Origin of the sequence: Salinigranum sp. (genome assembly GCF_041641895.1) — an archaeon.
In the GTDB taxonomy this organism is placed as follows: Archaea; Halobacteriota; Halobacteria; order Halobacteriales; family Haloferacaceae; genus Salinigranum.
Window position 1 is genome coordinate 1 of sequence record NZ_JBEPXO010000021.1, and the last position, 44,297, is coordinate 44,297.

50 protein-coding genes and 1 tRNA gene are annotated in these 44,297 nt (G+C 68.1%); 27 read left to right on the forward strand and 24 right to left on the reverse strand.

The genetic code is table 11. The annotated features are described in order from the left end of the window. Nucleotides 1-903: PLP-dependent cysteine synthase family protein (locus tag ACESK5_RS06370; RefSeq protein ID WP_372910714.1), on the reverse strand; the 903-nt coding region annotated here is incomplete at its 3' end. 96 nt (nt 904-999) lie between these two features. Between ACESK5_RS06370 and ACESK5_RS06375 the strand changes: the two genes are divergently transcribed. From ACESK5_RS06375 to ACESK5_RS06385, 3 genes are all read left to right on the forward strand, one after another. Further along, nucleotides 1,000-1,545, forward strand: a complete 546-nt coding sequence (locus ACESK5_RS06375; RefSeq protein ID WP_372910715.1) for a hypothetical protein — start codon at nt 1,000-1,002, stop codon at nt 1,543-1,545. 56 nt (nt 1,546-1,601) lie between these two features. Next, on the forward strand, nt 1,602-2,003 hold the full coding sequence (locus ACESK5_RS06380; RefSeq protein WP_372910716.1) for a thioredoxin family protein: 402 nt from the start codon (nt 1,602-1,604) through the stop codon (nt 2,001-2,003). Nucleotides 2,004-2,137: 134 nt separating this feature from the next. After that, nucleotides 2,138-3,166: an AI-2E family transporter gene (locus tag ACESK5_RS06385; RefSeq protein ID WP_372910717.1), complete on the forward strand. Its 1,029-nt coding sequence runs from the start codon at nt 2,138-2,140 to the stop codon at nt 3,164-3,166. 68 nt (nt 3,167-3,234) lie between these two features. Here ACESK5_RS06385 and ACESK5_RS06390 read toward each other — a convergent pair whose 3' ends face one another. Both ACESK5_RS06390 and ACESK5_RS06395 read right to left on the reverse strand, forming a co-directional pair. After that, nucleotides 3,235-5,334, reverse strand: coding sequence for a thioredoxin domain-containing protein (locus ACESK5_RS06390; protein WP_372910718.1), 2,100 nt, complete (start codon nt 5,332-5,334; stop codon nt 3,235-3,237). 57 nt (nt 5,335-5,391) lie between these two features. Then, nucleotides 5,392-5,733: a hypothetical protein gene (locus ACESK5_RS06395; RefSeq protein ID WP_372910719.1), complete on the reverse strand. Its 342-nt coding sequence runs from the start codon at nt 5,731-5,733 to the stop codon at nt 5,392-5,394. Nucleotides 5,734-5,897: 164 nt separating this feature from the next. Here ACESK5_RS06395 and purD point away from each other — a divergent pair, with 164 nt between their 5' ends. The 3 genes from purD to ACESK5_RS06410 all read left to right on the forward strand — a co-directional run bounded on the left by purD (nt 5,898) and on the right by ACESK5_RS06410 (nt 9,049). Beyond that, the gene (gene purD / locus ACESK5_RS06400) at nt 5,898-7,181 is read left to right on the forward strand and encodes a phosphoribosylamine--glycine ligase (RefSeq protein WP_372910720.1); all 1,284 of its coding nucleotides are present in this window, start codon (nt 5,898-5,900) and stop codon (nt 7,179-7,181) included. 108 nt (nt 7,182-7,289) lie between these two features. Then, nucleotides 7,290-8,324 carry an NAD(P)/FAD-dependent oxidoreductase gene (locus ACESK5_RS06405; RefSeq protein ID WP_372910721.1) on the forward strand — a complete coding sequence of 345 codons (1,035 nt, stop codon included), beginning with the start codon at nt 7,290-7,292 and terminating at the stop codon, nt 8,322-8,324. A gap of 128 nt (nt 8,325-8,452) precedes the next feature. Continuing rightward, the gene (locus tag ACESK5_RS06410; RefSeq protein WP_372910722.1) at nt 8,453-9,049 is read left to right on the forward strand and encodes a DapH/DapD/GlmU-related protein; all 597 of its coding nucleotides are present in this window, start codon (nt 8,453-8,455) and stop codon (nt 9,047-9,049) included. A gap of 5 nt (nt 9,050-9,054) precedes the next feature. Here the strand turns inward: ACESK5_RS06410 and ACESK5_RS06415 are convergent, their stop codons facing one another. The 4 genes from ACESK5_RS06415 to dacZ form a co-directional block, all read right to left on the reverse strand. After that, on the reverse strand, nt 9,055-10,122 hold the full coding sequence (locus ACESK5_RS06415) for an ATP-binding protein (protein WP_372910723.1): 1,068 nt from the start codon (nt 10,120-10,122) through the stop codon (nt 9,055-9,057). Nucleotides 10,123-10,461: 339 nt separating this feature from the next. Continuing rightward, nucleotides 10,462-11,208 carry a hypothetical protein gene (locus tag ACESK5_RS06420; RefSeq protein ID WP_372910724.1) on the reverse strand — a complete coding sequence of 249 codons (747 nt, stop codon included), beginning with the start codon at nt 11,206-11,208 and terminating at the stop codon, nt 10,462-10,464. A 261-nt stretch (nt 11,209-11,469) separates the two neighbouring features. Continuing rightward, nucleotides 11,470-12,243: a mechanosensitive ion channel domain-containing protein gene (locus tag ACESK5_RS06425; protein WP_372910725.1), complete on the reverse strand. Its 774-nt coding sequence runs from the start codon at nt 12,241-12,243 to the stop codon at nt 11,470-11,472. A gap of 2 nt (nt 12,244-12,245) precedes the next feature. Beyond that, nucleotides 12,246-13,061, reverse strand: coding sequence for a diadenylate cyclase (gene dacZ / locus ACESK5_RS06430; RefSeq protein WP_372910726.1), 816 nt, complete (start codon nt 13,059-13,061; stop codon nt 12,246-12,248). Between the two features lie 288 nt (nt 13,062-13,349). On the opposite strand from dacZ, the gene ACESK5_RS06435 reads away from it, so the two are divergent. The 3 genes from ACESK5_RS06435 (at nt 13,350) to ACESK5_RS06445 (ending at nt 15,516) form a co-directional block, all read left to right on the forward strand. Next, nucleotides 13,350-14,096 carry a hypothetical protein gene (locus ACESK5_RS06435; RefSeq protein WP_372910727.1) on the forward strand — a complete coding sequence of 249 codons (747 nt, stop codon included), beginning with the start codon at nt 13,350-13,352 and terminating at the stop codon, nt 14,094-14,096. A 312-nt stretch (nt 14,097-14,408) separates the two neighbouring features. After that, on the forward strand, nt 14,409-15,173 hold the full coding sequence (locus ACESK5_RS06440; RefSeq protein ID WP_372910728.1) for a helix-turn-helix domain-containing protein: 765 nt from the start codon (nt 14,409-14,411) through the stop codon (nt 15,171-15,173). Nucleotides 15,174-15,333: 160 nt separating this feature from the next. Next, the gene (locus ACESK5_RS06445; protein ID WP_372910729.1) at nt 15,334-15,516 is read left to right on the forward strand and encodes a hypothetical protein; all 183 of its coding nucleotides are present in this window, start codon (nt 15,334-15,336) and stop codon (nt 15,514-15,516) included. 223 nt (nt 15,517-15,739) lie between these two features. Here the strand turns inward: ACESK5_RS06445 and ACESK5_RS06450 are convergent. Beyond that, nucleotides 15,740-15,823 (reverse strand) — tRNA-Leu (locus tag ACESK5_RS06450). Between the two features lie 87 nt (nt 15,824-15,910). Between ACESK5_RS06450 and ACESK5_RS06455 the strand changes: the two genes are divergently transcribed. After that, complete coding sequence (locus ACESK5_RS06455) at nt 15,911-16,219, forward strand: transcription initiation factor IIB family protein (RefSeq protein ID WP_372910730.1); 309 nt, start codon at nt 15,911-15,913, stop codon at nt 16,217-16,219. A gap of 16 nt (nt 16,220-16,235) precedes the next feature. On the opposite strand, the gene ACESK5_RS06460 is transcribed toward ACESK5_RS06455, so the two are convergent. The 7 genes from ACESK5_RS06460 to ACESK5_RS06490 form a co-directional block, all read right to left on the reverse strand. Next, complete coding sequence (locus tag ACESK5_RS06460; protein WP_372910731.1) at nt 16,236-16,463, reverse strand: hypothetical protein; 228 nt, start codon at nt 16,461-16,463, stop codon at nt 16,236-16,238. A gap of 90 nt (nt 16,464-16,553) precedes the next feature. After that, nucleotides 16,554-17,060, reverse strand: a complete 507-nt coding sequence (locus tag ACESK5_RS06465) for a phosphopantetheine adenylyltransferase (protein WP_372910732.1) — start codon at nt 17,058-17,060, stop codon at nt 16,554-16,556. A gap of 43 nt (nt 17,061-17,103) precedes the next feature. Beyond that, nucleotides 17,104-17,715, reverse strand: coding sequence for a winged helix-turn-helix transcriptional regulator (locus ACESK5_RS06470; protein WP_372910733.1), 612 nt, complete (start codon nt 17,713-17,715; stop codon nt 17,104-17,106). A gap of 85 nt (nt 17,716-17,800) precedes the next feature. After that, complete coding sequence (locus ACESK5_RS06475) at nt 17,801-18,874, reverse strand: glutamate--cysteine ligase (protein WP_372910734.1); 1,074 nt, start codon at nt 18,872-18,874, stop codon at nt 17,801-17,803. A 67-nt stretch (nt 18,875-18,941) separates the two neighbouring features. Beyond that, nucleotides 18,942-19,571 carry a fibrillarin-like rRNA/tRNA 2'-O-methyltransferase gene (locus tag ACESK5_RS06480; protein ID WP_372910735.1) on the reverse strand — a complete coding sequence of 210 codons (630 nt, stop codon included), beginning with the start codon at nt 19,569-19,571 and terminating at the stop codon, nt 18,942-18,944. Beyond that, nucleotides 19,568-20,437: an NOP5/NOP56 family protein gene (locus tag ACESK5_RS06485; protein ID WP_372910736.1), complete on the reverse strand. Its 870-nt coding sequence runs from the start codon at nt 20,435-20,437 to the stop codon at nt 19,568-19,570. The genes ACESK5_RS06480 and ACESK5_RS06485 overlap by 4 nt, the downstream gene beginning before the upstream one ends. 203 nt (nt 20,438-20,640) lie before the next feature. Then, nucleotides 20,641-20,835, reverse strand: a complete 195-nt coding sequence (locus tag ACESK5_RS06490; RefSeq protein WP_136591900.1) for a cold-shock protein — start codon at nt 20,833-20,835, stop codon at nt 20,641-20,643. A 327-nt stretch (nt 20,836-21,162) separates the two neighbouring features. Here ACESK5_RS06490 and trpB point away from each other — a divergent pair, with 327 nt between their 5' ends. From trpB to ACESK5_RS06530, 8 genes are all read left to right on the forward strand, one after another. Further along, nucleotides 21,163-22,338, forward strand: a complete 1,176-nt coding sequence (gene trpB, locus ACESK5_RS06495) for a tryptophan synthase subunit beta (protein WP_372910737.1) — start codon at nt 21,163-21,165, stop codon at nt 22,336-22,338. Nucleotides 22,339-22,638: 300 nt separating this feature from the next. After that, entirely contained in the window at nt 22,639-23,106 is a 468-nt protein-coding gene (locus tag ACESK5_RS06500) for a hypothetical protein (protein WP_372910738.1), read from the forward strand. Nucleotides 23,107-23,138: 32 nt separating this feature from the next. After that, the gene (locus tag ACESK5_RS06505) at nt 23,139-23,597 is read left to right on the forward strand and encodes a hypothetical protein (RefSeq protein WP_372910739.1); all 459 of its coding nucleotides are present in this window, start codon (nt 23,139-23,141) and stop codon (nt 23,595-23,597) included. A gap of 240 nt (nt 23,598-23,837) precedes the next feature. Continuing rightward, entirely contained in the window at nt 23,838-24,488 is a 651-nt protein-coding gene (locus ACESK5_RS06510; protein ID WP_372910740.1) for a DUF6517 family protein, read from the forward strand. Nucleotides 24,489-24,531: 43 nt separating this feature from the next. Continuing rightward, nucleotides 24,532-24,687 carry a hypothetical protein gene (locus ACESK5_RS06515; RefSeq protein ID WP_372910741.1) on the forward strand — a complete coding sequence of 52 codons (156 nt, stop codon included), beginning with the start codon at nt 24,532-24,534 and terminating at the stop codon, nt 24,685-24,687. Then, entirely contained in the window at nt 24,684-25,670 is a 987-nt protein-coding gene (gene corA / locus ACESK5_RS06520; RefSeq protein ID WP_372910742.1) for a magnesium/cobalt transporter CorA, read from the forward strand. Before ACESK5_RS06515 ends, corA begins: the two co-directional genes overlap by 4 nt. A gap of 423 nt (nt 25,671-26,093) precedes the next feature. Next, nucleotides 26,094-27,077: a transcription initiation factor IIB family protein gene (locus ACESK5_RS06525; protein WP_372910743.1), complete on the forward strand. Its 984-nt coding sequence runs from the start codon at nt 26,094-26,096 to the stop codon at nt 27,075-27,077. Nucleotides 27,078-27,183: 106 nt separating this feature from the next. Beyond that, the gene (locus tag ACESK5_RS06530) at nt 27,184-27,363 is read left to right on the forward strand and encodes a hypothetical protein (protein WP_372910744.1); all 180 of its coding nucleotides are present in this window, start codon (nt 27,184-27,186) and stop codon (nt 27,361-27,363) included. On the opposite strand, the gene ACESK5_RS06535 is transcribed toward ACESK5_RS06530, so the two are convergent. Then, nucleotides 27,364-27,771, reverse strand: a complete 408-nt coding sequence (locus ACESK5_RS06535) for a translation initiation factor IF-2 subunit beta (RefSeq protein ID WP_372910745.1) — start codon at nt 27,769-27,771, stop codon at nt 27,364-27,366. Between the two features lie 170 nt (nt 27,772-27,941). Between ACESK5_RS06535 and ACESK5_RS06540 the strand changes: the two genes are divergently transcribed. Beyond that, entirely contained in the window at nt 27,942-28,184 is a 243-nt protein-coding gene (locus tag ACESK5_RS06540; protein WP_372910746.1) for a UPF0058 family protein, read from the forward strand. 127 nt (nt 28,185-28,311) lie between these two features. Here the strand turns inward: ACESK5_RS06540 and ACESK5_RS06545 are convergent, their stop codons facing one another. The 3 genes from ACESK5_RS06545 to ACESK5_RS06555 all read right to left on the reverse strand — a co-directional run bounded on the left by ACESK5_RS06545 (nt 28,312) and on the right by ACESK5_RS06555 (nt 31,335). Further along, nucleotides 28,312-28,776, reverse strand: coding sequence for a DUF555 domain-containing protein (locus ACESK5_RS06545; protein ID WP_372910747.1), 465 nt, complete (start codon nt 28,774-28,776; stop codon nt 28,312-28,314). 66 nt (nt 28,777-28,842) lie between these two features. Next, complete coding sequence (locus ACESK5_RS06550) at nt 28,843-29,784, reverse strand: DNA-3-methyladenine glycosylase (protein ID WP_372910748.1); 942 nt, start codon at nt 29,782-29,784, stop codon at nt 28,843-28,845. Between the two features lie 141 nt (nt 29,785-29,925). After that, nucleotides 29,926-31,335, reverse strand: a complete 1,410-nt coding sequence (locus ACESK5_RS06555; protein ID WP_372910749.1) for an APC family permease — start codon at nt 31,333-31,335, stop codon at nt 29,926-29,928. A 100-nt stretch (nt 31,336-31,435) separates the two neighbouring features. Here ACESK5_RS06555 and ACESK5_RS06560 point away from each other — a divergent pair, with 100 nt between their 5' ends. Then, the gene (locus ACESK5_RS06560; RefSeq protein ID WP_372910750.1) at nt 31,436-31,900 is read left to right on the forward strand and encodes a hypothetical protein; all 465 of its coding nucleotides are present in this window, start codon (nt 31,436-31,438) and stop codon (nt 31,898-31,900) included. Here ACESK5_RS06560 and ACESK5_RS06565 read toward each other — a convergent pair. The 4 genes from ACESK5_RS06565 to malQ form a co-directional block, all read right to left on the reverse strand. Then, nucleotides 31,884-32,837: a mechanosensitive ion channel family protein gene (locus ACESK5_RS06565; RefSeq protein WP_372910751.1), complete on the reverse strand. Its 954-nt coding sequence runs from the start codon at nt 32,835-32,837 to the stop codon at nt 31,884-31,886. The two genes, ACESK5_RS06560 and ACESK5_RS06565, sit on opposite strands and share 17 nt — an antisense overlap. Before the next feature lie 91 nt (nt 32,838-32,928). After that, entirely contained in the window at nt 32,929-33,246 is a 318-nt protein-coding gene (locus tag ACESK5_RS06570) for a GerW family sporulation protein (RefSeq protein WP_372910752.1), read from the reverse strand. Nucleotides 33,247-33,367: 121 nt separating this feature from the next. Further along, nucleotides 33,368-33,496 carry a hypothetical protein gene (locus tag ACESK5_RS06575; protein ID WP_372910753.1) on the reverse strand — a complete coding sequence of 43 codons (129 nt, stop codon included), beginning with the start codon at nt 33,494-33,496 and terminating at the stop codon, nt 33,368-33,370. A 263-nt stretch (nt 33,497-33,759) separates the two neighbouring features. Next, nucleotides 33,760-35,229, reverse strand: a complete 1,470-nt coding sequence (malQ, locus tag ACESK5_RS06580) for a 4-alpha-glucanotransferase (protein WP_372910754.1) — start codon at nt 35,227-35,229, stop codon at nt 33,760-33,762. Between the two features lie 210 nt (nt 35,230-35,439). Here malQ and ACESK5_RS06585 point away from each other — a divergent pair, with 210 nt between their 5' ends. Both ACESK5_RS06585 and ACESK5_RS06590 read left to right on the forward strand, forming a co-directional pair. After that, a complete protein-coding gene (locus ACESK5_RS06585) occupies nt 35,440-36,951 on the forward strand; it encodes an ATPase domain-containing protein (RefSeq protein ID WP_372910755.1) in 1,512 nt (503 codons plus the stop codon). A gap of 85 nt (nt 36,952-37,036) precedes the next feature. Then, complete coding sequence (locus ACESK5_RS06590; protein ID WP_372910756.1) at nt 37,037-38,269, forward strand: ATP-binding protein; 1,233 nt, start codon at nt 37,037-37,039, stop codon at nt 38,267-38,269. 16 nt (nt 38,270-38,285) lie between these two features. Here ACESK5_RS06590 and ACESK5_RS06595 read toward each other — a convergent pair whose 3' ends face one another. After that, nucleotides 38,286-38,699: a VanZ family protein gene (locus ACESK5_RS06595; RefSeq protein WP_372910757.1), complete on the reverse strand. Its 414-nt coding sequence runs from the start codon at nt 38,697-38,699 to the stop codon at nt 38,286-38,288. A gap of 161 nt (nt 38,700-38,860) precedes the next feature. Here ACESK5_RS06595 and thrS point away from each other — a divergent pair, with 161 nt between their 5' ends. The 5 genes from thrS to ACESK5_RS06620 form a co-directional block, all read left to right on the forward strand. Then, nucleotides 38,861-40,786, forward strand: a complete 1,926-nt coding sequence (thrS, locus tag ACESK5_RS06600) for a threonine--tRNA ligase (protein WP_372910758.1) — start codon at nt 38,861-38,863, stop codon at nt 40,784-40,786. Nucleotides 40,787-40,789: 3 nt separating this feature from the next. Continuing rightward, nucleotides 40,790-41,791 carry a thymidylate synthase gene (gene thyA / locus ACESK5_RS06605; protein ID WP_372910759.1) on the forward strand — a complete coding sequence of 334 codons (1,002 nt, stop codon included), beginning with the start codon at nt 40,790-40,792 and terminating at the stop codon, nt 41,789-41,791. Nucleotide 41,792: 1 nt separating this feature from the next. Further along, nucleotides 41,793-42,299, forward strand: coding sequence for a dihydrofolate reductase (locus ACESK5_RS06610; RefSeq protein ID WP_372910760.1), 507 nt, complete (start codon nt 41,793-41,795; stop codon nt 42,297-42,299). Between the two features lie 63 nt (nt 42,300-42,362). Continuing rightward, on the forward strand, nt 42,363-43,808 hold the full coding sequence (locus ACESK5_RS06615) for a hypothetical protein (protein WP_372910761.1): 1,446 nt from the start codon (nt 42,363-42,365) through the stop codon (nt 43,806-43,808). Between the two features lie 199 nt (nt 43,809-44,007). Continuing rightward, a partial coding sequence (locus ACESK5_RS06620) for a hypothetical protein (RefSeq protein WP_372910762.1) occupies nt 44,008-44,297 on the forward strand: 290 nt, incomplete at its 3' end.

Here is a 44,297-nt window from a genome sequence, read left to right on the forward strand (position 1 = left end):
CTCGTCGAACATCCCCGTCGACATGTAGCGCTCGCCGCTGTCCCAGTAGACGGTGACGACGAGTGGGTCTTCCACACCTTCCTCCGAGAGCCGGCCTGCGACCTTCCGGGCGACGAGGTTCGACGCGCCGCTGGACTGGCCGACGAGGATTCCCTCCTCGCGGGCCAGTCGCCGACACTCGGCCTCGGCCTCGTCGATGGTGACGGTCTCGACGGCGTCGAGGAGGTCCACGTCGAGGTTCGGCGAGACGAACCCCGGGCCCATCCCCTGGAAGTCGTCGATACCGGGTTCACCACCCGAGAGAACGGCGTTGTCGGCGGGTTCGACGGCGACGATTTCCATCTCGGGGAACGCCTCGCGGAGTCTGCGCCCCGTCCCCGTGATCGTGCCGCCGGTTCCGACGCCCGCGACGAGCGCGTCGATCTCCCTCTCGTCGACCTGTTCGAGTATCTCGGGGCCGGTCGTCCGGTAGTGTGCCTCGGGGTTGGCGGGGTTCTCGAACTGCCGCAACTGGACCATCCCCTCGGCTTCGAGTTCGTCCGCGCGGTCTTTCGCCGTGGAGATGTCGCCCTCGACCAGTTCGATGGTCGCGCCGTAGGCCTTCATGATGCCCCTGCGTTCGGGTGACTTCGAGGCGGGCATCACGACGGTGAGGTCGTACCCCTTCGCCGCGGAGACGACTGCGAGACCGATACCCGTGTTGCCGCTCGTCGGTTCCACGAGAGCGTCGCCGGGTTCGATGTCGCCGGCCTCCTCGGCGGCCTCGACCATCGCCAGCGCCGGACGGTCCTTCGCCGACCCGCCCGGGTTCTTCGACTCGATCTTCGCCGCCACCGTCGTCCCTTCGGGGGAGGAGACTGCCACGAGCGGGGAGCCGACGGTGTCGAGGATGCTCCGGTCCATACGCCCGGTTGCAGGCCGGACGGTAAACCGATGACGGACTGGGGAGAGATAACTGCCGTGTAATTTTATACTATGCACACGTTTCACCCACACAACATGACTGAGTTGACGGACGGACCCATCACCCTCCACGCCGAAGAGTCGTCGATACTCGTCCACGGAACCGCGTTCGAGCCGCGGCCGGGACTCGACCTGACCGCCCGTCTCGGCGACGAACGCGTCACCAGGGTTGACGTCTGCTTCGGCGCCCCCCCGCCGGGGTTCGAGGCCGACGAGCACACCCGTCTCATCGCGCCGACGGTCCCCAACGGGGTCGACGCCAGTCGCGTCTACCGGGTCGGTGGCCCGGACAACCTCACGGACTACGGTGTGGCGCTCACCCGGGTGTTCGAGGACGTCGACGGCCCCGTCATGGTCGAACTGGACTCGCTGACGGTGCTGTTACAGCACGCCACGCCCGAGGCCGCCTTCCGGTTCGTGCACGTTCTCAGCGGCCGGGTCGACCGGGAGCGGGCGGTGCTCGTCGCCACCATCGACCCCGCCGCGCACGACGAACAGACGGTGGCGACGATGACGCAGCCGTTCGACGTGGCCGTCACGGGCGGGGACGGGGCCCGTCGCATCAGGCGCCGGACCCGGTAGACAGGTCGCGCCGCGGCCGAACAGCGTTATTACGCTCCGTTTCCAACCCAGGGTCGATGAGCGAGACCCACCGACTCGAGACGATGCGACCGAACCCGGCGTGGGACGCCGACTCCTACCCCGCAGTCGTCGACGCCCTCTCCGAAGAGGGCCTCACGTTCAACGTGTGGGGCGGCGACTGGTGCAAGGACTGCCGGGCACAGCTACCCGACTTCGGTGCGGCGCTGGCGGCGGCAGGCGTCCCCGACGAACGGGTCGACCACTACCCGGTCGAGAAGGAGGCGGACGGCTCGAAGGTCGGGCCGAGGGTCGACGAGTACGACGTCGAACGCATTCCGACGGTGGTCGTCGAACGTGACGGCGCGGAGGTGGCGCGGTTCGTCGAGGAGGAGGCCGTCCCCATCGCGGTGTACCTCGCGGAGCGACTCACGCCGAGTTCGGTCGACGCCGACGACTGACGCCGGACACAGAACGCGGGGCTTTCCACTGCAGGCCGGCGGCACTTCGGCGTTACGGCCCACATCGTAACTATGAACCACGAGGAGACGACCGCCGTCAGCGACGGGACTGTCCCCCGCCGTCGGGCGGACCGATGAGAACGCGCGACGTCGGCGCTCGGACGGTGTTCGCGTGGGTGCTCCTGACCACCCTGGTGGTGGTGTCGTGGCTCCTGGTCGAGCCGCTGCTCTCGTGGCTGCTCGCGACGGGGTTCCTCGCAGTCGCGCTCGTCCCCGCGCAGCGCCGACTCGAGCGACGCCTCGACCCACGGGTATCCGCCGGTCTCCTGGTGACGGCTGTCGTCCTGACGGTGGTCGTCCCGCTCGCGTTCGGCGTCAACGCTCTGGTCACGCGGGGTACGGTCCTCCTCGACGGCATCTTCTCCGCCAGTGAGTTCCAGCAGATACACCGCGCCGTCGAGCGGTCCACCGGGTACTCCGTCTCTGTCGAACCGCTCGTTCGGCGGGCCGTCGAACGGGTGACGACCTACGCGAGAGCGCAGGCGGAGACGGCGATCCGTGCGAGTCTCGACGCGCTCGTTGGGTTCTTGCTGCTGACGTTCGTCCTCTACTCGCTCCTCGTCGACCGCCGGTCGTTCGTCGCGTGGCTGCGACGGACGGTGCCGCTCGCGCCCGACGTCCGCGACGAACTGTTCGAGTCGACCAACGGGATGGTCTGGGCGGTCCTCAAGGGCCACGTCGCCGTCGCCGTCGTCCAGGGAATCGTCGCGGGAATCGGCCTCTTCGTCGCCGGCGTCCCTAACCCGCTCGGTCTCACCGTCGTGATGATGTTCCTGGCTGTCGTCCCCGTGGTCGGGGTCTCACCGGTCCTCGGCGGGGCGGTGCTCTATCTCGCTCTGAACGGGCAGATGCTGTCGGCCGCGTTCGTCGTCGTCTGGGGGTTCACGGCCGTCGCCGTCACCGACGACTACCTCCGCGCGTGGCTCATCGGCGAGGAGACGAGCATCCACGGGGCGCTTATCTTCGTCGGCGTGGCGGGCGGGACGTACCTGCTGGGAGTGATGGGCCTGTTCGTCGGTCCCATCCTCGTCGGCCTCCTCAAGGTGACAGTCGACGTGTTCGGGAGCCACTACGGCGTGGGCCACGGCCCCGCGGCCGACTGAGCGCTCGTCGACAGCGAGTCGACAGCGAGTCGACAGCGAGTCGGAGGCCCGTACACCACGGGGTCGCGTCACTCGTTCCCGTCCGCGCCCCACGAGAGCGCCTCGGCTATCGACGACTTCGGCGGCGAGCAGGTGAAGCCCTCGCAGGCGTACACCGTCGGCCCGTCACGCGCCTCCCGACCCGCCCAGACGGGCGGAGCCTCGTCGAGGTCCAGTCGCTCCAGCCACGACCCCAGTCCAGCGTCGGTCTCCGGCCGCTGTGTCACGACGGCCGCCGGGAGGTAGCGCGCGGCGAGCGTCTCGCGCCACGCGGCGGGGCGTTCGTCGGCCGCCAGCGTCAGTTCGAGCACCCCCCGGTGGTACGTGTCGGCCGCGAGGGCGAGCGTGACGTGCTCCATCGGATTGCCCCGAATCCGGTTCGCGTGGGTCTCGAGCACGCGTCGAGCGACGTCGGAGAAGTCGGTGTCGGGAGCGAACCCGTCGAGCGCGAAGAGGAGGTCGACCGCCACACCGAGCGACGAGGGCGTCGACTGGTCCGACAGTTCCTGTGGCCGCGTCACCAGTCCTTCGCCGCTCGCGGGCGTGAAGTACAGCGTCTCTCGCTCCTCGTCCCAGAACTCCTCCTCGACGACTCGCGCGAGGTCGAGCGCGAACGCCAGGTGGTCGACGTCGCCCGTGACCTGGTAGAGGTCGAACGCCCCCCGGGCGAGGAAGGCGTAGTCCTCGAGGAAGCCCGGCCCTTTCACGTCGCCGTCTTTGTACCGGTGGGCGAGTCGCTCCGCCTCGGGGTCCCACAGCCTCTCGCGGACGAACGCGAGTGCCTCGGCGCCACGCTCGGCGTACGACTCGTCGAGGACGCGCCCACCTAGCGCCAGCGCAGAGATGGTCATCCCGTTCCAGGACGCAAGCACCTTCTCGTCGCGTGCCGGTCGGACGCGCTCCTCGCGCGCCTCGAACAGTCGGTCGCGTGCGTCGTCGAGCCGCTCCCGTACCGTCTCGACGTCGAGGTCGTACTCGTCTGCGAGGTCCGAGAGGCTCGCCGCGAGCGTCAGGACCGTCGCCCCCTCGAAGTTGCCGCCGGGGGTGATGCCGTACCGGTCACAGACGAGTCCCACCAGGTCGTCGTCGTCGAGCACGTCGGCCACCTGTTCGGGCGTCCAGACGTAGAACGTCCCCTCCTCGCCCCCGCTCCGGGCGTCGAGCGTGCTGTAGAATCCCCCCTCGGGGTGGGAGAGTTCGCGGTCGAGGAACGCGAACGTCTCCCGTGCCACCTGCGCGTACCGTTCCGTCCCCGTGAGCTGGTACGCGCCGAGGTAGACCCGCGGGAGGAGCGCGTTGTCGTACAGCATCTTCTCGAAGTGCGGAACCACCCACTCGCGGTCGGTCGCGTAGCGGTGGAACCCGCCGCCGAGGTGGTCGTACATCCCGCCGTCGGCCATCGCGTCCAGCGTCCGCGTGGCGACCTGCAGGGGGTCGTCCTCTCCGGTCCGGACGTACGAACGCAGGAGGAGGTCCAGCCGCGCCGGCTGGGGGAACTTCGGCCCCGAGGAGCCGAACCCGCCGTACTCGCGGTCGGCGCTGCGGAGCGCGGCACTCGTCGCGTTCGACAGCGCCTCCGCGGAGACGTCTCCCCCCGAGTCGGGCGTCTCCTCCAGTTCGTTCCTGAGTAACGAACTCCACTGGTCGGCACGGTTCTCGATTTCGTCTCTGTCCTGTTCCCACGACTCGGCGAGGCGTTCGAGCACGTCCACGAACCCGGGCATCCCCTGCCGCGCCGTCGGGGGGAAGTAGGTCCCGACGAAGAACGGGCGGCCGTCGGGCGTGAGCCACACCGACAGCGGCCAGCCGCCGCGTCCGGTCGTCCGCTGACAGATGGTCATGTAGACGGAGTCGATGTCGGGACGCTCCTCGCGGTCGACCTTGATGGGGACGAAGTTGTCGTTGAGGAAGTCGGCCACCTCGGGGTCCGCGAACGACTCCTCCTCCATCACGTGACACCAGTGACAGGCGGAGTAGCCGATGGAGAGGAAGATGGGAACGTCACGCTCGCGGGCCTCCGTCAGCGCTCGGTCGTCCCACGGCTGCCAGTGGACGGGATTGTCGGCGTGCTGGCGGAGGTAGGGGCTCTCCTCCTCGTCGAGTCGGTTGCGTCCGGCGGGTTCTGTCATGCGTCGACGTTGCAGACGAAGGCTCAAAAGAGAGCGGTTCACGACTGTCGCTGTGGGTCACTCGAGACGGCGTGGACGGCCGACGACGAGGAGAGCGGCACCGACCCCGACCAGCAGCAGACCGCCGAGGTACGTCCCGATGGCCAGTCGAGGACCGAGTCCGCACGGGACGGCCCCGCCGATGCAGTCGCCGGCCCGCGTCAGAAGAAACCAGGCGTAGACGGGAGCCACGAGGAGACAGACGGCAGCGGCGAGCCACGCCACGAGGGCCGCCCGGGCGTACCCCGGCTCACACCACGCGTCGAGTCGGTGACGAACGCCGAGGGCCGTGGCCGTCACCAGAACGCCGGGGGCTAGCGAGAGAGCGACCAGAGCGAGGACGCGACTCGACTCGGACACGCTCGACGGTTCGTCTCCGGCCACATGAACCGTCCGGAGCGCCGCTGGGGCGGCCAGACGACCCGGCGACCGACGACGGTTGCGGGCACGACGATGCATATCCCTGTACAGGATTCACGGACAGAACGACAACCTTTACACTCTCGTGCTGAAGTCCTCCGGTAATGACGGAGACCGTACTCTTGGTGGGAGGAGGCGGCCGAGAACACGCCATCGCCCGCGCGGTGGCCGACGACTGCGCGCTGTACGCCTGTGCGTCGAACCGGAACCCGGGCATCGCTCGACTCGCCGAGTCGGTGGAACTGCTCGACGAGACAGCCGTCGACGACATCGTCGCCTACGCCGACGAGGTGGGCGCGACACTGGCCGTGGTCGGCCCGGAGTCGGCGCTCGAAGCCGGCGTCGCCGACGCGCTCGACGACGCGGGGGTGTACACGTTCGGTCCCCGGCAGGCGGAAGCGCGTATCGAGACGGACAAGGCGTACCAGCGGCGGTTCATGCAGGAGCACGACGTTCCGGGCTGTCCGGCGTTCGAGGTGTTCGAAGACACCGAGGCCGCCTGCGACTACATCGATTCCTTCGACGGGGACCTGGCGGTCAAGCCCGCCGGTCTCACGGGCGGGAAGGGCGTCAAGGTCATCGGCGACCAGGTCACGGCCGAGGAGGCGAAGGCGTACCTCCGCGAGGAGGCGTACGAGCGCGTCGTCCTCGAGGAGCGCCTGGTCGGCGAGGAGTTCACCGTGCAGGCATTCGTCGCGAACGGCGACGTCCGCGTGACGCCGGCGGTACAGGACCACAAACGCGCCTACGAGGGCGACGAGGGCCCCAACACGGGCGGGATGGGGTCGTACTCGAACGTCTCGTTCGACCTGCCCTTCATGCGGGAGGGCGACTACGCCGCGGCCGTCGAGGTCGTCGAGGACGTCGTCGACGCCCTCCCCGACTACAAGGGCGTCCTCTACGGGCAGTTCATGCTCACCGCTTCGGGGCCGAAAGTCGTGGAGTTCAACGCCCGCTTCGGCGACCCCGAGGCGATGAACACCCTCCCGGTGCTCCGGACGCCCTTCGTCGACGTCCTGACCGCCGCGCGCGACGGCGAGTCGCTCCCCGAACTGCACTTCGAGGAGCAGGCGACCGTCTGCAAGTACGCCGTCCCCGACGGCTACCCCAGCGACCCCGCGGCGGGCGCGCGAATCGACGTCGACGAAGAGAGCGTCGGGACCGCGCTGTTGTTCTACGCCTCGGTCGACGAGCGCGAGGACGGCATCTACACCACCACGTCGCGGTCGTTCGCCGTGGTCGGTCTCGGCGACACCATCGAGAAGGCCGAGGGTGTGGCCGACGGGGCGCTCGCCGCTGTCGGCGAGGGACTCCGCGTCCGACACGACATCGGGAAACACGACCTGCTCCGCGAGCGCATCGACCACATGGACGAGCTACGCGGCTGACGCGTCGGCCCGGGACCGCACGACTGCGGGCGGACCGAGAGCAGAGCGGACCCGGCCGAAGAGCCGAAGGGTCGAAGGGTTCTCCTCGCTCGACGCCAACGGCGGGACATGACGCGAGTCGGAGTCGTCGGCGCCGGCGCGGCCGCGGCGGCACTCACCTACGTCGTCGACGGCGCGTCCGCGGCGACGGTCACCGTCCTCGAGAAGTCCGGTGGGGTCTGCGGCCGGGCCGCGACCCGCCGCCACGGCGCGTCGACCTACGACTACGGCGCGAACTACCTGCAGTCCGACGACGAGCGCGTGAACCGCCTCGTGGAGGAAGTGCTCGGGACCGACGGGCTGGTCGACGTGACGGACCCGGTCTACACGTTCGACTGCGAGGGGACCGTCTCGCCGGGGCGAGACGCCGACGAGCACAAGTGGAGTTACGTGGAGGGACTGACCCAGGTGGGCGAGCGCCTGTTCGACGCCACCGACGCGTCCGTCCACCACCACACCCGCGCGGAGACGGTCGAACGGGCTGACGGCACGTGGACCGTAGTCGACACCGACGGCGAGCGGTGGGGACCGTTCGACGTGCTCGTGTTGAACCCGCCGGCGCCACAGACGGCCGACCTGCTCCGGACGGCCGCGTGGGACGACGACCGGCGCGAGACGCTCGTCGACGCCGTCGCGGACGTCGACTATCGGTCGGTCTGGACCGCCGTCCTCCGCTACGACTTCGAACTCGACCGCCCGTACTACGCGCTCGTCAACACGGACAAGGAACACGACGTCGGCTGGGTCGCCCGCGAGGAGTGCAAACCCGGCCACGTCCCCGACGGCGAGAGCCTCCTCGTCGTCCAGTCGAACCACGAGTGGGCCACGGAGCGGTTCGACGAGGCGCCCGAACGGAACGTCGCCACACTCGCCGCGGCGACTGCCGACGTCGTCGGCGACGCGCGGCTCACGGAGCCGGTGTGGACGGACCACCAGGGGTGGCGCTACGCGCTCCCGGAGGCGGGCGTCCCGGGCGGCCCCCTCCAGCGTGCACAGGAGGCAGGACTGTACTGCGTGGGCGACTGGGTCGCCGGCGAGGGGCGTCTCCACGCGGCGCTCCGGTGCGGACTGGACGTCGGCGAACGGCTGACGTACGCCCTCTGAAGGAGTCGTCCCCACGCACGGCTGCCCCCGGTGTTCTCGACGAGGCTGTTGGGGTCTCGTGACGCCGGGGTGTGGTCGACCACGAGACTGCGGGAGGGTTTTTACTCACCGGTGTCGAAGCCGGAGCCGTGACAGACGCCCAGGACGGAGACGGTGACGACGACGGGGACTCGACCGCCGGCCGCCGCCACGAGCGACTCACCCGCCACCCCACGGAGGGGCGCGGGAACTCCCTGATGCGGTGGACCGACGCGAAGTCCCCGCTGGTCGTCTCGCGGAACTACGCGGCCGTCCTCGTCGCCCGCGCGTCACCGAGTCTCCGCCTGAAGAACCACCTGTTCAGGGCCCTCGGCATGTCCGTGGGAGAGGGCGTCGCGTGGGGACTGGAGTCGACGCCGGACGTCTTCTGGCCCGAACTCATCACCGTCGAGGACGACGCCATCATCGGGTACGACGCGACGCTGCTCTGCCACGAGTTCCTCCAGGAGGAGTACCGGACCGGGGAGGTACACGTCGGCGAACGGGCGATGATCGGAGCGGGTGCCGTGGTCCTCCCGGGGGTGCGAATCGGCGCGGACGCGCAGGTGGCGGCGAACTCCCTCGTCGACAGCGACGTCCCGCCGGGAGCGACTGTTGCCGGGGTCCCGGCGCGCGTCGTCTCCCGGGACGGCGAGGACGGCGAGGACGGCGAGGATGACGAGGACGACGAGACCAGCGGGGCCTAGGGACGTCAGTCGTCGACGCGCGGTTGCGGTTCGAAGGCGTCCTGTCCGACCACGCCCTCGGAGGCGTGCTGGAGGCGGACGGCGAACACGGCGCCTTCGGGGTCGTTGTCCTCGACCCAGACCGCCCCGTCGTAGCTGTCGACGATGTTGTCCACGAGGAACAGGCCGAGGCCGGTGCCGTGGTGGACGACGTCGACGTCCTCGCGGCCGAAGATGAGGTCACGCTGTCCGCGGGGGACGCCCGGCCCGTTGTCGCAGATACGGACGACGACGTCGGTCTGACGGTCGATGACGTCGACGGTCACCTCGGCGGCCTCCTTGTCGTTGTGGACGACGGCGTTCTCGAGGAGCGCGTCGATGGCCGCGGGGAGCAGGTCGTCCGCGTGTACCCTGACGCCCGGCAGGCGACCGAGCGAGATGTCGGCGTCGGGGAAGCGCTTCCGGGCGGCCGTGACCCGCTCTTCGAGCACCTCCGCGAGCCGGACCGGGTCGCTCTCGGCGTCGTACGACTGTTCGAGCAGGTCCCGGAGTTCGCGGACCCGGTCGGAGCGCCCGACGACCGTCATCACCTGCGACCGGGCCCGTTCGAGCGCGTCGAGCGCCTCGGGTTCGTCGGTCTGCGTCGCGGCCCGGTCGATGTAGCCGTACAGGAGGTTCAGTTCGTTGCGGAGGTCGTGTCGGACCAACCGACTCAGGACGCGCGAGGTACTCGCGTATCGACGCTGTTTCGTCGTGTCGACGAAGACGGCGACGTACCCCTTCGTCTTCCCGTCGACGACGACGGGGGCCGTCGATCCCCGACCGTAGACGCGCGTGCCGGCCTTAGTCTGGAGGGGGAACTCACCCTGCCAGGGCTCACCACGGATGAGCGTCTCGACGATTTCGTCGACGACGCTCTCGTCGCCGGCGATGACCGAGACGGGTTCGTCGACCAGTTCCTCGCGGGTGTAGCCGGTGAACGACTGCCCCGCGCGGTTGACGTCGCGGACGAGGAAGTTCAGGTCGAAGACGAGCATCGGCGTATCCGCGCTGTGGAAGGCTTCGACGTAGACGGCGGGAGACAGCGAGGACATGTGGATACCACATCTACTGACTCAGAGAGCTTAATGCGTGTGCTACATATACGATGCGAAGAGTTTCCGGAGAGGATCAATAATTCGCGTCTCGATTCCGGACGAAACGAGTTCGGAAGACGAGCGCGCGGACGAGTCGTCCCGGGCGTGCCAGCCGGGACGGGGTGTTACAGGGGGTGGGTCTCGTGCGGGGTGTCGGTGGGTCTCGTGCAGTGGTCGTCCCGGGCGTGCCAGCCAGGACGGGGGTCCCGGGCGTGCCAGCCGGGACGGGGTGTCACAGGGGGTGGGTCTCGTGCGGGGTGTCGGTGGGTCTCGTGCGTACCGGTCGTCTGGCGACGGTCACTCCCGGAGGGCGAACAGTTCGTCGTAGTAGGTGGTGACGAGTCCGAGGATGCCGTCGACGGCTTCGACCTCGTCGTCTTCCCACTGGTCGTGGCCGGCGACGCCGGCGACGAAGTAGTCGGCGAGGCGAGCGACGTCCCCGGGCGTGGCCGGGACGCCATCGAGCATCGACTCGACCTTGATGCGGTGGGCGGACGCCGCCGCGTCCATCCAGTTCATCTCCTGGCCGTGGAGCTTCCAGAAGCGCGTCTGGGCGCTGGCGTAGGCGTCGTCGATGGCCGCGTACTCACAGACTTCGACGAGGTACGACTCGACCAGTTCCCAGCGGGCGTCGTCGAGGAGTGGTCCGTCGCGGGGATCGGCGTCGGTGAGGAACAGCGACTCGTCGAGTCCGTCGTCGACAGCCGCTGCGAAGGCGTCGCGGTTCTCGATTTCGTCCTGGAGGAACAGCGCCTCCACGAAGCGGACGCCCGCGAGGTGGGCCCGAGGCGCGGGGACGTGGGGGAACTCCGCGACGAACGCCTCGCCCATCAGGTCCCGGGCGAGGTTCGCTGCTTCGACCGCACCGGTCGCGTCGCCGGCGCGGATGCAGGCCTCGCGCTCGTCCTGTGCGTAGAAGGCCCGGAGGAGCGTCTCGGCCACCGTGGCGGCGTCGTAGTCGGTTCGGGGGGTCGTGGTGTCGGTACTGCGGACCGTCGTCGTCCGCGTGGGTTCGCGTGCCAGAGAGTTCGAAGATTCGGACATGGTTTGTGGTTCGCGTGCCAGGCGACCCCTGCCGCAGGGTCGTCGGTTTCACAGTTCGAGAGGACATATATAACATCAACTCACCAACTATCACCGCTGAAAATGATAGAAATACAATATTAATTTGAAAGTCATATTTTACAGAATATCTTATCGTTGTAACGGTCTATTTTATCCGTTCGTGAAGCTATTCGGGCCGTAATTAATGCGATATAAATCGCGTTACGTGACTGGAATCGGGCCGGATTCGTGACGTCCGGCTTACCGGATGCGGGCGAAGCCACGCTCGAACACTTTGTCGTTCGGGAGGATGAGTTCCTCCCCGTCGGACTCGATGTGGGTGACGAACAGGTCCATCTCCGAAACGATACCCTGAGTCTCACCGACGCGAACCTCGTCGCCGATGGCGTACGGTTGATTGAGCAGGAGGTAGATGCCGGCCGCGCCGGACGCCAGCATCTGTTTGAACGCGACGACGGTGAGGACGATGAGCGCGAAGAAGTACGCGGCGAGCAGTACGACGAGCGCGCCAGTCGCGACGCCGACCTGTGAGAGCGCGATGAGCGCCGCCAGGAAGAGGACGCTGTACTTCGCGCCCAGCGGGATGACGTCGATGCGCTCCAGTTTGACTCCACGGAGGAGTTCGGCGACGAACAGTTCGACCTTGTCCGCGACGACCAGGCCGACGATGAGGATGAGTGCGGCCACGAACAGTTGCGGGAAGAAGGCCGCGACGGCGCTGCCGAACTGGTCGACGTAGTTGAGACCGACGAGCGAGAGGGCGACCAGGACGCCGAGGCCAATCACGAAGTACCGCGCGAGGCGCGAGACGATGACAATGGTCGAGGTGCCGAAGTCGCGGGCCATACGCTCGAACGACGTCCCCTCGATGGTGTCGGGCACGCCGAGACGCGTGAGGAGGCGCTGGAGGAGGAGGCTCGTCAGGTAGCCTAACACGATGCCGAGGACGACGACGCCCAGTGCAAGCCAGACGCGTGTCGGGACCGTCTCGAGCAACTCCACAGCCGTCTGCATCGTCAGTAGTCCTCCGGGTCGATCTCCAGGATGAGTTGACCGCCTTTGAACGCCCGTACCAGTCCGTCCGACTCGGAGAGCACGATGGCCGTCGCGTTCGTATCACGCGTGATGGCGCCGCCGGCCATGTGGCGTGCGCCCAGTCCCTTCGGGATGTCGACGCCCTCCGCGGAGGGTTCCAGATACCGGTACGCGGAGACGATTTTCCCCGAGTCGGAGATGATGAACGCGCCGTCGAGACGCGAGAACTCCTTCAGCATGACGTTCACGATGGGGTCGCCCACGTGGACGTGGGACTTCTCGAACGGGTTGTACGACAGCGGCCGGGACTTGTTCATCACCTTGCCCGCGTCGCCGACGACGAACAGCGCCCCGACGGGCTTGCCCTTCTGTCCCTTCTTCCCCAGTTCGATGGCCACCTCGAAGACGTCGCGGATGACGCCCGGTTCCGCGCGCGAGTGCGTGAACAGGTCGTACAGTCCCGAGCGCATCGTCTCGTCGACGCGAACGCGGACGACCGAGTCCGGGTCGCCGTCGAAGACTGCGACGGAGCAGGCGAGGTCGTCTCCCTCCGCGACGAGGCCACGGTCCATCGCTCCCTCGATGCCGAACCGGATACGGTCGCGGACGTTCTCGAACTCCAGGGGGAGTTCGACGAACGACTCGGCCTCGACCGCGTTCTGTGGGGCGACGACCACGACTTCGGTCTCGGCGTCGTTGGCTGCGACCTGTTCGTAGAACGAACTGCTCGGTGAGAAGAGGAACACGCCGTCGACGTCCGTGATGAGGTCGTCGAGGAGCTCAGAGAGGGTCGCCATTGGTCCGTAACTCGAACCCCTGTGGGATAAGGGTTTACGTCGTCACGGTCCGGCCGTCGGGTGGTTCGGGCGGTGAGCGTCGGCGCCGACGCCCGGCGTGGGTCGACGACAACCCGACCCGTCTCCGTTCACGCCACGACGGCACGGAGCCACCCGGCAGGTCGGGGACCGGGGCCGGGTCGACGCCGCTCGTTCGGCCGACCGAGTCGTCGGGCGACCGGCGGCGAGACGACCGGAGAACGGTTTGCCAGCAAGCTGCCTTTCGGTCGAGACGCCGTACCCGGTGCCATGCCGACAACGGCTACGACCATCCTCATAGCAGGTGGGCTCGCCGCCGTCCACCTCTTCGCCGGCAAACTGCGATTCCTCGCGGTCGTTCCGCGCAGCCAGTATCTCTCGATGGCAGGCGGAGTCTCCGTCGCGTACGTGTTCGTCCACCTCCTCCCCGAGATATCGGAACGGCAGTCGGAACTCGCGGTGGACGCCGGAGCGCCGGCCGCGACAGAACTCCCGCTGTTTCTCGTCGCCCTGTTCGGGTTCACTGTCTTCTACGGGCTTGAACAGTTCGTCGTCCAGTCGCGCCGCACGGCGGAGGGGCGACAGGTCGTGTCCGCGTTCGAGACGAACGCGTCCGCGCTCGCCTTCTGGCTCCACGTGAGTTCGTTCGCCCTCTACAATGCGCTCGTCGGGTATCTCTCGCTCCACCGGGAGGAGTCCGGTCTGGCAGCCGCCGCCCTCTACTTCGTGGCGATGGCGCTCCACTTCGTCGTCAACGACCACGGGTTGCGAGAGCATCATCGCGAGGCGTACGTCCATCTCGGCCGCTGGATTCTCGCCCTCGCCGTCGTCGGCGGCGTTCTCGCGGGCGTTCTCGTCGACGTTCCCGAACTGGCCCTGGGCTACCTGCTCGCGTTTCTGGGCGGCAGCGTCGTTCTCAACGCTATCAAGGAGGAACTGCCCGAGGAGCGGAGGAGTAGCTTCGGGGCCTTCGGGGCCGGCGTAGTGGCATACACGCTCGTCTTGCTCTCCGTCTGAGACAGGCTCTCGTACCGGACACCGTCGGGCCGACCGGGTGCGGACGACACTCTCCGGGTCGACACCGACCCACGGCAGTTCTCGTGCCTCACCGAATGTCGCGGCGTGGTGACGACAACGTGAGCCGTCACGTCCCGGGGTCTTTGTGTGTGGCACGTGTACTGACGGCACGGGACGACAGACACACTGTGTGTCCGCGCCTCTCCGCGAGGCCACTGGAACCGGGCCACCCCTCCGGCGTACGACACTCCGTTCTCTTCGCGTGGCGGTCACGCGGGACACATCATAGAGCACCCTGTTCCCGACACAGACATGAGTGTACCAGACGACTCCGAGCGAACCTCCCCGCCGTCGGACGAGGAACAGCGCGACCCACACGACTCGATGGTGGTCCTCGAGTGTGCTATCCCCGCGTCGGACGTCGCTCTCGAGACACTCCTCGGGACGTTCCCGGACGTCGTCGTCGAGACGGAGCGGCTCGTCCCGACCAACCACTCGCCGCTCCCCTACCTCTGGACCGACGACAGGTGCGGCCAGGAGTTCTACGAGGCCCTCGTCGCGGAACCCTCGGTCGACCGCGCCTGGCGCGTCGCGACGTTCTCCGAAGGCGCCCTCTACCGTCTCGAGTGGCGCGAAGACCGAGTGCGTCTCCTCGAGTGGCTGGCGGACTCTCACGAGAGTCTGGCGCTGCTCGAGGCGTCGGCCACGGACGGCGAGTGGACGATGAAGTTCCGGTTCCCGGACCGCTCGGCCCTCGGCGACTTCCGGTCGTTCTACCGGTCGAACGACATCGACGTCCGGATACACAGGCTCTACGACCTCACGCAGCCGAAACTCGGGCAGTACAACGTCACCGAAAAGCAGCGGGAAGCGCTCATCCGTGCGCTGGAGATGGGTCACTTCGACATCCCCCGAGAGGCCACGCAGGCGGACGTCGGCGAGGCACTCGGGATTACGGCCAAATCCGTCTCCGAACGACTCCGGCGGGGACAAACGAACCTCATCAACAACTCGTTGACCGTCGGGCAGCCGACTGGGATCGGACTCGACGAGAAGGTCGACCGCAAACACATGTAAAGGGGTCGACTAGTGGGGGTCAACGGACTTGTCATCCCGGCGACCACAGTTCTGGTATGCGTCCACACACGGACGGGCCCTCACCACAGCGGCGAACCGACCATCGACCACACCGGCGCGGAGCAGGCGTCTCCCGAACGGCCCGGCCGCAGGGAGGACGATGATTCCCGCTTCGGTAATCCTTCGCTGTCGTGGCTGCGACCAACCCGTCAGAGCCGTCGAACGCGGGGGGTCGGTCGCCGTCCTCTTCGACCGCTGCCCCGAGTGTCACGGCACCGCGTTCGAGGACACACGTACCGGACGGGTCGTCGAGGCGTCGGCCGGCTACGCGGCAGTGCGCTGAGTTCACCCCCTCTCCTCGCGAGACGGTCGTCGCGTTCCCGACGTGCGAGAGCCACGTTCGGGTCGGGAGTCGGACCGTCACGTGGGTGTCCGTTCCTCCCATCGGTGTTCGAGCGAAGAAGTGCGTGGGACCGAATTCGAACCGGAGTCACTTCGCTCCCGTCGGTCGCTCGTCTCTGGACCGCAAATCCGGTCCTACTCCTTCTCTCACTCCGTTCGCTCAGTGCGTGGGACCGGATTTGAACCGGCGGACTCCTATGAGACAGCGTCCTAAGCGCTGCGCCGTTTCCTGGCTTGGCTACCCACGCGCGTCACGGAGTTTCCGCTCGCGACGATTCAACCCATCGCTTCGAACCGACGGACGCTTTTTATTTACCGGCGTCGAACCGGCCCGTATGTACCGGGCCCGCGACAGAGTCGAGAACGAGGAGTGGCTGGTCCGAATCGACCGCGCCGGCGACAGCCTCGAACTCGGGGCGGACGCCCGCTCGGTCGCCGTCGACCTGTTCCTCTCGCACGTCCCGGAGGCCGAGCGGTCGAAGCCGGCCGTCGCGGCCGCGAGCCTCTACGCCGGCGGCCTCATCGTCGGCGAGGAACGCTCCCAGGCGCGCGTCGCCGAGACGATGGACGTCTCTCGACTCTCGATTCAGACCCGCTGGAAGGACCTCCTCCGCGACGCGGGCTTTCAGCCGCCGGAGTGGTGAGGACGGCGAGGGGGACTCAGGCCGTCCGGACGCCGAAGTGTCGCCACAGCACGTAGTAGGTGACGAGGCCACTGACGATTGCGGCCGTGACGCCCGCGGGCGCGCCGATGAGCGGGGAGGCGTCGGTGGTCGCCCCGATGGCGGCCCGCCGAGCGATGAGGTGCGTGACGCCGAACCCGACGAACGCGAAGGTGGCGAGGCCGACGAGGATGCTCCCGGCGATGGCGAGCGTCTTCGCGCGCATGAGAGAGTGGTACACCCATCAGGTGTGAGAATGTTTCGCTCGCTCGGCCGGCGGTCACCACCCACTGCCCCCCGTTCCCCGTCCCGGGTGTCAGCCGTCTGCGGGTGGGTCCCGCGCGGCGGACCGCCCGTCGCAGTCGGGCGTGAGGTTCCCGTGTTCGTCTATCTCTCCCCGGACGATTCGCGTCGAGGAGATGCGTTCGCCGTCCTCGGCGGGGATGTGGTCGACGACGCTGACTTCGAGCGGGTCGAGACCCTTCTCGCGCCGGATGCGGTTCACCGCCTCCGCGCCCGACTCGGTCTCCGGGGAGACGACGAGCGCGTCGAAGCCGGGTTCGGTCGCGATACCGGTCGGTTTGTCGAGGCGCCGGATGGTGAACTCCCGGTCGTACGCGGCCGCGTGCCGGGCGAGTTCCTCCTCAAGGTCGCGCTTGCGTTCCTCGAACGGCCGGACGTACCGGTCGACGTTCCGGGTCTTCGGTGCGAGGTCGTCGCTCGTGAGGCCGACGGTGACGTCCCCGATTTCGAACGCCCGCTCGAAGAGGGCACGGTGCCCGTCGTGGACCGGGTCGAACGTCCCGCCCAGGGCGACGTGCATACCCGGGCGTGGTGGCGGCGACTCTTAAAATCGACTGCTTCCCTCAGTCGGTCCGGCGCTCGTCTTCGACGGTGATGGTCACGGGCGAATCGTCCTCGGCGGCGTCGGCCCCTCCAAGGCGTCGGTCGAGGTTGAACACCGTGTTCAGCTGTCGCTGGACCTGGTCGACGACGCCGTTGACCAGGTCGGAGGGGGCGATGGCCTCGTACTCGTAGGGGTTGTTGCCCGCGCCGGCGCTCTCGCGCTTGTTCCGCGTCACCTTCTCCTCACTGTTGAGTTCCGCGAGCGCCTCGCGGACGGTACTCGGGTAGAGGCCGGTGCCGTCGGCCACCTCCTCGCTCGTCGACCCGGGGTGCTGCCGGAGGTAGACGTAGATGCGAGCGCGCGTCTCGGTGTCCAGCAGCCACGCCAGCAGGTCGACGACGTTCTCGTCGAACCCCTCGACGGCGCGGTCAGCCTCCGCCTCGAGTCGCTCGCGCGCCGCCTTCGCCTTCGCCGTCGGTGACGAGTCCGCGTCCGCGTCCAGTACGTCGTCGGGCCCGTCGGTACCGTCCTCGTCGGGTCCGTCATCGGTGTCGGGCCCGACGTCGGCCACGGACCCGTCGTCGTGCGTGTCGTGCGTCTCCTCGGCCGGGTCGGTGTCCTCTGGAGCCATCGTGTGTCCGTGGGAAGGTCAAAACTACGGAGCAAAATAGTTTTTGTCGATTATTCACCCACTTCGCCGACTGGAGCGAACGCGTTCAGACGAACAGCGAACGGCAGAGCGCGTCCATCCCCTCCTCGTCGTGGATCCGGCGCTGGCGGGCTGACCCGGACTCCCCGTCGAGAATCTCGCGTAGACCGGAGACGCCGAGACGGTCGCACTCGGCGTCGACGTGGGTCGCGAGGTCGACGACCCCTTCGCCGTCGGGCCTGACGAACGACGCGTCCCGACCGTGGCGCATCGCACGCCACTTGTTCTCGTCCAGCAGTTCTCTCCGGACCTGTGTCCCCGACTCGCCGTCCTCGTACCGCTCGGCGAGGTCGACCACGAGCGCGTGGACGTACTCGGTGAACGCCGTCACGCGGGCGGGGTCGGTCTGGGCGTCCGGCGTCCGTACCTCGACGGTGCCGTGTCCGGTGTGGGGGCGGACGTCGTACCACAGCTCTCCGCGGTCGTTGATCGAGCCGGTCTCGACCATCTGCTTCTCGAACCGCAGATACGCCTCGAAGGAGTCGAACGCCGTCGGCATCCCCGTGTTGGGGAGGCCCTCGAAGACCTTCGCGCGGGCGGAGGCCAGCCCCGTGTCGAAGCCGTTCCAGTACGGCGAGTTCGACGACAGCGACAGGAGCGGTGGGAGGTACCACCGGAGTTCGTTCGCCACCCACGTCGCCTTGTCGGCGTCGTCGACGCCGACGTGGACGTGCAGTCCCGCCGTCGTGTTCCGGTGCTGAGGGTACTGGATGCGGTCGAGCTGGGCGCGGTAGCGTGGTTTCTCGGCGTGGTCGAGTTCGCGCCACTTCGCGGCCGGGTGGAGGCCGGCGGCGGCGATGTGGTAGCCGTGGCGTTCGGCGTGGGTCGAGAGCGCCTTCCGGACGGCTCGGACCGTCTCGTCCACCTCGTCGACGGACTCGATGAGCGGCGTCTGCGTCTCGATGGTGAACTTGAACAGTTCGTGGTCGAGTCGGTCCGCTAAGAGTTCCGGGGGCGCGTCGCCGTACACCAGGTCGTCGATTCCCGACGTCGGTCGCCCGGCCTCGTCGACGATGTAGAACTCCTCTTCGACGCCGAGCGTCCCGAGTCGTGAGAACGCCTCCGACGAGCCGATGTCCATCGACGCGGGCTTGGCTCCCGGCTGTTAAATAAACGGTGGACCCGGCCACCGTCACCCCGAACCGCGCTCACCGTGGCCGCGCGACGACCGCGATGTGGTCCGCGTGGTACGTATCGAGTCGCCGCGTCTCGAGCAGGTCGTACCCCTCGTCGAGCCGTGCTTCGACCCGGTCGAACACGTCCTCGGGCGCGGCGGTGACGTCTTCGCTCCGGGCCTTCACCGCGAGAACGAGCCGACCGTCCGCGGCGAGGAACTGCCGGTTCCGCAGGGCGACGTCCGCCTGCCCGCGCGTCGCGACGTCCTGGACGAGCAGGTCGATGTCGGACTCGACGACGTGCGCGTACGTCTCCGGCTTCCGTGCGTCTTTCAGGAGCGGAAAGAGGTTCTGTCGACTGCCGGCCACGTCGAGGAGGTCACGGGTCGGTCGCGGTGCGAACTCGACGGCGTAGGTCGGACCACAGACGTCGGCGACGTGGCTCACCGTGGTCCCCGAGGCGGCACCGAGGTAGAGGACCGACGCCTCCGGCGAGAGACCCGTCTCCATCCCGAGCGTGAGCATCGCGCCGAGTTTCGACCGTCCGGGGTCCCAGACCCGCCAGCCGTCGACGGACGGTTCGCCGTACACCGGCTCTCCCCGGGTCACGAGTCGGTCGCGTCCGTCGACCGTCCGGCGCTCGACGCCTCCGGGAAGACTCACGCGCCGTCACCTCCCTCACGCTCGGCACGGGCACGGATCCGTTCCATCCGGGCCGCGAGGTCTGCGTGTAGCTTCTCGCGGCGCTCGCCGGCGTAGTGGTCCGCACGGGCGGCCAGCGCGAGTTTCGACGCGAACGTGCGAGCGGCGGAGCCTCTGTCCGCCCGCCGCGTCCCCCGGACGAACTCGTGGGTGAAGATGACGCCGTGTTTCGGCGAGGGGGCGTGTCCGCGGAGGTGCGCGAAGAGGGCGTCCTCCGCTCCCAGCACCTGGATGGTCCCGGCGGGCATCTTCGCCAGCGGTTCGAGCCCGCCCGCGAGCGCGACGAGGCGTGAGGCCAGCACCGGCCCGGCCATCTCGGCGAGGTTCGGAACGACCGCGGGCGCGTGCGTCTCGAGGAAGGTTCGCAGCGCGTCGCGTTCGTCCGCCAGCGCCACCACTTGCGAGGCCAGCGCCACCACACGCTCCTCGGCTGGGTCCTGCGGGGTACGCGCGGCGACGTCTCGGGCGGCGTCGACGCCGCTCCCCACGTCGTCGAAGAGTGCACCGGCCCACTCCTCGACGCGCTCGGCGAGTTCGTTCGCCGTCCGAGCCGCGTCGTCCATCGCCCGTACCGCGTGTTTCAACTGCTGGTCGTCGGCACGCTCGCGCGCTCTGACCGCTCGCGTCGTGGCACGGACGGTCGCCTCGTGAAGCCACTCGTAGTACTCGTCGACGGAGTCGACGACGCCCTCGTCGACGGCGAGTGCCGGCCACTCCCGTGGCGCGTCGGCCTCCCCGCCGGTGATGGCAGCGGCGACGCTGTCGACGTCGTCTCGCTCGACACCCTCGAACCAGCCCCCCTTCGGCGGAGCGGTTCCGTCGTTCATACGTCCACGCCGTCCCCCGCCGGTATATCGGTCCCGGTCGGAGACGGTCCGTCGGCCGCGAGCGTGTCGAAGCGTGTCGCTCGTGGGTGTGTAGAAACGACGTCTGCCGGGAAGTGCCGGGCAAACGGGCGTCCGCTCGTCAGCAGGGCACCGCGCCCCTCACGAGTAGTCGAGAGTCGAATCGGGTTGGGTCGGAGACGACCTTACAGGCGCGTGAGGTTCGCAGCGCGGGGACCCTTGGGCGAGCTCTCGATGGAGAACTCGACCTCCTGTCCCTCTTCGAGGTCCGGGCCGCCGACGTCTTCCATGTGGAAGAACACGTCGTCGTCCGCATCGTCCGTCGAGATGAAACCGTAGCCGCCAGTGTCGTTGAAGAAGTCAACGTTGCCTTTCGCCATTGCAACTGCAACGCCGGCCGAGACACGTATAAGCCTTGTGTATCCGTTTAGAAATTCGGCGTTTTACTAAAATTTGTTTAGAAATAAAGGCATATAGCTACCCGAACGGCCGTTGTTCGACGGCAGCCCCTCGAACAGTTCCGCCTCGGAGCTTTCCCCGAGTGTATCTGCGGTAACGGTCAGTTCTCCGGGGAGATATGTGGTGTGTGTCCGTTTCTCACGCGCCGGGGCGGACGAACACGGGAGAGTCTCACCCGACGGGTGGCACGACGGTCGCTCGGCGGCCTCGGCGGTAGCTATATGTCCGACAGTGAGACACGATGGGGCATGTCTCAGAAGGACTCCGAGGCCGGTGACGACGGACAGTTCGGCGAGTTCGGCGGCCGGCACGTCCCAGAGATGATGGAAGAGCCGCTCGACCAGCTCGCCGACGCCTTCGAGAACATCGTCCGGACGCCCGAGTTCCACGCCGAGTTCAGAGACGTCCTCGAACCGTACGCGGGCCGGCCGACGCCGCTCTACCACGCCGCGAACCTCTCGGAGGCGTACGGTGCGGACATCTACCTCAAGCGAGAGGACCTGTTGCACGGTGGGGCGCACAAGATCAACAACGCGGTCGGACAGGCCCTGCTGGCGAAGAAAGCCGGCAAGTCGCGGCTCATCGCGGAGACCGGAGCGGGACAGCACGGCACGGCGACGGCGATGGTCGGCGCGCTGTTCGACATGGAGACGGAGATTTACATGGGAAAGAAGGACGTCGAACGGCAGCGGATGAACGTCTTCAGGATGCGGCTGATGGGCGCGGAGGTGAACGAAGTCACGCGGGGCGGCTCCGGCCTCGCCGACGCCGTCGACGCCGCCCTGGAGGATTTCGCACACAACATGGCGGACACGCACTACCTCGTCGGGTCCGCGGTGGGACCGGACCCGTTCCCCCGGATGGTGCGGGAGTTCCAGTCGGTCATCGGCGAGGAGGCGCGCGAGCAGATACTGGAGGAGACGGGCAGTCTGCCGGACGCCTGTGTCGCCTGCGTCGGTGGGGGGTCCAACGCCATCGGCCTCTTTCACGCCTTCCGTGACGACGACGTCGCGTTCTACGGTGCCGAGGGGGGCGGTGAGGGTGCCGACTCCAAGAAGCACGCGGCCCCGCTGGCGAAGGGCAAGTCCGACGTCATCCACGGTATGCAGACGCGCGTCATCGACGACGACGTGGAGGTCCACTCCGTCTCCGCAGGCCTCGACTACCCCGGGGTCGGTCCCGAGCACGCCATGTTCAGGGCCATCGGCCGGTGTGCGTACCACGGCGTCACGGACGACCAGGCGCTCGAGGCGTTCCGCACCCTCTCGGAGACCGAAGGGATCATCCCGGCGCTGGAGACGAGTCACGCCGTCGCCCTCACGAAGGAACTCGCCGACGACCACGACACTATCGTCGTCAACCTCTCTGGACGGGGGGACAAGGACATGGAACAGGCGGCGACGCTGTTCGACCTCGGCGCCTGACCGTCCGCTCCGACCCGGGAGGCGTCTTCGAGACCCATGATAACACTTAACAAATCGTCGTCCCTACGAGGTGGTGATGTCTGAACGGCTGTCCTACGTGTGCCGAGAGTGTGAGGCTCCCGTGACCTCGGGGTCGTACCGGGCGTTCTGCCCGGAGTGTGGAGGGAAACTCCGCCCGAAAGCGTACGGAGACCACGGGGTAACACCGGCCGCACGGGACGAGGGGGCCTGACCCGCCACGCGGGGACAGAACCGCCGGACCGACAGTTTCCTTGAGTGTGAGTGCGTGAGAGACGAGTGATGACGACGGGGTTCGACAGGCGGCGCGAACGGGGCAGTGACGACCCGACGACCATCCGGAGCCTCGCGGTCACCGTCGACGACGTGGTGACGGCGCTCGAGGCGCACCAGCGCGCCGACCGGCCGACCGTCCTCCGCGTGACGCCGCCGTTCGCCGGGCGGATGCGGGCACGCCTGCACGTCGTCGGTGGCGAGGGACGCTACGAGGACAGCGCCGCCCCCCTGCACATCCACCCGGGGGCGTTCGTCCGACAGGAGGTGCCGTCTATCCCGCAAGTCGACGACACGGAGGACGAGCTCCGGCGACAGGGGGAGTACTCCGTCGAGCGTCACCGCGAGTTCCACGAGACGGCCGTCGCCTCGTGGCGCGAGTCGGTCCGGGACGGACTCGTCGACCGACTGCCGCTCGAAACCGACGCGGGGAGCCACACGGTCGAGGTGAAGTACCTCGGCCGGCAGCGTGAGTAGAGCTTTTCTCGCGTGGGCATCTCGGTACGCCCGTGAGCGAACACACGAGCGGCGACGAGTACAGTCGCGGCCGGACGGAGGAGAAACGGCAACACCGTCAGCCGAAGGTTAGTCCCCGCTTCCGGCCCGTCATCATCGTCGTCTGGGGACTCGGGCTGGCCATCCTGTTCGTGCTGTCGCTGTTCAGTCAGGCCGGCGCGACCATTCCCTGGGTCGTCCTCGTCACGCATCTGGCGCTCGCGTGGCTCGTCCGGCTGGACATCAAGTCCATCCGAAAGCAGGGCGTCGAGTGGGGCTACTCCCGACACCTCTGGTTCGGTGCGACGGTCGTACTCCCGCTGGTCGCCCCGGCGTACTACCTCTACAGCGGGCGTGTCGTGAGTCGCGAGAACGAGCGACGGAAGCGCAAGCAGGGACTCGTCGACGCGGACGCGGACCGGCCCGGCGACGAACACGGCCACAGCGACCACGACGGCACCAGCGACGCGTGAGGACCACTACCGGCGCCCGACCGCTTCCGCTCTGGGTCTCCCCGTGGGTCCGTGACGTGTTCTGACCCCACGGGCGGCCGCGGGGCCGGGCTCGTCCTCGCGGTGGGTTGGGACTACCGGGGCGCTCGCGTGGTTCTGACGGCCCGTCGTCGGACTGCGAGACGACCCGTAGCGAGTACGTTCGACCCGGACTGCGCAGCAGTCGACGGCCTTTTTCCCGTGGTGCGTCGACAACGAACGATGTCACGAGTACGACGACGGGGACTCGCGCTGGCACTGGCTGTCCTCCTCGCGACGAGCGGCTGTCTCGGCGCCGTCTCTGGCGGCTCGACGACGTTCGAGGCCGAACCCGCCGACGTCGACGAGGCGGCCGCCTCACAGACCGGCTTCGAGAAGAACGGGACGCGCGACAGCGTGGTCACTCGGGAGGTCGGTCCGGAGGGGGTCTCCGAGACGGTACGCGTGGTGAACAAGGTGACGACGTACGAGAAGGCACTCGAGATACCGCTCCTCGGAACGGCACGCCTCGGCGTGTTCAGCATCGTGTCGAGCCCCGCCGTCGAAGTCGCCGGACAGACGTTCAACCCCATCGCGGACTACTCGAACGACCAGCTCGTCCAGCTAGTGACGGACCGGTTCGGGTCGCTCTCGGGCGTCGAGCGGGTGAGTTCGACGCAGATTACGGTCCTGGGGACGGAGACGAGAGTGACGAAGTACGCCGCGACGACGACGGCGCAGGGCCAGGAAATCGAGGTGTTCGTCCACGTGGGGAAGGTCCGTCACGAGAACGACTTCCTCGTCGGGGTCGGCGTCTACCCGCGACAGCTCGACCAGGAGTCGGCGATACTCTCGCTGTTCCGGACGGTCGAACACCCCGCGTCGGGAGCCTAGACGCCGGACAACGCTTTTCATCGGTCCCCGGGAGGTAGCAGACATGAACAGCCTGCAGACTGCCGGCGTCGTGCTCACCCTCGCGGGCGTCGCTGGCTACGTCGTCGGCGTGCTCGCGCCGTACCCCGGTCGGGGGTTCAGCGTGGCGGGCGTCATGGTCGGCGTCACGTTCCTCTCGCTCGGGGGCGTCTCCCGGTGACCGTCCGCGCCGTCGTCTACACGGAGGCGGGTGTCGACACCTACGCCGCCACAGACCTCGACCGGGCCCGCGACGCCGACGGGACGACCTGGGTCCGCGCGTGGGACGCCAGTCCCGACGAACTCGACCGCGTCGCCTCGACGTTCGGCATCCACCACCTCTCGGTCGAGGACGTCCAGCGCGACGTCCGCCCGAAGACCGAGGAGTTCTCCTCGCACACGTTCGTCCTCGTGAAAACCGCGTCGCTCCGCAGGGGGGAGACGACGTTCCGCGAGGAGTTACGGACACAGCAGGTCGGCGTCTTCGTCGGCCGCGACTGGCTCGTGACGATGTCGACCGTCGGCGTCGACGCCGTCGAGGGCGTCTGGCAGGCCGTCCAGCGCGGGGACGCACGCGTCCTCCGACTCGGTCCCGACTTCGCCGCCTACCGCGTCGTCGACCGGGTCGTCGACGAGTACTTCGTCGTCCTCGACGAAATCGAGGATCTCATCGAGGAGATCGAAGAGGGCGTCCTCGCGGGGCCGAGCGAGGAGATGCTGGTCGCGCTCAACGACGTCCGCCGCGACCTGCTCTCGGTGCGGAAGGTCCTGTGGCCGACGCGGGAGGCCGCGGCGGTGCTCGCGCGGGGGGACCCCGACTACGTCCAGCCGTCGACCGAGAAGTACTACCGGGACGTGTACGACCACCTCGTCCAGCTCGTCGACCTGACGGAGACGTACCGGGACCTCGCCCGCGGCGCCCGCGACATCTACCTCAACTCGCTGTCACAGTCGACCAACGAGGTGATGAAGACGCTGACCGTCGTCGCGACCATCCTCCTGCCGCTGACGTTCGTCGTCGGCGTCTACGGGATGAACTTCTCCGGCGGCCCGTACAACATGCCCGAACTCGGCTGGCGGTTCGGCTACCCGGCAGTCCTGCTCGGGATGGCGTCGGTCACGGTGATTCTGGTGGCGTACTTCCGACGACAGCGGTGGCTCTGACGAGGGCCTCGACGGGACCGCACCGAAGCGGAAGCCGGATTCCCGGAGTCGTCTATCGACGAACACGGGGAGATTTGGGTGAGAATTCGGCAAACCGTCTTACTTCGGTACCACCTACCCTGACGTGGAAGCGCAGCGGGCCTCCCGAACCCGACGCTGTTCAGCACCGCCCCGACCCCCACCTGAACCGGGAACCCCACGCGGCGAAACAGCTATATTGCGCTTCCGCTTCGGCCCGCAACTCGTGAATCGAGACACTCACTCCAGATACCCCTCGCTGTACGTCGGTTACACAGACACACGCCTGCGAAAGTTTTATATACTTTTCTCACTTACGGATGGTAAGGAGACGGCGTCCGGATTCTCGATATTCTCGCTCTCTCTCCCACGGACACGCACGTCTCACCACCCACCCCCCACATGATGAGCGACACAACACTCCGAACCTTCAGCAACGAACGCGAGACGCCCCCCGAGACCAGCACAGCCGACGAGGAGCACGAGCGAGCGACCGTCCGGGTCTGCCCCGAGTGTGAGGGCACCCTCCGCACGGACGACGGCGAGACCGTCTGTTCGGAGTGTGGCCTCGTCGTCGAGGACACGAACATCGACCACGGTCCCGAGTGGCGTGCGTTCGACGCCAGCGAGAAGGACCGGAAGTCCCGCGTCGGCGCGCCCACGACGAACATGATGCACGACAAGGGGCTGTCGACCAACATCGGCTGGCAGAACAAAGACGCGTACGGCAACTCGCTGTCCTCGCGCCAGCGCGAGCAGATGCAGCGCCTCCGCACCTGGAACGAGCGCTTCCGCACCCGCGACTCGAAGGAGCGCAACCTCAAGCAGGCGCTCGGCGAAATCGACCGCATGGCCTCGGCGCTCGGTCTCCCGGAGACCGTCCGCGAGACGGCGTCGGTCATCTACCGCCGCGCACTCCAGGACGACCTCCTCCCCGGGAGGAGCATCGAGGGCGTCGCCACCAGCGCGCTGTACGCCGCCGCCCGACAGGCCGGCACCCCCCGCTCGCTCGACGAAATCGCCGCGGTCTCCCGCGTCGACAAGATGGAGCTGACCCGGACGTACCGGTACATCGTCCGCGAACTCAAGCTCGAAATCCAGCCCGCCGACCCCGAGCAGTACGTCCCCCGGTTCGCGAGCGACCTGAACCTCTCCGACGAGTCGGAACGACGCGCTCGCCAGCTCCTCCGGTCGGCGAAGGAGACGGGGATCCACTCGGGGAAATCGCCCGTGGGGCTCGCGGCCGCCGCGGTGTACGCGGCCGCGCTCCTGACCAACGAGAAGGTCACTCAGTCGGAGGTGTCGGAGGTGGCGAACATCTCCGAGGTCACCATCCGAAACCGGTACAAGGAACTGTTGGACGCCGAGGACACGGGTCTCACGGCCTGAGGGCGCTCACGGAGCACGCCCGACGACACGGCACGGCGTCGCCCACGACGGGGAGAGGCCTGCGGCGCAACAAGCTTTATTCGGTCCCACCGAGACATGCAGAGTCATGGTCGAGGCCTTCGTCCGACTGTTGTGTCCGGAGTGCAAGAAAGACTGGGAGACGAAACCGGGCGACCTTCCCGGTCCGCGGAACAACTTCTCCTGTCCGGGCTGCCACGCGACACGACGGCTGGCGGAGTTCATGCGAACAGAACACGACCTGAAGACGCTGAAGCAGTTGCAGTAGTCAGACGTCGGGGACCGCCGACAGCGCCCCACAGGCGTCGCACTTCAGCACCGTCGCGCCGTTCTGCGTGACCAGTCGCGTGTCGGGCAGTCCACACTCCGAACAGCGGACGAAGCCGTCGGCGTACGCCTCGACGGCGTCGCGGACGCGGGACTGTTTGAACGAGCCGGTGAGCCGGGCGCGTCCCGCCTCGTCGATTCGCGCGGCCGTGCCGAGCTCGGACTGCAGGAACCTCAGCACGTGCTCGGCCTCACGGTCGAGGTGGTCGACGGTCGACTGGAAGTTCTCGTAGACGGTGACGTTCCCCTCGGGTCGGACCGACGGGTCGGGCAACTCGTACCGGGAACCGGTCTCTTCGATCTCGGGCGCCTGGTCGAGACCACGGTTGAGCGCGTCGTCGTAGTCCATACACGGGGCGTTGGAGCCGCTGCGGACAAAACGTTCACGACCCCGTGACGGAAGACGTGTCAGTACGTTTTTTCAATGATTGATGATACTCGTGTTAAGCGTACTCGAAGCGTATGTTAACGCGACTCAAGATAATAATATAATCCCTCGGTTGTAACGTGGGCTTGCTCATGAAGAAACAGGAGCTCATCCACCTGCACGGCCTACTGTCAGAGGTACATACGCAGATGGAGGCCTGGGAAGACGAAGAACTGGACCTCTCCGCGTACGAGACGATGGGGGTCCGTCCGACATCTATCCACCGCTCGAAGACCGACCACAAGGCCGCCGTCTTCGAAATCGCCGAGGGAATCACCACGGCGATGCAGGAAGCAGAGGCAGAGGCCGACCACGTGGCCCCGAAAGCCGACTGAACTACTTCTCGTAGTCCCCGCGACTCACGTACTACCGAGAGAGTCGCTCGTCCGAGTCGCTGGGTGAGAACAAACCGAACACCGTGAGGAGAGCCGTCTGTAGCCGTTCCGTGCCGAAGTGGGGGCGTCAGCTGTCGTCGACCAGGTCCTCGAACTCCGGGATGAGGTCGTCGTCCGAGTCGCCGTCGGACTGTGTGGGCCCGCTTCCGTCAGCGGTCGACCGGTCGTGGTCCGTCGTCGACTCCTCGTCCTCCTCGTCGGGGATGGGTTCGACGAGGAGCACCTGCAAGGGGATGTTGGTGAGGCGCTTCCCGATTTCCTTCCGCGCGATGCGAGCGGCGTGTTCCTCCTGTTCGACGTTGAACACGCGCATCTCCAGTTCGAGCGCGACGAGCGCCTCGTCGGCAGCGACGAACGCGGGCGGGAGCTCCTCGCCCGAGGGGGACGTCCGTGACCCCATCTCGATTTCGACGTAGTTGAGGTCGGGATTCAGCATCTCGCCCGTCTTCGAAATCGCGATACGGATCGCCTCGTCTTCCGTCTCGACGTCGTACACGGGAACTGCGGCCTCGACGACGACTCTGCAATCCATATCGGATAGATGTCGCTCTGGCTTCAAGAAGGTTCTCCCAGTCACGTCGCGGCCACTCGGTTTCGCCTACGTGTCGCCGCCAGCGCGGAGGTAGTAGAAGACGTACGTCTGCGCGTAGCCGGCGTACTCGCCGCCGAACCGCTCCCGGATGGCTCGAGAGGTCTCCCGGTACCCGCCCCGGTCACAGTCGGGGTAGTGGTCGGCGATGGCGGTCTGAATCCACGTGTCGAGCGGCACCGCCTCGAGGTAGCCGAGCGAGAACAGGAGCACGCAGTCGGCCACCTTGTCGCCGACGCCGACGAACCGCGTGAGGTACTCGCGCGCCGCCTCGTACTCCCGCTCTCGCGCCTCGTCCGGGTGGGCCTCGCCCGCCGCGACCATCTCCGCCGTCCGCTTCACGTACGGCGCACGGTAGCCGAGTTTCAGCGCCCGGAGGTCGGACTCGGTCGTCGCCGCGAGCTGGGCGGGTGTCGGGAACGCGTGGTACGTCTCCTCCCCGACCCGGACCTCGTCGCCGTAGTCGCGTGCGAGGCGTCGCTGCATCTCGTGGATGCGCGAGACGCGCATCTGTGCCGAGCAGATGAACGAGACGAGACAGGGGAAGGACGGGTCGCGGACGAGACGCATCCCCCGGTACTTCCGGTAGGCCCGCCGGAGCAGGGGGAGGTCGGGCGTCGCGTCGAGAATCGCGTCGAGGTCGTCGTCGAGACGGAGGAGATGCGTCAGGAGGGGGACGGCGTCGACCGTCGACTCCCACTCTAACTGCCCGTCCCGCTGGCGAACCCGGACGACGCACTGCTCGTCGGTGACGCCCGCGACGGGCGGGACGACCGTCTCGTACCAGGCGTCGCCGCCGTGGGCGTGCAGCGAGTCGTACATCCCCCCGTCGGGACGGTCCCACAGGTACGACTGTCCGCTCTCCAGGGTGGCCTGCAGGTCGAACGGGCCGACCTCCGAGAGCGGAATCGCGCCGGTTTCGAACTCGCTGGCCGCGGGCTCGCTACTCATCGGGCGAGGCGAAGGACCGGGAGGGATTGTCGGTTTCGGTCTCTCCCCGGACGGACCGGTCAGTCCGCGTGGGACAGTCGCGGGGCCACCACGGAGACGGAGTGAGGTCGCCGCGCACCGAGGACACGGCGCACCGAACGCTCAGAAGCGCGTCAGCGGTTCCAGTTCGGCCCCGATTTCCTCGCGGTAGTCCCGGGCGGCGACGTACACCAGCAGGCCGAGCGTCTCCCACCCGACGAGCGCCGGAACCGCGCTCTCCATCGGCGACCGGACCAGCGGGTCCGCCGTCGTCCCCGTCACCGCCGGCCCCACGCGGGTGAACCCGAGGACGACGGCGGGGTCGAGGGTGAGCGCCTGCCAGAGTAGCAGTCCCGAGAGACTGGCCCCGCTCAGTCCACACAGCGCCAGGAGCCGCGGCGGGACGCGGAACGCACACGCCGCGTAGAGGTCGGCGTTCACGAGGGGGAGCGCGGTCACCGTGAGACCGTGGACGACGTAGAGGAGGGCCAGTCCCGGGACGACGAGGAAGAGTCCGACAGAGACGGCGTCGAGGAAAACGAGGGTGCCCGCGAGGACGAAGACGGCGACGCACGCGACGTCGGGTGTGCCGAACCGGTTCGTGTGCGCGAGCGGCGGGACGACTTCCCCGACCCCGGCGAGTGCTCTGGTCGGTGCCCACGAGAGCGCAACCAGCGCGGCCAGCGTCGCGAGGACGAGGCCCGGAGTGGCGAGGGTCCCGGCGGGGACACCGAGTCCGGAGGCGGCCGCGTCGACGAACGGGACGGACGCGAATATCATCCGCGACCACGGGACGACGCCGAGCGTGACGAACGCCATCAGGGTGACCAGGAGACCCACCCCCGCGACCCCGCCGACGAGCGCACGCGGGAGGGTCGTGCGCGGCGACCGGACCGCGCCGGCGAGCGCGCCGACCACCTCGAACCCGACGAAGCCGAAGAGCGCGACGAGCGCCCCCCGGCCGAGCGACGAGACCGGCTGTTCGCGCAGGACGGGCGTCGGGAAGAGCGGGACGAAGTTGCGGGGGACGACGACGGTGAGGCCCGCGACGAGCAACACGACGATGAAGAGCGCGAACGCGCCCGAGAGGAGGAGACCGAGTCGCCCCACGACCGCCGGCCCGGCGAGGTGAACGAGGAGCAAGGCGGCGAGCACGCCGAGGGCGACGGCGTCTGTGGACCCTGCGACTGGGACGAGACGGGCGAGGTACTGCGCGAGGAGGGCGAGGAGGGCGGCGTACGCGGCGGGCTTGGGCCACACGGCGAAGAAGCCGACGGCACGAGAGCGCCACGCCCGTGAGAGGTGCAGGTACGCGCCCGCGCCGTCGTCGCCGAGCGGGCTGGAGAGGAACGTCGCGTAGCCGACGGCGAGGGCGAGCGCCCCGACCCCCGCGACGAGGAAACTCACCGGCGTCGCCGGCCCGGCGAGGTTCTCGACGCGCTCGGGGATGTACAGCGCGCCCGCGCCGAGCAGGGCGCCGGTGACCACGCCGAGTGCGTGCGGGAGCGAGAGCTGTCGGGGCCCGCCAGCCATTGCCGGGTGGACGGCGCGTGCCGCGAAATACCCTGCGGCGGCCCCTGCCGTCCCGAAAGTGGCCAAAGAGTGAGATGGCTGGCCGTCGTAGGGGGAGACGATGCCCGTCGAGACGGCCCACGCACAGCGGGTCCGCGAACGTCCCGTCGTCCGAGCGGAGGAGGCGGACCCGGCCGGCGGCGACCCGGTGTGGGTCGGCGTCGTGTGCTCGCCGCCAGGGTGGTTCGAGCGACGCGTCGACGGCTCCCACCCCGCGCTGGGACTGCCACCGGAGACGCGCGAGACGCTCGAGCGACGCCGTCGTGACCTCCGGATGCAGGGGCTCTGCGCGGAGGGCGCGCACAACGCCGCGTGGGAGGAACTCGACGTAGACGGCCACTACCGGGACCACCTGTCGAACGCTGCGGACGACGAGGTACGGGGTGCGCTCGACTCGCTGGCGGCGAGCGTCGCGGCGGGACACGTCGTCCTCGCGACGGACCGCCGTCCCGGCTTTCGGTGCCACCGGTCCGTCCTGGCGTCGGTCCTCGACGCCGGGGAACGGGCGGCTACCGGTTCCGACTGACGGGGAACTTCACGCGTTCGGGGGAGGCGTTGAACCGTTCGAGGATGCGTTCGTAGAGGACGTTCCGGGTGCGAGCGCCGCGTCGCGGGTGGACCAGATAGCGGAGGCGGAGTTCGACCCACGACTCCCGCTGGACGACGTTCACAGTCGGGCGGTCCTGCACCTCGAGTTCGACGGCCGTCTCGGCGAGTCGCTCGCGGTAGTCGGCAATCTCGCGGGCCATCGCGTCGCCGAGGTAGTCGTCGGCGACATCGACCATCGTCTGCCGCGCGAACCCGAGGTCCGTCTCGAACGCCACTTGGACGGAGAGTTCGTTCCAGACGTGGTCGACGAGGGTCGTGTAGTTGACCACCTGCGAACTGAGGACGACGCTGTTCGGCACGGTGACGACCCGGCCGGAGGGCTGGTGGGTCGAGACGAGGTCGCCGTTGACCTCCCAGAGCGTCGTGACGAGGAAGTCCACCTCGATGACGTCGCCCTTCGAGTCGCCGATTTTCACCCGGTCCCCGACGGCGTAGGGCCGTTTCAGCATGATGTAGACCCAGGCCAGGAGCGACAGGAGCGGTTGCTGGAGGGCGAACGTGACGGCGAAACCGACGACGCCGAGCGAGAGGAGGACGCCGACCCACTGCTCGGTGATGACGCCGAGGACGGAGATGAGCGCCGCCCCGCCGAGAAAGAGTCGGAGGACGTTGCGCACGTCGTGGGCACGGCGCTTCGTGAACCGGGTGACCAGCGTACGGAGCACGATGACGTAGACGCCGTAGAACCCGAGTGCCGTCGCGACGACGAGGAGTACCTTCGCGAGCACCACGTTCGCCGGGAGGACCGTCGTCGGGAACGGCCCGGGGAACGGTCCCGTCGCCTGGACGTAGCCGGCGGCGAGGGCGGCGACGGCGGCGACGGCGAGCGCGAAGTAGCCCAGTCGGCGGGTCACGGCGCGGAGGTTGCGTCGGCGGGGCAAAACAGTGTCGACCGTTCCCGCGCGCGGCGTCGGACCCAGGGGCGGGGGTGGGGGGACCCGAGACTCAGCGACGGCGGCCGATCAGATACCCGGCGGCGAGGCCGACAAGACCCGCGGCGAGGAGTCGACGGCGCGGATGGAGGGTGACGAACCGCGTCGCCGACTCGGTGAGTTCGAGCGTGCCGACCGGTGTGGCGACGACGCCACCACCACCGCCGACCGACTCGTCGTCCGTCCCGGCACCGAACCCGTACATCGCCCGGGCGACGGGAACGACGGTGCGCGACCCCACCGTGATCGGGTCCCCGTAGACCGTCTTCACACCGGTGTCGGACAGCGATTCGACGACCGAGAACGGGAAGCGTGACTCGCAGTCGACCATGCGATGAGAACGCCGGCAGCGGAGAAAACCCTCGCGGTGGTGACCGCTCGACTCGTGACCGGGCGCTGGAAGGGGAGTGCTCCGGCGCTCGGTGTCGGTACGACGTCCGTGTCCGGTGAGCCTACGTCGCGAGCTGGAGCGCCTGTCGGATGTGGAACCGCGTCTCCGGGTCGTCCGACTCGGCGAGCGCCTGTTCGAGGTGCTTCCGGAGGGCGATACGCCGGGCCGTGGGTGCTTGGCGGGTGGCCATACCTCACAATTAATCACCTCGTATAAGAATGTAGGTTGCCGAGTATCGAATCGAGTAGCTAACTAACTCGAAACGTTGACTAACGCAACGACGTTCCCTCCTGAATACAACAGTCTCACAGAAACCGTACACTCTCTCAGTGGGTACGAGGCGCCGGGGTCGCGGCGGGCCTCGACCCGGAGTCACGGGTCGGTCGTCGGCGAGGGTCGGCCGTCACCGTTCGGAGGAGCGGTGGCGGCCGTACTCGGTGGGTCTCGACGCGCTCAGCGGATGTAGATGTCGGTGAGACTGGCGAGTTCGTCGGCGACGCTATCCTCGAAGCCGTCGCGGGTGACGCGCCAGCCCCAGTTGCCTTCGGCGGTGCCCGGCGTGTTGAAGCGGGCGTGCGAGTCCAGGCCGAGGAGGTCCTGCATCGTCGTGAACGCCATCACGGCCTCGGAGTTCCAGACGGCCTCGATCATCGACCAGTTGATGTTCGAGCCGTCGACGCCGAGGTTGTAGTGGAGACAGTCGGTCTGCTGGGGGCCGAGGTCCTGGTAGTAGCCGACGACGGTGTCGGTGTCGTGTGTCGAGGTGTAGCCGACGACGTTGTCGGGGTAGTGCATCGGCTGGTACATGTGACCGGCCTCACACCAGTCGGCGTACTGGGGGACGCGCATCCCGGGGAACTCGAACCGGTCGCGGAGTTCGACGAGGCCCTCGTCGAGGAAGCCGAGGTCCTCGACGATGAACGGGAGTTCGCCGAGTTCGCGCTCGACCGTCTCGAAGAAGTCGTGACCGGGGGCGTCGACCCACTGGCCGTCGCCCGCCCAGTCGGAGTCCGCGTCGATGGCCCAGTACTCGTCGAACCCCTTGAAGTGGTCGATGCGAGTGACGTCGACGAGGTCGAACAGCCGGTCGAGGCGGTCGAGCCACCAGTCGTAGCCGTTCTCACGGAGCCGGTCCCAGTCGTACAGCGGGTTCCCCCAGCGCTGCCCGTCGTCCTGCGGGTTCGGTGGGACGCCCGCGACGACGGTGGGTTCGTTGTTCTCGTCGAGGCGGAACGCGTCGGGGGCGGTCCAGACGTCGGCGCTGTCGAGGGCGACGTAGATGGGCAGGTCGCCGACCAGCTGGATTCCCCGCTCGTTCGCGTACGCCCGGAGGTCCCGCCACTGGCGGTCGAACGTGTGCTGGACGAACTTCCGGTAGGCGATTTCGTCGGCGAGTTCCTCGCGATACCGCTCGAGGGCCTCGGGGTCGCGCGTCTTCACCTCGTGGGGCCACGTCGTCCACAGCGCCCCCTCGAACTCGTGTTTGAGCGCCATGAACAGCGCGTAGCCGTCGAGCCAGGAGGCCTCGCGCTCGCAGAACTCGCGGTACTCGTCGGTCGGATCGAACCGCTCGAACGCCGTCCGGAGACGGTCGCGCTTGAACGACGCGACGTGGCCGTAGTCGACGTGGTGGTCGTCGAACTCCTCTCCCGAGAGTTCCGCCTCGGTGAGGAGGCCACGCTCTTCGAGTCGGTCGAGGCTGACGAGGAGCGGGTTGCCGGCGAACGCCGAGAACGACTGGTACGGTGAGTTCCCGTGAGCCTGTGAGGTGGGGCCGAGTGGACAGAACTGCCAGAGCGACTGGTTCGCGCGGTCGAGGAAGTCGAGGAAGTCACGCGCTCCCCCGCCGAGATCGCCGATACCGTGTGGGCCCGGAAGCGACGTGACGTGCATGAACACGCCGCCCTGACGCTGGAATCGCATACGCGCCGGTTCGGCAGCGCGCCACATTAAGCGTAGGGCTTCGGTGTCGCGACGGACGACGCGCGGTCACGACCCCCTCACCGGGTGAGCGAGAGACGCGTGCGGCGTCACGAACGACACCGCCGCGGAGGGTTGTCAGCCGGCAGAACTCTCGCGTTCGCCTGAGAAACAGTATTATCCTCTCGTTGGGAGTAGACTGCCGAGGAGCACATGGTGACATCCCCCACAGACAGTGAAACCGAAACGGACCCGGACGACGAGACGAGCGGGGGCGACACCGACCGACTATCGAGCGGCATCGAGGGCCTCGACACCGTCCTCGGCGAGGGATTCCTGCGGGGGTATCACTACCTGATCCGTGGGACGCCGGGCGCGGGGAAGACGGTACTCGGCTGGCACTTTCTGGTCGCCGACGACGGTACCGGGGCGCTCTACGTCACCTTCGAGGAACGACCCGAGAAGATCCGACGGAACGCCGCGTCGCTCGGTATCGACCTCGACGGCGTCACTATCTTGGACCTGAGCCCCGAGGGTCGCTCGTTCGTCGAAGGCGGGAGCTACGACGTCTTCGCCCCGTCCACCGTCGAGTACGAGGCCCTGACCGACCGAGTCCGCACGCAGGTCGAGGCGTCGCCGCCAGCGCGGGTCCTCCTGGACCCGGTGACGCAACTCCGCTATCTCGCGCCCGACGAGTACCAGTTCAGACGGGAACTCCTCTCGCTGATGGATCTGTTGACCGAACAGGGTGCGACGGTGCTTTTCACCTCGCAGGCGAGTCCGGTGACGCCCGACAGCGACCTGCAGTTCATGAGCGACGGCATCGTGGAACTCTCCCGACCGAACGGCGGCCGGGTGCTGGAGGTGCCGAAGTTCCGCGGTGCGGACGTCGCCACCGGCCCCCACGCCGTCGTGCTCGGCCACAGCGGGATGTCTGTCTACCCACGAGTCGTCCCGGACCACGACGAGCGCCCGTTCGTCCGAGAACTCGCCTCGTCGGGCATCTCGGCACTCGACGACCTGCTACACGGGGGAATCGAGTTGGGTACTACCACACTGTTCAGCGGCCCCACCGGTATCGGGAAGACGACCGTCGCCGCCCTCTTCCTCATCGAGGCGGCCCGCCGGGGGAACCACTCCATCCTCTACCACCTGGAGGAGAAACCGGCGACGTTCGTCGAACGCTGTGCGTCCATCGGCTCGCCGGTGACGGAACTGCTCGAAGCGGGGACGCTCGACGTCGTCAGCGTGACGCCCTCGCTCCTGACGGTCGGCGAGTTCCTCGCGCGGGTCCAGACGGACGTCACGGACGAGACGACGTTCGTGATGATCGACGGGGTACAGGGGTTCGAGAAACTCACCAACCTCTCGGCCGAACAGGAGGAACTGTCGGCCCTCCGGAGCTACCTGACCGCGCGCGGCGTCACGGTGGTCCTCACCGACGAGATGCCGAACGTCACGGGGGACTTCCGCCCGACGAAGTCGGGGGAGACGGCTATCGCGGACAACATCGTCTTCATGCGGTACCTCGAGTTCAACGGCGAACTCCACCGCGCCATCGGCGTGTTGAAGAAGCGGACGAGCGACTTCGAACACCGGCTCCGACAGTTCGAAATCACCGAGCAGGGCGTCGCGGTCGGCGACCCGCTCACGGGCCTGTCGGGCGTCCTCACCGGCGACCCACAGTGGGTGGGCACCGACACGGAGCGGGAGGAGGTACTGTGACAGAACGGGCGAGGGGCGCCGCATGGACAGGGGTCCGGACCACGGTGGAAGCGCCACCCACGACAGGGGGGTGACGAGACGACGTGTGGGAGCCGACCGACCGGACAGCGAGCGTGAGGTGCCGACCGCTCGCGCCGACGGACGGTTCCTCCCCCCGACGGCCGCACAGCCACACCGCGTGCTGCTCCTCGTCGCGCACGTTCGGAACCGCGCGCTGCTGCTCGAGTGGTTCGACGAGCACCCGGGCTACGACGTCGTCGACGGGTTGGCCGGTCTCGACGAACAGACGACCGGCCGCCACGGGACCGAACGCGACGAGGCGCCCCGCACGCGGCCCCGGAGGCTCGTCCACCTCGAGTCGGAACCGGTCGACATCGTCCTCGTCGACGTGGCGGCGTTCGAGGTGTACGACACGTGGCTCGGCCGGCGCTTCGACCTCGAGAGATCCCTGCCGCTCCCGTGTCTCCTGCTCGCGTCGGAGTCGACGGCGCGCCGGTTCTTCGACCCGGCCGTCAGCCGCGACCGACACGCGCTCGTCGACGACGTCGTCACGACGCCAGTCGACCCGGCACTGCTCGACCGACGGCTCCGAGCCTACCTCGGAATCCGGGAGATGGCAGCGGAACTGGAGCGCCGACACGACCAGCTCTCGCTGCTCGCACAGGTGGTCCGCCACGACATCGCGAACGCCGCGACGGTCGTCACTGGCTGGGGTGAACTACTACACGACGACGTCGGCCCCGCGGGTGTGGAGGCGCTCGAACGGGTTCTCCGGGGCGGACAGCGCATCACGGAAATCGTCGAGAACAGCCGCGACCTGACGATGCTCATCGACGCCGGCCACGACCTCGAGACGGAGGCTGTCCTTCTGAGCCCGACCCTCCAGATGGAGGTCGACGCCATCAGGCGCGTCCACGGGTCGACGACGAAGGCCGTGACGGTCGACTTCGAGCCGCCGCGCGCCGTGGTCGAAGTCGTGGCCGGCGGGATGCTCCCCTCCGTCTTCGCGAACCTGCTGTCGAACGCCGTCCGGCACAACGACGCCGAGCGGGTCGAAATCGTACTCGACGTCGACGTCGGGCCGAGCGACGTCGTCGTCCGCGTGGCCGACAACGGACCCGGTATCCCCGACGACCAGAAGGAACACGTCTTCGAACCGGCGACCAAACGGGGCGACAGCCCGGGCGACGGCCTCGGCCTCTCGCTCGTCAAGCGACTCGTCGAGTCGTACGGTGGGCGTGTCTGGTTCGAGGACGGCGAAGGCGGCGGCGCCGTCGCCTGCGTCTCCCTGCGCCGCGCGACGTCGTCCGGGTCCTGACGTCGACGGGTGGGGGTCAGTCGCGCTCGGCGAGCAGCCACCACCCGAGCACGGCCACGACGCCGACGACGGCACCGACCGCGTTGGCGACGGCGTCGGCCCCGGAAGCCGTCCGCCCGGGCACCACCGACTGGACCACCTCCACGCCCGCGCCGAACGCCGCGACGACGACGACGACGGCCACGAGGCCGACGACGCCGTTTCTCACCCCTCGCGTCCGCCTCTCCAGCACGGCCAGTCCAGCGATGGTGGCGTAGCTGACGGCGTGGACCACCTTGTCGGGGCCGACGCCGAACGGTCCGGCGAGGGCGACGCCGGGGTCGCCGCCGCCGGTCGGAAGCGGGAGGACGGAACCGACGAACACGACGCCGACGGCGACCAGGAGCGTCGCGAACGTCCGTTGGCGCACCTCGGCGAGCGGGGAGTTCACACTCTCGATACGGCGAGCGAGGTATAAATCGTCGGCGCTTGCGTGAGAATAGCTACCGTGAAGGGTGGTCCGACAGCGGCCCGGGAGGACGCTGTCCACGTCGCGTCTCCACCGCGCGCGTTCCAACAACACTTAATCTCCGGCCTCGTTTTCTGCGACGTATGAGTGATATCGTGGTGACCCTCCCGGACGGTTCCGACCTGGAACTGGAGGAGGGGTCGACGGTGCAGGACGCCGCGTACGCCATCGGCCCGGGGCTCGGCGAGGACACCGTCGCGGGCGTGGTCGACGGCGAACTCGTCGACAAGGCGGACGAACTACACGACGGGGCACGACTCGTCATCGTCACCGACCAGTCCGACGAGTACCGACGGGTGCTCCGACACTCCGCCGCCCACGTCTTCGCACAGGCGCTGCAGCGCCTCTACCCGGAGGCGAAACTCGCCATCGGCCCGCCGACCGACGACGGCTTCTACTACGACGTCACGGGGGTCGACCTCGACGAGAGTGACCTCGCGGACGTCGAAGCGGAGATGCAGGCCATCGTCGACGCCGACTACGACATCGAGCGCGTCGAGCGGTCGCGCGAGGAGGCGCTCGAACGCTACGCGGACAACCCCTACAAGCGGGACATCCTCGAGACCGAGGCGGCCGACGACGAGACGCTCTCGTTCTACGTCCAAGACGACTGGCAGGACCTCTGCAAGGGGCCGCACGTGGCGTCGACGGGAGAGATCGGCGCGTTCGAACTCCTGAGCATCTCCTCGGCGTACTGGCGCGGCGACGAGGAGAACGAGCAACTGACGCGCGTGTACGGGACGGCGTTCGAGACGGAGTCCGAGTTGGCCGAGTTCCTCCAGATGCGCGAGGAGGCCAAAGAGCGCGACCACCGCAAGATCGGACAGGAACTCGACCTCTTCTCCATCGCGGAGGTGACGGGGCCGGGCCTCCCGCTCTACCACCCGAACGGCAAGCGAATCCTGAACGCGCTGTCGACGTACGCCGAGGAGCTCAACCTCGACTCGGGCTACGACCCCGTCGAGACGCCGCACCTCTTCCGGACCGAACTGTGGAAGCGGTCGGGCCACTACGACAATTACGTCGACGACATGTTCCTCCTCGACGTTAACGACGAGGAGTACGGGCTGAAGCCGATGAACTGCCCGGGTCACGCCACCATCTTCGCGCAGAAGAACTGGTCGTACCGTGACCTCCCGGTCCGGTACTTCGAGGACGGCAAAGTGTACCGGAAAGAACAGCGCGGGGAACTGTCGGGCCTGTCACGCGTGTGGGCGTTCACCATCGACGACGGGCACATCTTCTGTCGCCCCGACCAGATCGAAGACGAGATCAACCTCATCATCGACTCCATCCTGACCGTCTTCGACACGTTCGACCTCGAGTACGAGGTGGCGCTGGCGACGCGCCCCGAGAAGTCGGTCGGGAGCGACGAGATATGGGAGCACGCCGAGAGTCAACTCGAAGCCGTGCTGGACGCGCAGGGGATGGACTACACGCTCGAAGCCGGCGACGGCGCGTTCTACGGCCCGAAGATCGACTTCGCGTTCGAGGACGCACTCGGGCGGAACTGGGACGGCCCCACGGTGCAGTTGGACTTCAACATGCCCGAGCGGTTCGACCTCTCCTACACGGGCGAGGACAACGAGGAGCACCAGCCGGTGATGATCCACCGCGCGCTGTACGGCAGTTACGAGCGGTTCCTGATGGTGCTCACCGAGCACTTCAACGGGAAGTTCCCGTTCTGGCTCGCGCCCGAACAGATCCGTATCCTCCCCATCAGCGACGACCAGCTCGGCTACGCGAAGCAGATACAGCACCGCTACCTCGACGAGTTCCGCGTCGACATCGAGGACCGCTCGTGGACGCTCGGCCGGAAGATTCGGGAGGCACAGGAGGACCGCGTCCCGTACATGGTCATCCTCGGCGGCGACGAGGAGGAGGCAGGCACCATCTCCGTCCGCGACCGCAAAGAGCGCGAGCGGCAGGACGTCTCGGTCGAGGCCTTCAGAGAGCACCTCCGCGGGGAGGAGGCCGAGAAGCGGACCGACCCCGACTTCCTCGCCTGAGCCATGGAGCAGTATCTGACCCTCGTCGAGAACGTCCTCTCGTCGGGGACGTACAAGCCCAACCGGACCGGCGTCGACACCGTCGCGGGGTTCAGCGAGCACTACACGGTCGACCTCTCGGAGGGCTTCCCCCTCCTGACGACGAAGGACCTCTCGGGCTTCCGCTGGAACTCGCTCGTCCACGAGGTGCTGTGGTACCTCTCGGGCGAGGAGCACATCCGCTCGCTGCGCGAGGAGACGGGCATCTGGGACGCGTGGGCCGACGACGAGGGGCGACTCGACACCGCGTACGGACGGTTCTGGCGGCGCTTCCCCGTCCCCGACGGGGACCAGCGCTTCCCCGGCGAGTCGTGGCCCGACGACGCCCACCGCTGGGTCACGGACGGCGAGTTCGACCAGATACAGTACGTCCTCGACACCCTCGAAGAGAACCCCAACTCGCGGCGACTGGTCGTCAGCGCGTGGCACCCCGCGAACGCCGCCGTCTCGACGCTCCCGCCGTGTCACTACACGTTCGTCTTCAACGTCCAGGGGTCGAGCCTGAACTGTCACCTCACCCAGCGGTCGGGCGATATCGCCCTCGGCGTGCCGTTCAACGTCGCGGCGTACGCGATGCTCGCACAGACCGTCGCCCAGCAGACGGGGTTCGAACTCGGCGAGTTCGGTCACACCATCGTCGACGCCCACGTCTACTGTGGGGCCGGCGACAGGGGCGACTGGTACGCCGACAACCTCGGCCGCCTGCAGTCGCGGCTGGAGACGGTCGAGTCCCGCGAAGAGTACCGCGACGTCCGCGAGTGGCTCGAAGCGGAAGCCCCGCCCGAAGCCGAGGGAGCGGAGCGGTACGACCACGTCCCCGGCCTCCTCGAACAGTGTTCGCGCGAACCGGGTCCGAAGCCCACACTCGACGTCGCCGACAAGCCGCTGGACGACCTCACCGTCGACGACATCGTTCTCAGCGAGTACGACCCCGAACCGGGTATCAGGTTCGCCGTCGCCGAGTGAGATGAGCGGGGAAGTCCAATACGTCCTCGTCGCGGCCGTGGCCGCAAACGGCGTCATCGGTCGTGACGGGGAGATGCCGTGGCACCTCCCCCCGGACCTCCGCCAGTTCAAGGAGACGACGACTGGACACCCGGTCGTGATGGGCCGGCGGACGTACGAGTCCATCGTAGCGGGACTCGGCGAACCACTCCCGGAGCGCCACAGCGTCGTGCTCTCCTCACAGGACCTCGACCTGCCCGAGAGAGCGGAGGTGGTCGGGTCAGTCGAGGAGGCCCGGCGAGCGGCCGGAACGGCTGCGACACGCATGGGCGTCGAGACGGTCTACGTCGTCGGCGGTGCCACCGTCTACGAGCAGTTCCTCCCGGACGCGGACCGCCTCGTGCTCACCGAACTCGACGAGGCGTACGAGGGCGACACCGTCTTTCCGGAGTACGACGAGTCCGCCTGGATCGAGACCGAGCGGGAGTCGCGTGACGGCTTCGCCTTCGCGACGTACGAGCGCGTCTGAGGGTTCTGTCGTCTCGCGTTCGCTCGCCGAAACGTTTGACTCGCTCGCGTGTGAGTAACACGCATGGGCCTCGTCTCTAACGAGACGGTTCGGCGGAGTCTGCGCGGCCTCTCCGAGGAACGGTTCGTCGCGTTCGTCAGTGCGCTCTGGGCTGCTCGCGGGGCCGAGACGAACGTCGTGGAGGGACCGGGGCTGTCCGTCGTCGAGGCGCAACACAGAGGTCGGACGCGGCGACTGGGCGTCGTCACCGGGCGGTCGGTCCCCTCGGATCCGGAGAGCGTCGACGTCCTCGTCCTCGCACGGCCCGCGTCGACCGTGCGGGGGACGGACGCGTTCGCGGGACGTCTCGTCGACAGCGACGACGTCCGCACGATGCTGCTGTACGCCGTTCCGCGGACGGCAGCCGAGGACATCTGCCGACGGTTCTTCGACCGGCCGCTGGCCGAGGAGCGAGACCCGTCCCCGACGACGACGGCGCCGGGGCCCGACCACTCGGTGTCGCTCGTCGTCGGCCTCGTAGGTCTGTCGCTCCTCGTCGCCGGCGTGTTCGGCGGGCCGATACTGTACGGGGAGACGAGCCCAGTGTTCGGCGCGCCCGCGTCGGACGGGGCCGACCCCGTCTCCGACGTGACGACGGCGGACTCCGCCTCCGAGAACACGAGTGAGACCGAGTCGGCGGCGGCGTCGTTCCAGTCGACCACTTACCCACCCGGTCTCGGTGCCGGCGGCGTCGTCGACCACGACGCTCTCGCCGACGCCCACGCGAACGCGGTGACCGGACAGTCGTACCGGCTGACCATCACCCACCGCGAGTACGTCGACGGGAAGCCGGCCGCCTACCGCCGCGAGACGGTGTTCGTGGCCGAACCGACGGTCTACCGGACCGAACTGGAGGGCGCGGGTGACCTCGAACGGGGGTCGCTCGTCGTCGCTGGCGTCGAGGCGTACGCGGACGGAGAGCGGCGCTACCAGCGCCGGGTCGTCGCGGACGAGTTCGACCGGCGCTACACCGTCGAGACGGACGCCGTCCGTGGCGTGCGGAACGGCGAGGGACGGTACGCGGACCGCGTAGAGCAGTACGTCGACTGGTTCCTCTCCGTCTCCGATTCGGCAATCGTCGACAGCTTCGAGCGCGGTGACGTCCGATACTACTGGGTGCGTCTCGGCGCCGACCCGTACGCGGGCGTCGAGAACTCGACGGGGAGCGCGCTCGTCGACGAGAACGGCGTCGTCCACGAGGTGCGACGCGAGTACGACTACCCCGGGAGCGAGGGCGTCTCGGCCGCCGTGAGCATCCGGTACACCGACGTCGGCACCACGACCGTCTCACCGCCAGAGTGGTACGAAGAGCGCGTAGGGACCGACGGGGAGACGGCGAACGCGACGACCATGCCGACGACTGATACGGGAGACGAGACAGCCACACCGGCGACGGGGGCAGCGAACGAGACGGAGACGCCGGTGGCGACGAGGACGCCGACGCGGACCGGCGGCGACGGTGGCTACTGACGCCAACACGTGACACGGCTGTCACGCCGACCCGTCGAACGGGCGGCGGTGTCACCGCGGAGTGCCGAAGATCGACCACGAGGTACCGAAGAGTGACGGTGCGGTGCCACGTAAGGGTCCGTCCGCACCCTGTCCGCGATGGTCGATACCGACGTACGTCGGTAGAAGAGGTATATCGCCCCGCCATCTAGACAGTGCTATGGTGTCATCCCCCGGAGACGACTCGGGGTCGGTCCCCGAGGCGCGCTTCTACCGCCTCGCGATGGAGTCTCTCCCCGACACCGTGTTCGTCGCGTCCGGGGACGGGAGCATCGACTGGGTCTGTGCGAACGTCGCGCCGGTGTTCGGTCCGGACCCCGCGAGCGTCACCGAGTCGGAGACGGTCGGCTCGCTCCTCTCCCCGGCGTTCGTCGACCCGCTCGGACCCGACGAGCGACGACTGGAGAACCAGCCAATCACCGTCACCGACGCCGACGGCGTCGCACACCA

What these genes read in the sequence shown, in the direction of transcription:
- ACESK5_RS06375 (WP_372910715.1), top strand. Translation starts at nt 1,000, where the DNA reads ATGACTGAGTTGACGGACGGACCCATCACCCTCCACGCCGAAGAGTCG.
- ACESK5_RS06380 (WP_372910716.1), top strand. Translation starts at nt 1,602, where the DNA reads ATGAGCGAGACCCACCGACTCGAGACGATGCGACCGAACCCGGCGTGG.
- ACESK5_RS06385 (WP_372910717.1), top strand. Translation starts at nt 2,138, where the DNA reads ATGAGAACGCGCGACGTCGGCGCTCGGACGGTGTTCGCGTGGGTGCTC.
- ACESK5_RS06390 (WP_372910718.1), bottom strand. Translation starts at nt 5,334, where the DNA reads ATGACAGAACCCGCCGGACGCAACCGACTCGACGAGGAGGAGAGCCCC.
- purD (WP_372910720.1), top strand. Translation starts at nt 5,898, where the DNA reads ATGACGGAGACCGTACTCTTGGTGGGAGGAGGCGGCCGAGAACACGCC.
- ACESK5_RS06405 (WP_372910721.1), top strand. Translation starts at nt 7,290, where the DNA reads ATGACGCGAGTCGGAGTCGTCGGCGCCGGCGCGGCCGCGGCGGCACTC.
- ACESK5_RS06415 (WP_372910723.1), bottom strand. Translation starts at nt 10,122, where the DNA reads ATGTCCTCGCTGTCTCCCGCCGTCTACGTCGAAGCCTTCCACAGCGCG.
- ACESK5_RS06420 (WP_372910724.1), bottom strand. Translation starts at nt 11,208, where the DNA reads ATGTCCGAATCTTCGAACTCTCTGGCACGCGAACCCACGCGGACGACG.
- ACESK5_RS06425 (WP_372910725.1), bottom strand. Translation starts at nt 12,243, where the DNA reads ATGCAGACGGCTGTGGAGTTGCTCGAGACGGTCCCGACACGCGTCTGG.
- dacZ (WP_372910726.1), bottom strand. Translation starts at nt 13,061, where the DNA reads ATGGCGACCCTCTCTGAGCTCCTCGACGACCTCATCACGGACGTCGAC.
- ACESK5_RS06435 (WP_372910727.1), top strand. Translation starts at nt 13,350, where the DNA reads ATGCCGACAACGGCTACGACCATCCTCATAGCAGGTGGGCTCGCCGCC.
- ACESK5_RS06440 (WP_372910728.1), top strand. Translation starts at nt 14,409, where the DNA reads ATGAGTGTACCAGACGACTCCGAGCGAACCTCCCCGCCGTCGGACGAG.
- ACESK5_RS06445 (WP_372910729.1), top strand. Translation starts at nt 15,334, where the DNA reads ATGATTCCCGCTTCGGTAATCCTTCGCTGTCGTGGCTGCGACCAACCC.
- ACESK5_RS06455 (WP_372910730.1), top strand. Translation starts at nt 15,911, where the DNA reads ATGTACCGGGCCCGCGACAGAGTCGAGAACGAGGAGTGGCTGGTCCGA.
- ACESK5_RS06460 (WP_372910731.1), bottom strand. Translation starts at nt 16,463, where the DNA reads ATGCGCGCGAAGACGCTCGCCATCGCCGGGAGCATCCTCGTCGGCCTC.
- ACESK5_RS06465 (WP_372910732.1), bottom strand. Translation starts at nt 17,060, where the DNA reads ATGCACGTCGCCCTGGGCGGGACGTTCGACCCGGTCCACGACGGGCAC.
- ACESK5_RS06470 (WP_372910733.1), bottom strand. Translation starts at nt 17,715, where the DNA reads ATGGCTCCAGAGGACACCGACCCGGCCGAGGAGACGCACGACACGCAC.
- ACESK5_RS06475 (WP_372910734.1), bottom strand. Translation starts at nt 18,874, where the DNA reads ATGGACATCGGCTCGTCGGAGGCGTTCTCACGACTCGGGACGCTCGGC.
- ACESK5_RS06485 (WP_372910736.1), bottom strand. Translation starts at nt 20,437, where the DNA reads ATGAACGACGGAACCGCTCCGCCGAAGGGGGGCTGGTTCGAGGGTGTC.
- ACESK5_RS06490 (WP_136591900.1), bottom strand. Translation starts at nt 20,835, where the DNA reads ATGGCGAAAGGCAACGTTGACTTCTTCAACGACACTGGCGGCTACGGT.
- trpB (WP_372910737.1), top strand. Translation starts at nt 21,163, where the DNA reads ATGTCTCAGAAGGACTCCGAGGCCGGTGACGACGGACAGTTCGGCGAG.
- ACESK5_RS06500 (WP_372910738.1), top strand. Translation starts at nt 22,639, where the DNA reads ATGACGACGGGGTTCGACAGGCGGCGCGAACGGGGCAGTGACGACCCG.
- ACESK5_RS06510 (WP_372910740.1), top strand. Translation starts at nt 23,838, where the DNA reads ATGTCACGAGTACGACGACGGGGACTCGCGCTGGCACTGGCTGTCCTC.
- ACESK5_RS06515 (WP_372910741.1), top strand. Translation starts at nt 24,532, where the DNA reads ATGAACAGCCTGCAGACTGCCGGCGTCGTGCTCACCCTCGCGGGCGTC.
- ACESK5_RS06525 (WP_372910743.1), top strand. Translation starts at nt 26,094, where the DNA reads ATGAGCGACACAACACTCCGAACCTTCAGCAACGAACGCGAGACGCCC.
- ACESK5_RS06530 (WP_372910744.1), top strand. Translation starts at nt 27,184, where the DNA reads ATGGTCGAGGCCTTCGTCCGACTGTTGTGTCCGGAGTGCAAGAAAGAC.
- ACESK5_RS06535 (WP_372910745.1), bottom strand. Translation starts at nt 27,771, where the DNA reads ATGGACTACGACGACGCGCTCAACCGTGGTCTCGACCAGGCGCCCGAG.
- ACESK5_RS06540 (WP_372910746.1), top strand. Translation starts at nt 27,942, where the DNA reads ATGAAGAAACAGGAGCTCATCCACCTGCACGGCCTACTGTCAGAGGTA.
- ACESK5_RS06545 (WP_372910747.1), bottom strand. Translation starts at nt 28,776, where the DNA reads ATGGATTGCAGAGTCGTCGTCGAGGCCGCAGTTCCCGTGTACGACGTC.
- ACESK5_RS06550 (WP_372910748.1), bottom strand. Translation starts at nt 29,784, where the DNA reads ATGAGTAGCGAGCCCGCGGCCAGCGAGTTCGAAACCGGCGCGATTCCG.
- ACESK5_RS06555 (WP_372910749.1), bottom strand. Translation starts at nt 31,335, where the DNA reads ATGGCTGGCGGGCCCCGACAGCTCTCGCTCCCGCACGCACTCGGCGTG.
- ACESK5_RS06560 (WP_372910750.1), top strand. Translation starts at nt 31,436, where the DNA reads ATGCCCGTCGAGACGGCCCACGCACAGCGGGTCCGCGAACGTCCCGTC.
- ACESK5_RS06570 (WP_372910752.1), bottom strand. Translation starts at nt 33,246, where the DNA reads ATGGTCGACTGCGAGTCACGCTTCCCGTTCTCGGTCGTCGAATCGCTG.
- ACESK5_RS06575 (WP_372910753.1), bottom strand. Translation starts at nt 33,496, where the DNA reads ATGGCCACCCGCCAAGCACCCACGGCCCGGCGTATCGCCCTCCGGAAG.
- malQ (WP_372910754.1), bottom strand. Translation starts at nt 35,229, where the DNA reads ATGCGATTCCAGCGTCAGGGCGGCGTGTTCATGCACGTCACGTCGCTT.
- ACESK5_RS06585 (WP_372910755.1), top strand. Translation starts at nt 35,440, where the DNA reads ATGGTGACATCCCCCACAGACAGTGAAACCGAAACGGACCCGGACGAC.
- thrS (WP_372910758.1), top strand. Translation starts at nt 38,861, where the DNA reads ATGAGTGATATCGTGGTGACCCTCCCGGACGGTTCCGACCTGGAACTG.
- thyA (WP_372910759.1), top strand. Translation starts at nt 40,790, where the DNA reads ATGGAGCAGTATCTGACCCTCGTCGAGAACGTCCTCTCGTCGGGGACG.
- ACESK5_RS06610 (WP_372910760.1), top strand. Translation starts at nt 41,793, where the DNA reads ATGAGCGGGGAAGTCCAATACGTCCTCGTCGCGGCCGTGGCCGCAAAC.
- ACESK5_RS06615 (WP_372910761.1), top strand. Translation starts at nt 42,363, where the DNA reads ATGGGCCTCGTCTCTAACGAGACGGTTCGGCGGAGTCTGCGCGGCCTC.